This is a genomic window from Empedobacter sp. GD03865, assembly GCF_029840775.1.
Classification (GTDB): Bacteria; Bacteroidota; Bacteroidia; order Flavobacteriales; family Weeksellaceae; genus Empedobacter; species Empedobacter falsenii_B.
Window position 1 is genome coordinate 1 of record NZ_JAOCDF010000016.1, and the last position, 57,671, is coordinate 57,671.

The window sequence follows — 57,671 nt, forward strand, 5'->3', positions numbered from 1 at the left end:
CACTGTACGTTTTCAAAACAAATGAGACACTTTAAACTAAAAATTAAGAGAGCGTTTTATTTATAAATTTAGAATTTTTTGTTGAAAATACAATTGCCTTCTTTTTGCAATTGTTTTTTGTTTAATAATTGCTCTTTGTTCCAAGATTTTATCACCTCTTCCAAAATACACATCAGCAGGTGTCAAATTATCTAAAGCCTCGTGATATCGGCGATTATTATAATTTTCGACAAAATTTTCGAGTGCGAAAATGAGTTCTTCAGGATGATAATAATGATCCAATTTTACCACATTTTTCATTGTTCTATGATAACGTTCAATTTTTCCTTGCGTTTGAGATGAAGCGGTTTTCCTCGAACATGTTTCATTTTTTGAGTATTTTTCAAATAATCTTTTAATTCATTCGAAACATAACAAGGCCCATTGTCTGACAATAATTTTGGTTTCTGTTTGGTTTTAATTTGAGCCTTTTCAATTGCCTTTTTGATGGTTCTTTTTACATCTTCAGCCTTCATCGAGCTGCACAACTCCCAATGAATAATATAGCGGCTGTAATCGTCCAAAATCGTGCTCAAATAGTACCAACCCCAACCAATAATCTTGAAATATGTAAAATCTGTTTGCCACATTTCATGTACAAAATTGGTTTTGTCCTTGAATTCATTTGCTGCTGAAATTAAGATATGATTGGGTGCAGAAATCAAATCTCGTTGTTTTAATATCCGATAAACGCTCGATTCTGAAATAAAAATTCCTAATTCATCTGTCATTTTAAAGGCTAATTCCCTTGCCGATAATTCTGGATAATCTAACGCTAATTCTACAATCAAATCTTTCTGAGATTCGGGAATACTGTTCCATTTTCGATGAATAGATGGACGTTTTGATTCTAAACCTTCAAATCCATTTTCAAGATAATTAGAATACCATTTGTAAAATGTACTTCTGGAAATACCAAACTCATCCAAAGTCCGTTTAACACCGATTTCTGAACGTGTAACAACTTCAATAATCTCGTATTTTTCACTTGCTGATAATCGCATATATTTCTTGAATTTATTGATTAATCCAATGAGTCCAAGGTTTTTTTTACGATATCATAGCGAACAACTAAATCGGCTACAATCTCCTTTAAACGCATGTTTTCTTTACGTAAATCAGAAACATCATCGCTCGTTGCTTCACGTGTTATATCACCTGAAAGTCGCTTTTTACCAGCTTCCAAAAACTCTTTATTCCATTTATAAAATTGAGATTGTGAAATAGAATATTTTCGACATAGTTCAGCAATAGAAGTCTCTGCTCGTAAAGCTTCCATTACGATTAATATCTTTTGTTCAGCTGTAAAAATTCTTCGTGTATTATTACGGATATCTTTTACAAATTTTTCTGGAGTTTTCTTTTTAAAATTTGCCATAATTAAAGTTAATGTTTTAATGAAAACACTAACTTAATTTTTAGGTCTTAACTGTCCACTTTTTGCTGAAGATTTACACCATAGACGACATATTGATAATACTTCCGTAGCCAGAAGATTTCATATGTGGAGCTACTAACTGACATAAACGCCACATACTAAAAAAATTCATCTGAAAAAATCGTTCAAACTCATTAACAGAAATTTCATATGGACTTTCTCTTCCATCTCCACCACCACCTACATTATTTACTAAAATATTAATTTGTCCATAAGCTTCTAGCGTCTTTTCAACCAAATTTACTAATGCCTCATCTTTTGTCACATTACATTCTAATGCAATTGCCTTTCCTCCTTTTAATGTAATTTCTTCCACAACTTTATTTGCAGGTTCTATCATACAATCCGACACCACTACATTAGCTCCATATGCCGCAAGCATTTCACAACAAGCTTTTCCTATACCATTACCATCTCCTGTTACAATAGCAGTTTTTCCTGCTAATCAAATAATTTTGATGTATCCATATGATTCCTTTTTTTGAATTAAATACTAATAAATAGTAGAAATTGACAATACTTAAAGTTAGTGTTTTTAGTGTTAAAAGATTCTTATTTTTTTATAAAGATCTAAGTAAGTGAACAACGCAGAAGAATAAACCAAAAATTTATAACTAACTTTAAGGTCTCAATTATGAGACCTTTTTTATTTAAGAAAAAAATCAATGCAAAATATAAAACTAATCGTGACAGATATGGACGGAACTTTGTTGCGTTCTGATCATTCGTTAAGTCCAGAATTCAATAAAATTTACGAAGAATTAAAAGAAAACAACATCACATTTGTACCAGCAAGTGGTCGTCAATATTATAGTATCATTTCTTATTTTGAAAATATAAAAGATCAATTGGCAATTATTGCTGAAAACGGAACATATGTTACCTACAAAGGTGAAGAAATTTTTGTTGACGAATTAGATTGGTCTGTTGTAAAAGAAATCGTAGAAGAAGTGCGTAAAATAGAAGGCGCAAATATCGTTTTGGCTGGCAAAAATGCCGCTTATGTGGAATCGAAAGATGAAACTTTTTTAGAATATTTTAAAAATTATTACGATAAAAATATTTGGGTTGATGATTTAACTAAAATCGAAAATGAACAATTCATTAAAATTGCAGTAAATCACGTTGGTGGAACAGAATTTAATGTATTTCCAAAATTAGTTGATTTTGAAAAATATGGATTAAAAGTTGTGGTTTCTGGCGAAGTTTGGTTAGATGTTATGAATAAAAAATCGAACAAAGGAGTTGCATTACAAGCTTTGATGAATAAATTGGATATTTCTTCTGAAGAAATCATTGTTTTTGGCGATTTTATGAATGATTTGGAGATGTTACACTTGGCAAAATATAGTTTTGCAATGGAAAATGCGCATCAAAATGTAAAAGAAGTAGCGAATTTTAAAGCGCCTTCTAATGATGAAGATGGTGTAATTCAAGTTATTAAGCAATATTTACAACAATTAAAAACCGTAAACACTTAATAATCTGACAAATAACATCAATCATTTAACATTTCAAATCAGATTAAATTATTAATTTCGCACAAAACCTAAACAATCAATGTTCACTATCAACAAACATCTAAAAAGCTTTCTTGCAATTGGAACTTTACTTTTTGTTTTTTCTTGTAAAAACGAAAATAATCCTATTCAAAATCAAACAACAACTTCTTCTGAGCCAAAAGAAATTTTGCAGAATGATGTTGATTCTATTTATACAGTAAAAATTGACTCATCTACTTTGCAATTAGATACTATTGCAAAAGAAGAAAAGCAAAATCCTATTGATTCGACAAAACAATATGTCTACCTAACTTTTGATGATGGTCCATATAAAGGAAGCAAAAATATCAATAAAATATTAACCGAAGAAAATGTAAAAGGAACGGTTTTCTTAGTTGGTTTTAATGCTTTTACAAAAGATTTGAAACAACATGTAGAAGATTATAAAGCTAATCCAAATGTAGAAATTGCTAACCATACTTTTTCGCATGCTCGCAACAAATACAAAGCTTTTTACAATGTACCAGAAAATGTTTACGAAGATATTCGCAAAAATGAGGTGGTATTAGATATACATTCTCGTTGGGTGCGTTTGCCTGCGCGTAACACATGGCGTTTGAACAAACGTAAAAAAGACGATCCAGTAAAAAATGCAATTCCAGCAGCTGATTTATTGGCTAAAAATCAATATTATATTTACGGTTGGGATTATGAATGGGAAAGAAGTGGAAAAAAATCTGCAAATCATCAACTTTCTTCGCCTGAAAAAATATACGAAGGAATTGTACATCGTTTGGATCAAAATAAAACATTCGAAAAAAATCATTTGGTAATTTTAATGCACGATGATATGTTTAATGAAGATTATAATGCAGAAAAATTAAGACAATTAATTGTTTTATTGAAACGTAATCCGAAAATTGTAATCGAAGGAATTTCGGGATATCCAACCAGGATTAGCTAGATAAAATATTAAGATAAAAAAATCCACTTCATCTGAAGTGGATTTTTTTATTAAATAAACTCTATCGTTGTTTCTATCTCGTGACCTTTTTCTAATACTTTGTGCACAGGACAAGAATTTGCAACTTTCAGTAATCTTGTTTGTTGTTTCTCATCGAAATCGCCTTCTATGATAACATGACGTTGAAAAGTGATTGGCTCAGTTGTAATCATATCAAAATTGACATCTACCTCAACTTTTTTGTAAGTAAATTCTTTGTGATTCATATACATTTGCAAAGTAATCGAAGTACAAGAAGCCAATGCAGCTCCCAATAATTCGCTTGGTTTTGCAGCTGTATCCAAACCTCCTTTGTCTAAAGGTTCATCTACATTAAATTCGTGTTTTCCTGCTTTAATATTCGAAATATAATTTTTATCCGTCGAAGTTGACGTTACATTAATATCACTCATTATCAATTTGTTTTTCGTTTTCTTTTACTTTAGTTTTTTGTTGCGCTTGCGGAATCGGAACATAATCGTCATCACCTGGAACTTTAGGAAAACGATGATTAATCCAATCTTCCTTCGCCGTTTCAATCGTTTCTCTTGAAGAACTTACAAAATTCCAAAAGATAAAATGTTCTTCTGGTAATTCTTCCCCTCCAAAAATATAAACGGTAGAACCAGCCGCAATTTCAAACTCACACAAAGTAGCTTCTTTCGCTACTAATAATTGTTTTGTTCCATACGTTTCTCCTCCATCTTTGATAGAACCTTCTAAGACATACAAAGCAGATTCTCCATACAAATCTTTTCCCAATGAAACTTTGAAATCATTTTTAGCTTTAATTTCAATAAAATATAAAGGAGAATAAACAGGTACGCCAGAAGTATGTTCACCAAACTTACCTGCAATCAATTTATAATCTGCATTTTCGTCTGACCAATTTGGTAATTTATCTGCTTCAACGTGAACAAAACTTGGTTCCATATTTTCTAATTCTTTTGGCAAAGCCACCCAAATTTGTAATCCATGCAATGTTTTTTCAGTTGTACGTAAATATTCAGGAGTTCGCTCAGAATGCACAACACCTTTACCTGCAGTCATCCAATTCACAGCTCCAGGCTGAATTTCTAATTCAGTTCCCAAACTATCGCGATGCATAATCGCTCCTTCAAATAAATAAGTCAAAGTTGATAAACCAATATGTGGGTGCGGTCCAACATCAAGATTTTGATAATCTTTCATTTTTGTTGGTCCCATATGGTCGATAAATACAAATGGTCCGACATGTCTTTTTTGACGAAATGGTAATAATCTACCTACCAAAAAATTTCCTATATCAGCAGCTTTTTCTTCTAAAATTAATCCAACGTTAGACATAATAAGTTTAGTTTTTTTATTGATGTAAAATTAGTTTTAACTATTAATTTAAAACTTGATTTAAGTTAATAAATAAAAAAAGGCTAACCAAAAGGTTAGCCAATTATAACTTAATCTTAACGATTTCTAGTAATCGTAATTATTTTGTGTTTCTCCACCAAAATTCCAAGCAATACCGAAACGTAATGTGTTTTCTAAAGCATTGTTTGTATCTGACATTGGAATTAAATAAGACGCATTAAATGCAAATGCATTGTATTTTAGTCCTAAACCTAATGTCAAGTGTTGACGATCTCCTTTCATTGGGCTTTCATGGAAATAACCCGCACGAATAAATAATGCATCATTATAAGAATACTCTGCTCCAATAGAATACATAATTTCTTTTAACTCCTCTTTTCCTCCTCCAGGAGCATCTCCAAATGAACTAAAAATTCCAGACATTACTCCTTTATTAGGAATATATCCTGTACCAGGAATTGGGTTTCCATTTTCATCTTTTTCGTATGTTGGAGTTGGAACTAACAATTTAGAAAACTCTGTTGTAATTCCTACTTTATTATAATCATCAAATTTGAAATCATATCCAACACCTAAACGCAATGTTGTAGGTAAATAAGATGCATTATCTTCTGAATTTGAATAATCTAATTTTGGACCAATATTAGAGATTTGGAAACCTCCACGTAATTTTCCTTCAAAATTGTTGGTATCCATTGTTTCTGATTGATAATAACCTGCTAAATCAACTGCAAATGTATTTGCTGGCTGAACTGTACCATCGCTTACTCCATTGAATAAATCTGAACGAATGAAACGACCAGTTACCGCCATCGAGTAGTTATCCGTTAAACGTAAACCATATGATAAATCGATAGAGAATTCATTTGGTTTTGCTTTTCCCATCGAAACAATATCAGTTCCTTGTAATTGGTTAAGTTCTATTTCTCCCATATTGAAATAATAGATACTTGCTCCTAATGTACTACGTTCATCTTGACCTAAAAACGTATAATAAGTAGCATTCAATAAAAAGACATCATTCACCAAAGATCCCATATAAGGCGTATACGAAAAAGCTACACCAGAATAATCAGGAGCAAAAGAATACTTTGCCGCATTCCAAAATTGAGAATAATTATCCGCAGAAGTTGCAACTCCCTGATCTCCCAAACCACCAGCACGTGCATCTGGAGAAATTCTTAAAAATGGAGCTCCTGTCATTATCGGATTATTAACTTCATCTTTATTTTGAGCAAAAGTAAATCCTGATGCTAAAATCAATAAACTTGCTGTAATTTTTTTCATTCGTTATATTATTGATTATATTTTTTCTTTTTGTTTATTATTTTAATATGACAAGTTTTTCAACTGCGGTGGCTGATCCTTTACAAACCGTATCATCAACACCTTTCACATTGACCTTGTAAATATAAACACCTTTTCCTATTTTATCGCCAAAATCATCCAAACCATCCCATTCTATCGCATATTTACCTGTTCGATATCCTTCTCTAAAAGGTTCTGCTGAAACAGTTTTACGAATCGTTTTGACTAATTTTCCTGAAATTGTAAATATCTGAACCATTACATCTAACTCAGAATCACAATTATGTTCAAAATGGAAAAACGTATTCTTAGTAAATGGATTTGGCCAGTTTAGCAATTTATCAATATGCAATTGTCCTGTTCCATTTTCCATTACTACAAAGTCTAACGTTGCAGTATTCGAATTATTGTTGATATCCCAAAATTTTAAATTCACAGTATGTTGACCAAGTTCAAGATTTTTCAATTGATACATTACTTGTCCTTTCTGGTAATCCTCGAAATTCTTATTGACACAAGGATTTGCATCACCTCCATCATAATATTCATTCAACACATAAGCATCTTGTACTTTTCCATCAAGTGTTGCTACAATATCGTGTCCAATACTTGATCCTGTTGCATTAATACCCGAATTATCAGTTAAACAACCCACCAAATAAGGCGAACGATCTGTAATTCCTCCATTCGCAAAATGAAGATTATTCATATATAACTTGCCCTGCGGACGTTCATCATCATTTAATCCTTCTTCATTAATTCCTTCAATCGTAATTGTTTTTAAAGTCGATGCATCTTTACCATCTTTCTCATCCCAAGCATAAAATTTTATTTTACGATTTCCTAGCTCGTAATTGATATCTTTCGGAACATAAAATTGAATCGTAAACTCACCTTTTTCAACTTTTCCTGTTCCTTTATAAATTGTTTTATTTTCTGTTTCGAAAGTTTTTCCAGCCCAATCAGACTCCGATAAAATGGTTTTCGTTTCAGGTTTTTCATACAAACTAATCGCAATTTTCCCATTGAAACTATTATCAATAGAAGTATTAGATAATTGATTTACTTTACCTGTAATCGTTATAAAATCTAATGCTTGCATTTTACCACCAGCAAGGGCATCTACATCTTTTTTATTTTTGATGCTTAATATTTCAATATCTTGTTGTGGACGATGAATTACTAACATCGGATCTCCAAGAATACTTACACTTTTGTTATTTTGATGTTTTGGAGAATAATTTAATTTTGCTTCATTAAGCGCTTTACCAATTGTTTGATTTTCTATTCCAACTTTCTTAAAAAATTGTTCGATCAAAAAATTATTCATCGAATCTCCATAGCCTGTTCCAATCGGACGGTTAGTCGTAATCATAGATAACGCTCCACCATTTGCATTTTTCAACATTGCTTCACCAGCAGAATTATATTGCGGTAAATCCCAAATTGTAAAATCACAAGTAACAGTTGTGACGATAGGTAAACGTGAATAAGCTGCATTAAAATTGGATAAATTTGTTAATTCTTCAGCTGTTATAATTCGTTCTTGCGCCCAACTACGAGGACCACCATGACCATAATACATCAAGAAGTTTGAACCTAACTCGATTCCATTCAGAATTGCTTGATTTACGGTTGGATATCGAACACCAGCAGAAGTACTTTCGGGTTGATGAGCTCCCGAATATATCTTATTAATCGTATAAATTTGATTCTCAGGCTTAGAAAATTCTGTATCAATTTTGGCATTTAAACCTGGAGTATTTACATTATTGTCATTATCCGTAACTGCAACAATTTTTGTTCGCCAATCGCCATACGAAGTTCCTTTTCCTTGAACTTTACCATAATACGAAATTATTTTATCAACCAAAATCTTTGCCTCAGCAGAGTTAGAAGCAGAAATTCGTCCTACAGCTATTTCAAACCAATTGGCATCGTAACTATAAATTCCATCTACGCTATTCGATAACATTTTTACATTATCATTTAACATTGCAAAATAATCGTCGGTTGCAATCGCACCATCAATATTAAGAGAAGGTTCGTCTGTAAAAGTGGGAAGATAATTTGTAAAATCTTTTACTCTGTTTTTCGGATCATAGGTTGTTGCTCCAAACAAAACGCCATATTCTAAATTTGGACTTGACCCATCTTTTAAGAATTTAAAGAAATCACGAATCGCAATAGGATCTTGACTCCCAGAAGAAAAATCGTTGTAAACTTGTTCCGTTGTAACAACTGCAACATTTATTTTATCATGATTTTTTCTGAAATCTGCTAATCGTTGAGCATCTGCTAAATATTTTGGATGTGTGACAATTATATAATTAATATCGGTTAAACTACGAATATCTTGATTTGCTACTTTTCCAACATATTTTGCATCATTAAAAGCATTTTCATCCTTAAAAGCGACAAACTGATTCAGATGATTTGTACTAAATTTATACAAATTACTTTGTGGAACAATTGAAGAAATTGAATGAATATCAGAAACATTCCAAACAGAAACATTTGCAGCATTATTCAATGAAAAAGCATTCACACTTCCATCATTAATATCTTCTAAAAACTGAAAAGTAAATTGCTCATTATTATAGGTTAAACCATCTTTGAAACGTAATTGTAAATAATCTAAATATGCTAAACCAGAAGGATTGGTTCCGTTAGAAGAAACCGCAATATCGATAGAATTTGAACCTAATGAAACTGTTTTATCTTGAATATTTCTATCAAATAAAGAGTTTCCTAAAGAATGAGTAAAAGTTTGTCCATTTAAATTAACGCTATATGATGTATTGTTTGCATTTTTTCCAACCACCGCATAACGCAAATATGCTTCTCCACCATTTACAGCATTCGCTTTGAACGTTTTCTTGAAACCATCTTTCAAGCCAATATTTTCTCCAACCCAAATTTGCCCAAGACCATTTAAGTTAATCGAATCTTTTTCATGAAATTGTAAATTATCAAAAGTCGAAAAAGTTTTTATAGGACTTGCTGTAAGCGCCTGTTCTCCTACTCTTTTGCCATCTTCTCCATTAAAACTGATAAAATAATAAGCAAAATCATCATATAAATTATAGCGAACTTTTGCATCTTTCAACGTTGTCGTATTATTTCTGTACCACTGATGCGGACCTTTTGCATAAAACAACGCGTAATCATTGTTATCAAAACTTCCATCCTCGCCTCCTACAAATTTTATTGGAATTTCATTCAGCGCTCCTTTTCGTCCTTCCGTCAAATTTTCCATCAAACGCCCTTCACCATTTCCATAGATTTTTAGCGATTTTGGATTAAAATTGGTCGGAATTCCATTTTTAGTAAAGAAACTTTTATCTAATTTGAAAACGCCATCTTTAGAAACTTTTATTTTGTACCAATCTCCCGTTTTCAAAACACTTGTAGTCGAATTATCAATTAATTTTCGAGAAGATGTTTTTCGAGATTGTATTAATTTCGGAACAATTGAGAAAGATTCTATTTTTAAAATATTATTATTTTGTTTGACAAATGGCACAACTTTAACAATTAGTTTTTGCTGACCATTTTTATCGATAATATTATATGAAGAAAAATTAATTTTATCTGTAATCGAAAAGGTGTTCAAATCAGCCAATTCGTTCTGTACTTCTCTAAATTGTACATTTGACAATTCAACTTCTTGATTTGTAGAATTTAACTCAACGACAAATTCTGGAAGAAAATATCCTCCAACAAAATAATTATCTTTATTCGAAAAAAACGGCACATTTACCTTATTTCCATTCGTTAAAGAAATTGTTTGATTATTCTCCCAATTTATTTTGTAATTTTGACTAAACAATTGAGGAAATTGAAGCAAAGTTGCAACTAAAATAAAATATTTCTTCATGTCTGAATAACGCTATTTTGACAAATATATTTTCAATCGTAAAATAAAAAAATAATTCTTACGTTTGATACAAGAAATAAAGCATTTTTTCGTTGTAAGATTAATGTCAAATGCTTTTATTTGCATTAAATTTAATTTTCGAAAACCAGAAATATTCTATGAAAATGAATAAAGGACGTATTTTTTCTCTTGCCCTTGCAGCTGTTACTATGAGTGTATTCATGGGTTGTGCAAGCAGTTCAGGAAAGAAAAAAGGAGGTGGAACAAAAAATTTCACAAGTCGTACAGGATGGAAACCAAACGATAGTAAAGGTTGGTTTTTTTCAGGTAAAAAGAAAGAAAACATCAAAGCATGGCCTGGAATGGTTTTCATCGAAGGTGGATCTTTTACGATGGGAATTACGAAAGATGACGTATTACACGATTGGAATAATTCTCCTGTTCGTATGCAAGTAAAATCTTTCTTCATTGGTGAAACTGAGGTTACAAACTACGAATACAAAGAATACTTAACTTGGTTGAAAGTTGTTTTCCCTCCAGAAGACACGCAATACAAGGATATTTACAATGGAGCATTACCAGATGAAACGGTTTTTAACAATCAATTATCTCGTGATGATTTCTCTACAGAAAATTATTTATTTTCGCCAGAATTCAGCTATTATCCAGTAGTTGGTATTTCTTGGTTACAAGCTGTTAATTATTGTGATTGGTTAACAGACCGCGCAAACGAAAAAGCCTTAATGAATAAAGGAATCTTATCAAAAGATTACTACAACAATGAGGATTATAATTACGGAAATAAGACATTTAATGCAGAGCAATATAAGTTAGGCGATACAAATGTTAACGAAGCGATTGATTCGACTAAAATTATGAAAGCGAATCAAATCAAAACTCAAAATGCTCGTATCTTAAAAGCAAATCGTGCTACAGGTTCTTTAGAAGTTCAACCTTTCCGTTTACCTACAGAAGCCGAGTGGGAATATGCAGCATTAGCTTTACCTGGAAATCGTGAATACAATGAATACAAAGGAAAGGATGTTGCTCAAAATAACTTGAGAGTTACAAAAGGTGCTCAAAGAGGTCAGTATTTAGATAACTTCAAACAAGGACGTGGAGATTACTCTGGTATTGGAGGATTTGGAAACGATGGTTCTGCAATTACAAGTGATGTTCGTAAATATCCATCAAATGATTTTGGTCTTTATGGAATGTTAGGAAACGTTGCTGAATGGGTTTCTGATGTTTATCGTCCAATTATTGACGAAGAAGCAAACGATTTCAACTACTACCGTGGAAATATTTTAAAAACAAAAATTGACAACGGAGCAGGTGGTTTTGAAAAATATGACGAAACAAATGTTGAATATGATACTTTAGACAACGGACGTTTAGTTTATAGAGGATTACCAGGTGCTTACAAAAAACAAACAGAATACGATTTAACAAATTATCGTGATGGTGACCCTAATTCTTCTTTATCACCACGTACAGAGGAAGGTAAATCTGCTGATCAAGCGACAGAAGATATGTACAACGCTCCTCAACGTAAATTTAGAGTAGATGAAAAAGGTCGTGTAATTTTAGAAAAAGATTCTTCTAAACGTACTTCTGACATCTCTGATGAAACACGTGTTGTAAAAGGTGGTTCTTGGAAAGACCCTATTTACTGGATAGATCCAGGACAAAGACGTTACTTACACCAAGCAAGTGCAACAAACTGGATTGGTTTCCGTGTAGCACAAGAATACTCTGGTAGTTTCGAATCAAAACGTAAACGTAGAGGATAATAATCCTTTTCAAAATATTTTAAATCTCGGTGATTAATTTCATCGAGATTTTTTATTTTTACATTATGAAAACAGCAGAAATATTCGATCAATTTCTTAAATCGAAAATAGTTACGACTGATACACGCAACATCTCACAAAATTGTATCTTTTTTGCTTTAAAAGGAGCTAATTTTAATGGAAATACTTTCGCTCAAGAAGCGATCAATCAAGGAGCTGCAATGGCAATTGTTGACGAAAAAGAATTTGAAAATACATCTCAAAATATTTTTTTGGTTAATGATGCCTTAGAAGCTTTACAAGATTTAGCGAGAACTTATCGTAATTACCTTAAAATACCATTTATTGGATTGACTGGTTCTAATGGGAAAACAACGACAAAAGAATTGATTTCAGCTGTTTTAAAAGAGAAATTCAAAACGCATTATACTTTCGGAAATCTGAATAATCACATCGGAGTTCCTTTAACTATACTTTCTATTCCAGAAGATACAGAAATGGCTGTGATCGAAATGGGTGCGAATCATCAAAAAGAAATCGAATTGTTGGCTTCTATTTCTCAACCAGATTATGGATATATCACTAATTTTGGTAAAGCTCATTTAGAAGGTTTCGGAGGAATTGAAGGTGTGATTAAAGGGAAATCTGAATTGTATGATTTTTTGAGAGCAAATAACAGAACTGCTTTTGTCAATTTTAATGATCCAATTCAAGTTGAAAAAACTGAGGATATTAATCGAATTACATTTTCTGATCAACATAATGCTAATGTTCAAATCGAATTGATAGAAAGTGAAACTGAATATTTGGCGGTTAAATATCAAGATTTAAAAATTCAATCACATTTAACAGGAAACTACAATTTTAGCAATATTTCGTGTGCAATTGCAATTGGACAACATTTCGGGATTGACGCAAAATCTATTCAAAACGGAATCGAAAATTATTTTCCATCAAATAATCGTTCACAAATTATCAATAAAGAAAATTACAAAATTGTGATGGATGCTTACAACGCAAACCCAAGTAGTATGGAAGCTTCGTTAAATAATTTTGCAAAATTTGAAGGTTCTAAAACAATTATTATTGGTGATATGTTCGAGCTTGGAGAAGAATCCAAAGCTGAGCATCAACGTATTTTAGATTTAGCTGAAAGTTTAGATTTTGATCAAATTTTTATTTTAGGACATAATTTTGGCGAAACAATTACGAATAATCCAAAAGTTCAAAAATTTGAAAACCGCGTTGCCTTTGAAGAATATTTGAAAGAAAATCCAATCAAAACTCAAAATATTTTGATAAAAGGTTCTCATGGCATGAGACTTGATTTATTAGAAAATATTTAAAATCAACACACTGATTATCTGATGAATAAATCAAGTTTATTTTTTATTTTAATTTCTTTTTTCACATATCATTCTCTTCAAGCACAATCTGTAATTGAATGGAAAAAAGATGTAAAACTTAATTACGAAAACTTTAAAAAGAAACCTATTCAAACAAAGGTTCCTCAAGGATTTTTAGATTCAAAATTAGGTTGGCAAATTGCAGAATCTACTGGAGAACTTCCTGAACTTTGGGTTACCAATAAATTTGACGAAAGTAATTCGTGGCTATCTATGCAACATGCAGAAATTTTAAAAGAAATGCAGTTGCAATTTGACTTGTCTGAATTATATGCGCGAAAAATCAGAAAAGATTTTAAAGATTTACAAGCCAAAAAAGTCATGGATAGAGATTCTTATCGAGCAAAATTTTTGTCAGGCTCTAAGAATTTTCAGAAAAAATTGAAATCGATAGGTGGAGTCTCTTTAAACCAACCAGATTTATATAAATTATTGAATAATCAAATTCAAGATTCATTGGTGATTTATCAGAATTACAGTAAGTAATTTAACAATTAGTAAACTTTAAATTTCATAAATTTATACAAAGTACAAGCTGTGGAAATCACAGCTTTTTTTAGCTAAATTGTTTATGAAAAAAATTTTATGTTCTTTATCTATATTTACAGTAAGTGTTTTAGCGTCAGCGCAAGCACCAAGTAACTATTACGACACTGCAACTGGTAGCAGCTTTACCTTAAAAACACAGCTATATGAAATAATAAAAAACCATACAGATTTAACATATGGCGGATTATGGACACTTTATAATAGAACAGATTCTGATAATGGTTTTTTAGATAAATATGATGAAAAAGATAATTCTATTTATGATATTTATTCAGAGATACCGAAAAAAATTGATCCTTATAATTTTATAAAATCTTCAGATCAATGTGGCAGTTCTGGTTATAAAAATGAAGGAGACTGCTACAACAGAGAGCATATTATTCCTCAAAGTGTTTTTAATAAAAACTCTCCTATGGTTGCAGATGCATTCCATATCTGGCCAACTGATGGTTATGTTAATAATAAAAGAGATAATTTTCCTTATGGAGTTGTTGAAAGTGCAACATACACTTCTTTAAATGGCTCTAAATTAGGAAGTAATAAAAACTCTGGATACTCTGCGGGATTTTCTGGAACAGTTTTCGAACCAATTGATGAGTTTAAAGGTGATATAGCTCGTGCTTATTTTTATTTTGCTACTCGTTATCAAGAAAATGGTATTCAGAGTTGGTCTTATGCTATGTTTAATAAAACAAAAGATAAAGTTTTTACAGACACTTTCTTGAAAATATTAATGACTTGGCATTTAAATGATCCTGTTTCTGATCGTGAAAAAGATATTAATAATTTAGTCTACAGATACCAAAAAAACAGAAACCCATTTATTGATCATCCTGAATATGCAGAAAAAATTTGGGGTTCGAATTTAGGAACTGGAGATTTCGAATATCAAAAGCGTGATGATGTTTCAGTTTACAATGTAACAAATCGTTCGATTAAAGTTAAACTTGAAAATAATTCGAAATCAATTCAGAAAGTTTCTGTTTTTAATTTCAACGGACAATTAATTAATGAAGTTTCTAATTCATCAAATCAAAAAGAAGTTGAAGTTAATTTCAAAACTCCAGGTGTTTATATCATCAAAGTTGTTGGAAAACAAATGGAAATCAACAAAAGAGTTGTAATAAAATAATCATTAATCAAACCATCATAAAAAAATCCTTCGCTCATACAAGTGAAGGATTTTTATTCTAGTAAATGGAAAAAATTATTAGTCATTATTGATATTTTTCTTAAAAAATGTGCTTCCATATAGAAACATGATTAATAAAAAAGGGATACCAAGCGTGACTGATAATAAAATAAATGTTTTTAACATACTAATAAGAAATATTTTAGTTTCTAATACTTTTATCAATTTACAATTAATAATTTTATATTATTCACAATAAAACATCTTTTTTTATTTATTAACACTATTTTTATCAACTTGATAATTAAAAGCTTTTCATTAATATAAATTCATAAAAAAAGTCGCTTAAAATTAAGCGACTCATATATAGAAAATTCTATTTCAAATTATTGGTTCCCCTTTGCGTAATCAGCTAAGAATTGTGCTAATCCAGAATCTGTTAATGGGTGTTTTAACAATCCTAAGATTGATGATAAAGGTCCTGTCATAACATCAGCACCAATTTTTGCACAGTTTACAATATGCATTGTATTACGAACTGAAGCGGCTAAAATTTGAGTTTCGTACAAATAGTTATCATAAACCAAACGAATTTCTTCGATTAAGTTTAAACCATCTGTCGAAATATCGTCTAAACGTCCGATAAATGGAGAAACGTAAGTTGCACCAGCTTTTGCAGCTAATAATGCTTGCCCTACAGAGAAAACTAAAGTTACGTTAGTTCTAATTCCTTTTGTAGAAAAGTATTTACACGCTTTTACACCATCTTTCGTCATAGGAATTTTAACTACGATTTGAGGATTTAATGCTGCTAAAGCTTCACCTTCTTTTACCATTCCTTCGAAATCAGTAGAAATTACCTCAGCAGAAACATCTCCGTCAACTAATTCGCAAATTGCTTTGTAGTGATTCAAAATATTTTCTTGACCTGTAATTCCTTCTTTTGCCATTAAAGATGGATTTGTTGTTACACCATCTAAAACTCCTAAATCTTGGGCTTCTTTAATGTCAGCTAAGTTAGCTGTATCGATAAAAAATTTCATTGTTTGTTTGTATTTCGTTCAGGCAAAATTAAGGATTAAATTATAGAAAACCATTTAATCTTGAAGATTCGATCAAAAATATTTTAAACCGCTGTATATCCTCCATCAACAAGGTAATAACCGCCTGTCATAAAGGATGCTTTGTCCGAACTTAAGAATAAAACCAACTCCGCAACTTCTTCTGGCTGTCCCAAACGACCCATTGGATGTTTTGTAACAAGCAACTCTAAATGATCTGCACTCAAATTATTCGACAACAAAGGCGTCATAATATAACCTGGTCCAACTGCATTACAACGAATATTTTTTGGTCCGTATTCCGCTCCAATGTTTTTCGTCAAACCTACAACTCCATGCTTTGCAGAAGTATAAGCCGAACTCATTGGCGCAGCGACAGTACCATGAATAGAAGCCATATTAACAATAGAACCTCCTCCATTCTTTTCCATTGCTTGTAATTGATATTTACATCCGTAAAAAACACCATTAAAATTGATATCTATTACTTTTTTCCAACCATCTAACGGATAATTTTCAGTCAGCTCGGCAGGACCACCAATTCCAGCATTGTTACAAGCTATATCAAGTTTTCCATAAACTTCAAGCGTTTTATTTACTAATGCTTCATTATCTTCTGGCGAAGAAGTATCAGCTTTGAAAAATATCGCTTCTCCTCCATTCTTTTTGATAATTTCTACTACTTCATTTCCACCTTCTTCATTAATATCCGAAACCACAACTTTCGCACCCTCTTTGGCATATAATTCAGCAACAGCTTTCCCAATTCCAGAGCTAGCTCCAGTTACAATCGCAACTTTATCTTTTAAACTTGACATAATTTTATGATTTTAATTTAAATAAAGTTAATCATTTATAATCAGATCTATAAATCATTTCTTACAAATAATATTATTTGAAATGATTCAATTTTATTAACTATTTTGAAATGAAAAATTCAGCATAACAAATATATTTAGGATAAAACAATTCTATTTTTTTATATTTGATACAAATAACTTTTTAAATGAAAAATTTAATAGCTGCTATACTTTTATGTAGTTTTTCTACTATAAATGCACAAGAAACAAGTGATTATAAGTACATCAATATTCCTGAAAAATTTTCTAGTTTTGATAAAGATGAATATCAATTAAGTAATCGATTAAGATATATATTAACGCAGAAAAAATATGAAGTTTTACCTTCTGATAAATCTTCTTGGCCACAAGAAGTTGTGCAAAATCCTTGTTTAGCTTTGAATGCGGATATTTTAAAAGTTAAAAGTTTTTTAAATAATAAATTAGAGGTAAGTTTTACGGATTGTTCTAATAAAAATATTGAAAAATTTGAAGGAACTTCTAAGATTAAAGAATATGACAAAGGTTACCAAGAAGCTATAAAACTAGCTTTAAATCCTTTAAAATCCCAAAATGCGAAAGCTTCTGTTCAGATGGTAAAATTAGATAAATCCCAAACAGAAACAACAACTGCATATATACCAGAACTAAAAGGAACTCAGGTAACAGCTACTAATTTGTTGACAGATGGAACAACTACGTATCAAAAAATAGAACTGCAAAATGGTGGTTTTATGTTGATGTCCGAAAATGGAAATCAAGTTGTTGCAAAATTTGAACCGACCCTAAAAAATGGAATTTACAGAGTAATTGTTACTAAAGGAAATTCGAATTATTTTTCGGTAGGATACATCAGTGGAAATACAATTTCGTATGAAGTTTCTGAAAATAATAGTTGGAAAGATGTTAAATTATCAGCTAAATAATCTTGCTATGAAAATTATATTATCAAGTTTATTTCTTATTGCTTTATCGTCATTACAAGCACAAAATGTAGCTGATTATAAATATGTTATCGTTCCTCAACTCTTTAAAGATTTCGTAAAAGAAGATTATCAATTGAATACAGGATTGAAAACTGCTTTGAGAAAAAAAGATTATGAAGTTGTAAATGAAAATTCTATTCCTTTAGATGTGCAAATCAATCCTTGTTTAGCTACAAAAGCAAATATTGAAAATACTTCTGTTGCTTTTAAAAATAAATTAAAAGTAACGTTTACAGACTGTAATAATAATGTGATTTCAACTTATGAAGGTTCGTCAAAAGAAAAAGATTTTACAAAAGGTTATCAAGAAGCCTTAACATTTGCTATGAATCAGGTTGGAAAACAAAATGCAAAAGATTTACCTGTAACTAAAACAGAAAATACAACAACTATTAAAGAAACAACGAATAAAGTCGTTACGCAAGTGTCAAATAAAACTGTAGAAAACAAAAACGTTTACAAATCAAACGGAAAAAATTACACAACAGCAAGTACAAATAACAACGAATTTGTATTAATCGACCAAGAAAATTCACAAGTTATTGCACAATTTTATCCAGCTGCTCAACAAAATATTTTCCATGTGACAGTGATTTCTCAAAACGGAAATTACCAAACAATTGGCTATTTGAACGGAAATAATATCATCATCGAATATAAAACAGGTGATAAATCTTGGTCAACTACAACTTATTCAAAGTAAGTTTTTATAGTACATTTGCACCTTAAATTATAGAAAATGCAAGCACCTATTGCGAAAAAAATAGAACAAAAATTAGAAAAACACGGAGATATCCGCATCGATAATTATTATTGGTTGAATGATCGTGAAAACTCTGAAGTTATCGATTATTTGAACCAAGAAAACGAATATACAAAAGCTATTCTACAACCAACAGAAGCTTTACAAACCAAGCTTTTTGAGGAAATGAAAGCGCGAATCAAAGAAGATGATTCGTCTGTTCCGTACAAATTGAATGGTTATTGGTATTTGACGGAATATCAAAAAGGGAAAGAATATCCGATTCACAAACGTCGTAAAGATAGTTTAGAGAATCCAGATGAAATTCTTTTTGATGTTAATACAATGGCAGAGGGTCATTCGTATTATCAATTGGGCGGAATATCGATGGCGCCAAATAATCAATTGGTTTCCTTTGGGGTTGACAATGTTTCGCGAAGAATCTATACGATTCAAATCAAAGATTTAACAACTGGAGAAATTCTTTCAGATAAAATAGAAAACACAACTGGAGGTTCTGTTTGGGCGGCTGATAATCAGACTTTATTTTATACAATAAAAGATGAAACATTGCGAGCTTATCAAATTTGGAAACACAAATTAGGGACAAAACAAGAAGATGATGTCTTAGTTTTTGAAGAAGTAGATGATACGTTCAATGCGTTTGTTTACAAATCAAAATCAAGAGATTACATCATTATTGGATCTTCAAGTACTGTTTCAGATGAGTTTAGATATATTCCTTCTAATCAACCAGATGCTGAGTTTAAAATCTTTCAAAAAAGAGAACGTGATTTAGAATATTCAATCGAACATTTTGGTGATTCATTTTATATTCAAACCAATAAAGATGATGCGTTTAACTTCAAATTAATGAAAACTTCTGTCGAAAAAACAGAACAAGAAAATTGGATTGATGTGATTCCTCATCGTGAAGAAACATTGATTGAAGGTTTCGAAATTTTCAAAAATTATTTGGTTATCGAAGAGCGCACAAATGGTTTATTGCAGATGAATATCAAAGCGTGGGATAATTCAACGGATTATTATTTACCATTTAACGAAGAAACTTATACAGCAAATGTTGGCACAAATCCAGATTTTGATACTGACATTTTACGTTACGGATATACATCATTGACAACTCCTTCTTCTGTGATTGATTTTAACATGAATGATAAAACATTCGAAATCAAAAAAGAGCAAGTTGTTATAGGTGATTTTGATAAAGAAAACTATATTTCTGAACGTATTTGGGCAGAAGCTCGTGATGGAGAAATGGTTCCCATCTCATTGGTTCGTCGAAAAGATACGCCTCTTTCTGCCGAAACTCCTCTTCTACTTTACGCTTATGGTTCGTATGGTTACACGATCGAGCCTTATTTTAGTTCGGTTCGATTAAGTCTTTTGGATAGAGGTTTTATCTATGCGATTGCGCATATTCGTGGTGGTCAATATCTTGGTCGCGAATGGTATGAAGATGGAAAAATGTTAGAAAAGAAAAATACATTTTTTGATTATATTGATGCTGCAAAATATTTGATTCAACAAAATTATACTTCATCAAAACACTTGTACGCGATGGGTGGTTCTGCTGGTGGATTGTTGATGGGAACTGTGATTAATTACGAGCCAACATTATTCAATGGGGTAATTGCGCAAGTTCCTTTTGTGGATGTTGTGACAACAATGTTAGACGATTCTATTCCATTGACAACAGGGGAATATGATGAATGGGGAAATCCGAACGAAAAAGAATATTACGATTACATGAAATCGTATTCGCCATACGATAACGTGGAAGCAAAAGCTTATCCAAACCTTTATGTTTCGACAGGTTTGCACGATTCTCAAGTACAATATTGGGAACCTGCAAAATGGGTAGCGAAATTAAGAGATTTAAAAACAGATAATAACATTCTACTTTTAGATACAAATATGGATACAGGACACGGTGGTGCTTCTGGTCGATTCGAGTCATTGAAAGAAGATGCAAAAGAAGATGCTTTCTTATTTATGTTAGAAGGGATTACAGAATAAATTTCAAATCAAAAAGTCAACAAATTTGTTGGCTTTTTGTATTTTTAACCAAACCTACTCTATGACCTTTATTTTCTTAATCTTTGGATTAGCAATTGCTGGATTTCAAACACTTATTCTCAAAGAAATTTGGCAAGTAAGCATTCGTCCAAAATGGATTGTATTTCTTATTACACCGACATTAATCGTAGGAGCTAATTACTTTTTTGACGATCAAATCACAGCTTTTGTATTTTTTGGAGCAATAGCTTCAATATTCTTTATTGCAGTTACTGGTATAATTTTTCATAATTCTACCAATTTTGATGAAGAATCAAATAGTTTCAGAGATAAAAAAAGTTATAGCGAAATTGTCCAAGATTATAATCAGCCTTTTTACCTAAATCCTGCTTGGGGAATTGTTTATCAACTCTATGTCGTTACGATGATTGGAATTTATATTTTTGTTCCAAATGAAGTTTATGAATCTGATTTAAATTATAAATTGATTGAACAAGATTTAGTTTTACAATTGTTATCACTTTTTATTTTTACTGGATTTTCCATTATTGTTTTGTTGTACAATTATTTAGACGGAAACAAAAATTATATTCCTTCCATTTTGACTGGAAAAAGATTAGTTGCAACACCAAAAGAAAGCAGAATTAATAAGGCAATTACGATAAGCGTTACGATTATATCATTCATTATTTTCTGTAAATTTTGTTACGATAAAGGAATTTATTTCAGCTTGAAATATATCTTTCAATCATTTGATTCTTCATCATTTCTATCAATAAATACAGGAATTATTGCATTTATTACTTTCAATTCTATTATTCTGATAATTAATCCATCACAAGTTGCAAAACGAAATATGATTCGCATTGCAACACTTATTCAATCTGCTTTTTTCAGTATTTTTTTATCAGCCGCAATTGTAGCCCCTTTTATGATTTTGCAAGATCGATTAGCTTACTTCAATATGAGTTCAGAAATTCTTTTATTTTTAGGATTTAATATTGTTTTATTAGTGAATGAAATTTCACTTTTTGTAAAATACAAAAAGGGTATAATCGATTAATTCTTCTAATAAATCACAGATTTTACCTAAATTTACAACAAAGCTTTGTACTTTCTGGAATCTATTTTAAAATGAAATTTAAACTTACACCAATATTAATTGTGTTGAGTATTTTAGAACTCTTCCTTTTATTTATGTCTATAAACTATCTTTTTATTGATAATAATGGAGGAAATGCCTTGGGTGGAACAATCGCTTTTTTTGGATTAATTATTTTCTTTTTTATTTTATTAATTGAACAACTTATTATAATAAGTATAAAAATTCCGATAAAATTTATTTGGATCATTGAATCTATAGTCTTAATGATTTCAATTATTTATGTTTATTATAATGGGATATCTATCGGATAATATAAAAAATGATAAATTCATTGATTAAGTAATTAAACCAAAATCACCCCATTATTTTTCTTATAAAAGCATAAAATTATTTACAATTTTTAAAAAAAATAACTAATGAAGTTTTAAGTTTAAACATAAAATCGCAGATTTTACCTAAATTTACAACAAAGCTTTGTAATTTGACACCAAAAGAAATTCTTTTTAAGTATTGGAATTATCCTTCTTTCAAAACGCCGCAAGAGGAAATCATCTCAAGCATTTTGGAAGGTAAAGATACGTTGGCAATTTTGCCGACTGGTGGCGGAAAATCTATCTGTTATCAAGTTCCAGCGATTATTTTTGATGGATTAACATTGGTCATTTCGCCGCTTATTGCGTTAATGAAAGATCAAGTTCAGAATTTACAATCAAAAGGAATTTCTACGGCATATATCACCAATGAAATTGATCAAAATACAATTGGGAAAATTTTGGACGATTGTCAAAACAACAAAATCAAATTATTATATGTTTCACCAGAGCGTTTGCAAAGTAGAATTTTTGTTGAACGATTGAAACAAATCAATATTAGTTTGCTTGCAGTTGACGAAGCGCATTGTGTTTCCGAATGGGGACATGATTTTCGACCTGCATATCATCGAATTTCGAGGTTAAAAACTATTCTTCCTAAAGTTCCAATCCTAGCGTTGACTGCAACAGCGACAGAAAAAATTCAGCAAGAAATTGTAGAAAAATTAGAGTTAGATAATCCCGAAGTATTTAAATCTTCTTTAAAAAGGGAAAATCTTTCGTACAATGTTTTTCTTTCAGCTGATAAGAAAAATGATTTGATTTATTATTTAAAAAAATATCCTGGTTCGAGTATTATTTTTGTTCGAAATCGAAAATTAACCTACGAAATTGCAAGTTTTTTAAGTCAAAATGGATTTGATGCCGATTTTTTTCACGCCAAATTAACCAAAGACGAAAAAGAGCAAAAACAGCAAGATTGGATGTTAAGTAATTCGCGAATTATGGTTTCGACAAATGCGTTTGGAATGGGAATAGACAAACCAAATGTTCGTACCGTTTTTCATATCGATTTGCCACAAGGAATAGAAGCGTATTACCAAGAAGTTGGGCGCGCTGGACGTGATGAACAGGAATCGTATGGAATTTATTTGTACAATCCTGATGATCGAATTCAAGCAGAAAATATTTTCAAAGCGAATTTACCTTCGCAACAAGATTTTATCAAAATTGGGAATTGTTTGTTTAGTCAATTGCAATTAGCGGAAGGCGAATTAACGGAAATGAATTATCAATTGGATCTTCCAAAATTTGCCGAAAAATTTGGTTTAAATCTTAAAATGGTTCTTCAATTTTTAGAGTTTTTAAATACGAAAGAAATCATTCAGCAAAAAAATTATTCACAAAATAGTAGCATTCAAATTTTGGCGTCACCACATTCGATTAATTTGAATGAAAACCGAATTTTTGATTATTTACAACGTCATTACCCTGGAATTTACACTTATAATAGAGAAATTTCGGAAAGTAAAATGGCGTTTGAATTGCATATGAGTATTGGCGACATTAGGAATAGCTTACACGAATATGCAAAAAATGGTTCTATTGATTATTCGGATCGATTTTTAGCGCGATTTAGATTTCTTGTTCCGCGCGATTCTAATGCGTTTAAAAATAAATTGTGGAAAGATTTCGAAGCAATTCAAGTGAATAATTGGAAACGTTTGCAAGCTATGGCTTATTATGCCGAACAAAATACAATTTGTAGAGAACGTTTATTATTTGGATATTTTAATCAAAAATCTGATCAAAATTGTGGTAAATGCGATGTTTGTCAATCCAAAAAACAAAATGAAAACTTTAATTCAACCGATTTAATTGAATATTTGAAAGAAGGTACAAAAACGCAAGCCGAAATCCTTTCAAAATTCATAAATTCGCCAAAAGATAAAATCGTCGAAGAATTGCAATATTTGATAGACGAAATGCGAGTTCAACCAATTGGATTCGATTCTTATAAACTAATAGAATAAAAATGCGAGTAGTCTTTATGGGTACGCCCGAATTTGCGGCGACATCTTTGAATGAAATCAATACAAATAGTCATCACGAAATAGTTGGAGTTGTTACTGTTCCAGATAAACCGTCTGGTAGAGGACAAAAAATGAATATTTCTGATGTCAAAAAATATGCAGTTGAACATAATTTGCCTTTGGCTCAACCAGAAAAATTACGAGACGAAGCTTTTATCGAAACATTAAAAAGCTGGAATGCTGATGTTTTTGTTGTTGTAGCTTTTCGTATGTTGCCACAAGTTGTTTGGTCAATTCCGTCGAAAGGAACATTCAATTTACACGGTTCACTTCTTCCTCAGTATCGCGGAGCTGCACCAATTAATTGGGCTGTGATGAATGGTGATCAGGAAACTGGAGTAACAACTTTCTTAATTGATGAAAAAATTGATACCGGAAATATCTTAATTTCTGATAAAGTAGAAATTGGAGAAAATGATAATGTTGGTAAAATTCATGACGAATTGATGCATATCGGTGCGAAATTAGTCGTGAAAACGTTGGATGGTTTAGAAAATGATTCATTAAAACCTCATCCGCAAGATGAAACAACAGAATTAAAACATGCTCCAAAAATCTTTAAGGAAGATTGTAAAATAGATTGGAACGATTCAATTACTGCTATTCACAACAAAATTAGAGGACTTTCTCCTTATCCATGTGCGTGGACAACTTTTGGAAATGGCGAAAATTACAAATCGTTAAAAATATATGCTGGTCTAAAAACGGATATTGTTGTAGATGGAGAAGATTATCAATTAATTTTACAAAAAAATAACCTTTATATCAATCTACCTCAAGGAGTTTACGAAATTTTAGAACTTCAACCGGAAGGAAAGCGTCGTATGACAGCCAAAGATTTCATCAATGGACATCAAAACGAGGATACCTTATTCGTAAAATAAGTACTTATTTACTGATTTTTGACACAGATTTCATAAAATTTTGCATTTTTCTTGAAATTTTTTGCGTTGAAACTTGCACAAATAAAGGGAAAGAGTATATTTGTGTATAAATTAATTTAAAAAGTTACAACTATGAACAAATCAGAACTTATCGATGCGATTGCAGCTGACGCTGGAATTTCTAAAGAAGCTGCTAAAAAAGCCTTAAACTCATTTACAGAAAATGTAACTAAAGCTTTAGCAAAAGGAGACAAAGTTGCTTTAGTAGGATTCGGTACTTTCTCAACTTCTGAGAGAGCTGCAAGAACAGGTATCAACCCACAAACTAAAAAAGAAATTAAAATTGCTGCTAAAACAGTAGCTAAATTTAAAGCTGGATCTGAATTATCAGGAGCAGTTGATACAAAAAAGAAAAAATAATATTTCTGATACAATAAAAAAATCCATTCGTTTGAGTGGATTTTTTTTGCATTGAAATTTAATTCCTCTAAAAAAATCCTTCAAGAATTACTTGAAGGATTTTTACATTTTGTCTATTATTGATTTTAATTATCTTCTGTTAAATCTGTTTTGTATGTTTCTGGAATTGTAAAATAATTCACTAAAATCGCAATAAAGATTAATATCAATGGATAAGCTAATCCAATATAAGGCGACATAGCAGCCGAAACGATAATCGTACTTTTGATTAATTCCGTTACAAAAGTTGTTGCTCCACCAATAAATCCATTTCCCATATTTTGTGCAAATCCCATACTAGTGTATCGAATCTTTGTTGGGAAAATTTCTAACATAAAAGCTCCAAGCGGACCATATGTTGCTGCTCCTGCAATTGAAGTAATTAAACTTACAACTACAATTCCTAAAACTGCTAAATTCGAAATATCATGAACTTCTTTCAATCCTTCAGGATTTCCTAATTTCATGTACAAAAAAAATGATAATGGAATTAAGATAAAACTACAAATCATTCCACCTAACATAACAGGTTTACGACCAATTTTATCACTTAATGCACCAAACCATTGATAGAAAAATGAACTAAATAATGTAGAACATAAAACAACAATTAAAACTGTTTCGTAAGGTAAGTTAACTGCGCGTTGTAAGAAGAAAAGCGTAACGAATAACGTTGTTTGCATAATTGTACTTTGCGCCGCATTTCCTCCAAAAATAGCCTTTAACATTAACTTTACGTTTCCTGGAGTTGTAAAAGCATCTTTAATTGGAGTTTTAGATGTTTTTCCTTCTTTTTTTAATTGTTCAAAAATTGGACTTTCATGTAAGCGTTGACGAATAAAGTAACTCAAAATCACTAATATTCCACTAAATAAGAATGGAATCCTCCATCCGAAACTTGCAAAAGCCTCTTCTGATAAAAATGATTGTGTTAAGAAAACAACTGTTAAACATAATAATAATCCAATTGGAACAGTTGCTTGAATAAACCCTGTGTAAAATCCTCGCTTCTCTGCTGGCGCATGTTCTGCTACATAAATTACAGCACCTGCATATTCTCCACTAATTGCAAGTCCTTGCATAATGCGGCAAAACAATAATAAAACAGGAGCAAACCAACCTACACTATCAAAAGTTGGAATACAACCAATCAAGAATGTAGCTGCTCCCATCATAATTAAAGAAACTAAGAATGAATATTTTCTACCAATACGATCTCCAATACTTCCAAAAATTAATGATCCAATCGGACGGAACATAAATGATGAAACCACTACTGCAAGTGTTTCTAAGAAATGCGACGAACCATCGTTAGGAAATAATTGTGTTGATAATACACTAGCTAAGATGATTGCCAAGAACATATCGTACCATTCGATTAAGGTTCCGACAGATGATGCTAAAATAATTTGGAAAATATTATCCTTCTTCGCTACTGTTTGCGAAGTATCTAAAGTATTTGTACTCATGTTTTTTGTGTAATATTAGAAGTTAAATAATGTTGTCAGTTGAAATCTATTGTTATTTGCTAAATATTTATTTTCGGTTCCCGTACCTTTTATCGTCGCATCTGCCCATTGCGCTGTGCTTCGATCATATTCTAATCTAAATTTTAAGGCTTTGCTTAAGGTAAGATCTAAACGAGGAACTACTTTGTACAAATAATTTACAGTGCGTGTACCTGGAGTTGCCGAAATTGCGCCCCAATTTGTCGTTACACCATAAGATATTGATGCAATTGCTCCTTCTACTGGATTTTTCACACCATTATTTCTAACATAACCTGCAAATAGTCCGAACGAAAATTTACCTGTTGAGTTTTGTTGCAAATCAATCCACATACTATGCGTATTCATTGGTTTATATGTTTCAACAGCCGTCGGACTTGTTTGATATCCTACAATTCCACCAAGTTGTACAAAAGACGACGCATCTTGCATCAAATATCCAGCGAAAGTTACTTGTAAAGGTTTTGTATTTAACTTAGAATAAGCCATAAACGAAACATTTTCAACTCGTTCATTAGACTTAACAGGAGGATTTCCTGAAGATAATTTTGGCTTCAAATTTTCATATTGCGCACCAATTCCGGCAGTAAAAACTTGTGATTTATATTGAAATTGAAGATGAGCCGCTGGCATTCCACTATTTCGAAAGGGCTCTGTATTTGGAGTAAAATCTCGTTGAGAATGTAAAGCAGCAATAACTTTAAATTTGTCTGTGAATTTATGCGTTAAACGAACTTGAGGATTACGATTTAAAGCATAAACAGGCGCACCAGTTCCATAATTTGCAACATTTGGCAAAGCTTCTAACACAACGAAAGGATGCCAATATTGTCCAATCCCTAATTGCGTTTTCTCCCAATCCAACATCACATATGCGTGACGCAAACGAAACTCGTTGATTCCTCCTTCTGTTGCTCCAAAAAATTCTCCCTCTAAAATACCAGAAGTTTTAGCTCCAAGTAATTCTGGACCTTTCAAATTAACACCAGCTCTCGAAACAATCGATAACATGTGAAATTTAGAAGCTGCATTGATATCAGCACCGTTTACATCCGATAAACGATCTTTTGGATAAAGCGGAACCAAAGCCTCTCCTGCTCCAATCATTTGACGCGTATCCATAAAAATATCATTCCTGATAAATCCATAAAACTGCACATCAACTTTGTCTTTGTTTTCTCTTGGTTGTATTAATTCTACTTTTTCTACAACCACACTATCTGTCGTTTTCTGTTGAGCAGAGACATAGCTATAGCTGCAAAATATAGCTAGACAAGCCAATTTTGTTAAATTTTTACTCATTTTTTTTGTGATAATTTGAACGACTAAAATAATCAAAAGAAAAAAACTAACAAATGTTCGTTAATCATTTTTTAATAATTTTTCAAAGCTTTATTAAATTCATCATATGTTTAAATATTTTTTGAGAAATAGATATTTTGAAATAAGTTTTGGAAAGAAATTTTGAGAATTTGGTATTTTAATTAGTGTAACAAATACACTTTACTTGAATTCTTCGAGGAGTATTTTTCAAAAAAAATCGAGAGAAGAATAATTGTTTCAACAAATGAGGAGAAAGTTAGACTTCTCTCGTAGTTTTAGTTTTAAAAATGTATGCAAATTTATTGATTACAGAATTTTCTTCAGCATAATCAATAATAAGCTTATGTTAAATCATAAAAAAAAGAAGTTTTCTTAATTCTATTTACCATCCTCTACACTATTTTTAAAATTTATGTATAATTATTCAGTCAATATTATTAAATAAATTATATTTTTATCAAATTCGGATTACATAGTTCAAATAAAATTCAATCTTTACTAATTTTTTAAGATTTTTTTTAGAAAAAACTTAAATGTTGGGGCTATTTTTGCTTTGCAAATTACAGCTATGCAAACAAACATTGAAATACACTCATTAAATCATGTTGATTTGGAAGAATTATCAGCCTTATATAATCTTTCTTATCAAAATTATTACGTTTCTATCAATCTTTCAACTGAACAATTTCAGGGAAAATTAAAAATGGAAGATATCAATCTTGATTATTCTGTAGGTGCTAGTATTGATGGAAAATTAGTTGGCTTTTTACTTTATGGAATTAGAAATTATAATGATGTAAAAACAGCTTATATTGGTGGAACGGGCGTTTGTCCTGAACATCGTGGAAAAAAAATCACACAACAAATGTTAGATTTTAGTTTTCCAAAATTGAAAGAACAACAAGTGAAAAACATATTTTTAGAAGTAAATATTAAAAATGATTTTGCTATTAACGCTTATGAAGCTTGTGGTTTCGAAAAAACAAGAACTTTAAACAGTTATAAAGGAATTCCTATTTTGGTCGTAAATCCATTACATGAAATTATAGAATTTAGTGATTTAGATTTGATTACAAGTGAAAACTTTTGGGATATAAAACCTACTTGGAAAAATGATATTCAAAGTGTAAAAAATATCATCGAAGATTGTCAAATAAATGGAATTTATGAAGATGGAATTTTAGTTGCTTATAAAATTATCAACAAAAATAATACACGTATTTATCAATTTGGTGTTCATCACGATTATAGAAATCGTTATTTAGCTTCCATCCTTTTCAGCGATTTGAAAAATAAAGAGATTAAAATGATTAATGTTGACGAAAGAGAAATCTCTACAAATGATTTTATTCAATCGATGGGATTAGAATTGTACGACAAACAATATGAAATGAAAAAAGAATTATAATGAAAAGCCTCTAAAAATAGAGGCTTTTTTTGTATATTATATTCAAATATTTCTACTCAATTCTCAACTTATTCAAATTACTACGATAACTTTCTAATAATAAACTTTCGGTTACATAACCTTCAAATTTACCTTTTTTAGTGAGTAAAATATAATCTATTTTTTTTGCTTCCATCATTTTCATCACGTTAGCAGCATTCGTAAAAATAGATGTCGAAGTTGCTTCTGTTATACATTCTAAGTAACTTTTATCAATATTATCATTAAAAATAAATGATCGAATATTATCTAAAACTATAATTCCATGAATCGATTTATCTTCATTGAGGACTGGAATAAAATCTTGTGTTGTAGTAGAAAAAATTTCTTTTATATCTTCAATTGAATTGTAAACCGTCAATGTTTTGATATTCTTGATATAAATCGAAAACAAATCAATTTTATTAAACAAATTTCGGTCTTTATCAGATGTAAAAACAATTCCTTTTTCTGCTATTGCGTATATATCCATCGAATATTTGTCGTATCGTTTTGAAATTGCAAAACTTATCGAAGAAACAATCATTAAGGGAATAATTAATCCATAACCTCCCGTAATTTCGGCAATTAGGAAAATTGCTGTTAATGGCGCATGAAATAACCCACTTAAAACAGCTGCCATTCCAACAACAGTAAAATTACCGACTGGAACTTCTTTGAAACCGATTAAATTAAAGAATTTTGCAACGAAAAAACCAAGATATGACCCAACAAATAACGAAGGCGCGAAGTTTCCTCCGTTTCCTCCACTTCCTAAAGTTAAACCTGTTGCAATAGATTTGATTAAAATTGTGACAAAAACAAATCCTAAAACTATCCATTGATTCGTTCTAAAACTCTCTAACAATGAATTATTTAAAATAAAACCAGCTTCATCATTTGCTAAATATTTTATACTCTCATAACCTTCACCAAATAATGTTGGGAAAAAGAAAATCAATATTGCTAAACTTCCCGCTCCAACAATCGCTCGCCAATATACATTATCCGAATAATTCCCTATCAAATGTTCAACTTTACGAAATAATCGAGCATGGTAAACTGAAACAAACCCCGCTAAAACACCCAAAATCACATAGAAAATAACATTATGATAATCAAATCCTAACGCATAACGAAAGGATAATAACATATTGCTTTTTAATGTTAAATTGGCAATTAAAGCTCCTGTTGCAGAAGATAACAATAAAGGAATAAAAGCAGTAACACTCATATCCGCTAATACAATCTCTATCGCGAACAAAACACCTGCAATTGGTGCATTGAATGCAGTCGCAATACCAGCTGCAACACCACAAGCCAACAAAAGTGTTCTTTCTTTGTATTTGAATCTGTAATATTGGGCATAATTAGAACCAAAAGCTGCACCAGTAATTGTAATTGGAGATTCTAAACCAGCCGAACCACCCATACCAACTGTTAAGGAACTCGTTAAAATCTGAGCATACATCTGTTTTTTAGGCATTATTCCAGACTTTTTAGCTACAGCAATCATAATTTGAGAAGTTCCCTTTTCTATCGTACCATCCAAAAATTTCTGCACAACAAAAACCGTCAACAAAATACCTATAATTGGCAATATACTATTGATATAAGGTAGTTTGACTAAATTATTAATATAAATAGTAAATTGAAAAACATTGTGCGCAAAAGTTTTTAGCACAATCACTGCAAAAGCAGATGAAATAGCTACTAAAATACACGATAAATACAAAAATTGTCGCTCTGATAAAACCAATTTTAACAGGTTCAACAAGTTTTGAAAAAAATTAAATGATTTTTTAATGTATTGAAAAAACTTTTGTTTTGTAGAAAGTCGCATACTTCAAAAATAGTGTACCTTTTGTTTATTGCCTAATTTAACTGCCACGAATTACACAAAAAGTAAACCAATAATACATAAAAGAATAAAATTTTTGAGAAAAAATCATTTCTATCATTTTAACTATTTCAAATTGATTATTTTTACTATTAAGCACACTAATATGAAACTATTTACTTTTCTTCTTTTATTTATTTTTTCGCTGAATTCTTGCGAATCAACTAAAACTTCTGCTGATAAACCAAGTTTTGATTTTTTGGTTGGAGAATGGATTAGGACGAATGAAAAACCTGATCGAAAAACGTATGAAAACTGGAAAAAAGTTGATAAAAACACTTTTTTAGGTTGCGGGTTTACAATCAAAAATAATGATACAATTTCGCAGGAACATCTTACTATCACAAAGATTGATGATAAATGGATATTGAAAGTTAACTTGGACAAAACTAAAAATGAGACAACTGATTTTGAGTTAATCAATTCTGATAGAAATTCATTTACATTAGAAAATCTAGAGAATGATTTTCCTAAACTTATCAAATATTGGAAAGTTGGAAATCAGTTAAAAGCTGAGATTAGTAATGATGAATCAAGTAAAATTGCGTTCGATTTCGAAAAAGTAAAGAAATAATTAAGCAACATTTGTGATCATCGCGTAAGCAAACGTTAGAACGGATAAAATTGTTCCGATCATAAAAATTGTGTACGTGATGCTTAACAAACGATATTTTCTTTCCAAAACTTTTCCTAAATAATACAAATCCCTTGTCAAAGAAGTATATACATAATCTCTGTCTTTCATCAACTCTTGCATCGCTTCTTCGTAGGCATCAAGCGACATTTGATAAAAATTACCAAAGAAAAGCAAATTCACTTTTTTGTTTTTGACATCTTCTTCGTTAAAACTTTCGTACGTTACATTTGGTTTAGTTGCTAAAATTGCAAAAATAATTGAAACAACGCTTGATAAAAGCATTACAATTGAAGGTAAAAGTAAATATTCATTCTTTGGACTTCCTAATTTTGGAACCAAAGTAGAAAGTGCAATCGAAATCACGATCGCGTTTACAGACAATAAGATATTGGCTTTACTATCCGCAATATCGCTTAAACGAGTATGATTATTTAACGTCACACGAAAAAGTGTATCAACTCCACGTTCTGGTTGCTGAATTTTATCGTTTTTCTTTTTCTTAATTTCATACTTATTAGGAATATCACCAATCAACTCTATCTCTTTGATTTTGTTTTGTGTATAAATTAAGTTTTCTTCTTTTCCTTTTTGCCAATGTTTTTTTGCAGCATCCGTATAAAAATGATGTACGTTTAGAAAGAAATTTCTATTCTCTACATGCCATTCATAATCAGAAAATTCTTTGCGACATATTTTAGCTATTTCATCACGTAATAACTCAGAAATTTTAGGATATTCAGTTTGTCCTAAATGATAGTTATCTGCATCTTTTACAATTGCTTCACCTATATTTTTTGGAACATTATTTAGCGCTGTGATTAAAATATAATCTTGAACTTCTTTGATGTAATTTTCGTCAAAATTATGCTCAATCAAATACTCTTTTGCAATGTTTGCACTTTCACTTTCATGTCCTTGCACAATTTTTGTGTAACCCGTATCATGAAACCAACCCGCTATTAATAATTTTTCTCGTAAATCTGTAGATATTTGCTCATCAGTAGACAACGTTTTTATTGCTTCTACAACTTTTACGGTATGCATAAAATTATGATACGTAAAATCTAAAGAAAGATTATCTTTGAACAGATTGAAAACATAGTTTTCTATATTTAATAACAATTGGTTCATCACAAGTTTTTAACGCTTAAATGTATGAAATTATTACCAACACTAAACAACAAAAAATTGAATTATCCTTTTTTGGCTTTAGTAGGTTCTTGCCTTTATATGACATCTTGCGCTATGCAACATCCTCAATATGGGAGAAACATTAAGACAGAAAAAGTACAAAATGTAGAAGGAAATAAAATACAATCTATCTATTTAATTGGCGATGCAGGAGATCTTGATCAACCAAAAAATAAACAAAATTTAGAAATTTTAAAGAATCAATTAGCGAAAGCTGACTCTTCTTCTTACCTTTTCTTTTTAGGTGATAATGTTTACGAAAATGGAATTGTAACAGATTCTACAAAAGCTGAATATACAACAAGTAGAGAAAAACTTCAATTTCAGATTGATTTAGCGAAAGAATTTAAAGGAAAAACTCTTTTTATTCCAGGAAATCATGATTGGCGGAATGGTGTAAAAGGATTAAAAGAACAAGAAAAATTAGTCAAAAAACAATTGGGTAATAAAAAATCTTTTTTACCAAAAGATGCGTGTCCAATTGATAAAATAAATGTAAATGATAGCATCGGAATTATTGCGATAGATTCTGAATGGTATTTGCAAGATTGGGACAAACATCCTGGTCTGAATGAAAAATGTGATATCAAATCGCGCGAAGCTTTCTTCGAAGAACTAGAATCGCAATTGAACAAATATCAAAACAGAACAACTGTTATCACGATGCATCATCCGTTATATTCGAACGGAACACATGGTGGACAATTTGATTTCAAAAAACAGTTTTATCCATTAGGAGATAATTTCAAAGTTCCATTACCTGTAATTGGATCTTTTATCAATTTACTAAGAAGTACAACAGGTCTTAGCCCTCAAGACGTTAATAATTTCAAATACAGAGAGATGGCTTCTCGTATTGCAACGCTTATCGAAAATAGAAATAATGTAATTGTTGTTTCTGGACACGATCACAACTTGCAATACATTCAGCAAAACAATGTCAAACAAATTATCAGCGGTTCTGGTTCTAAAAAAGAATCTGCAAAAGCGGTTGGTAAAAACGATTTTTCTTACGGAGATAATGGTTTTGTTGTACTAGATTTATATGATAATGGCGCTTCTAAAGCTAATTTCTATGGTTTTAAAGACGGTGGAATCGAATTATTATTAGCAAAACAAATTACAGAAAAGAAAAAGGAATATTTGGCTCAAGTTTATGATGACAAAAAAATGCCGAAAACGAAAGAAACAAGTGTATATCCATTAGAAGATACACGTAAATCTGATCCGTATAAATTCTTTTTTGGTCGCCATTATCGTCGAACATATGGTCAAACAATTACTGCTAATACCGTTAATTTAAGTCAGCTAAATGGAGGTTTAACCCCTGTTAGAATGGGCGGTGGACATCAAACGCAAAGTTTACGATTGGTGAATGCGAAAGGTGAAGAATACAATATGCGATCGGTGAAGAAAAGTGCCACGCAATTCATTCAGCAAGTTGCATTTAAAAATAAATATGTTGCAGATGAGTTTGAAGATTCGTTCACAGAGAAATTTTTGATGGATTTCTATACAACCAATCATCCATATTATCCATTAACAGTTGCTAATTTGATGAAACCGATCAATATTATGCATTCTACGCCAAAATTATATTATGTTCCAAAACAAGAAGCCTTGAAAGCATATAATGAAAATTTTGGTGATGAATTATACATGATAGAAGAACGACCAATGTCCGGATATCAAGACGGTGTTTTCGGAAAACCAAAAGATATTGTTAGCACAGATGATATGTTGGCTGCGATTCACAAAAACAAAGATGTTGTCGTGGATAAGCAAGCCTATATTCGTGCACGACTTTTTGATATGTTAGTTGGAGATTGGGATCGACATTCTGACCAATGGCGTTGGGGCGTTTACAAAGAAAATAAACAAACTATTTATAAACCAATTCCACGTGATAGAGATCAAGCATTTCCACGTTATGACGGACTTTTCTTTCATTTGATTATGAAAATTCCTCCGCTTAGACATATGCAAGATTACAAAGATGATATCAAAAATGTAAAATGGTTCAACAGAGAGCCTTACCCGTTGGATTTAGCCATTTTAGAATCATCCGATCTTGATTTATGGAAAAAAGAAGCAAAATATATTCAAGATAATTTGAGTGATGATTTTATCAAACAATCATTTGAATTAATTCCTGAAGAAACAAAACAAGAATATGATCAAGAAGTCATTAATAATCTTATTGCTCGAAAATCTAAATTAGAAAAATTCGCTGAAGAATATAATAAAGTTCTTCGCAAATTAGTCATTCTGAAAGGAACAGACGAAGATGAAGATTTTGTGATAACTCGTTTACCAAAAGGAAAAACAAATGTAAAAATCTATTCAGGACAAAATCGAACTTTAATTCTTGATGAAGATTTTGATAAAAAAGAAACGAAAGAAATTCGTTTATATGGATTAAACGGAAAAGATAAATTTAAAGTTGAAGGAAAACCGAGCAATGCTATTTTAGTTCGAATTATTGGAGGAATTGACGATGATGTGTACGAAGTAAAACGTTCGGCAAAAGTAAAAGTATATGATTACGCAAACGGAAGTGATGCATCGGAATCTACTTTTTTGACGTCGAAAAATTTTGTCAACGATTACGAAGTTAATACATACGATTACAAGCAACCGATGTATAATTTCTTTACTATGTTACCTAATATTGGCTACAATCCTGATGACGGAATAAAAATTGGTTTATCGCCAACATACACTGTCAACGGTTTTGATCGTAAACCATATTCGCAACGCCACAATTTGCAATTAAGTTATTATTTTGCAACAGGCGGTTGGGATGCAAAATACAAAGGAACGTTTACAAAAGCGTTGGGTAAATGGAATTTAGATCTTAATGCAGCTTACACGAGTCCAACTTATAGTACAAATTTCTTTGGTTTAGGAAACGAAACCGTGAATAATCAAGAAGAAATTGGAATGGATTATAACCGTGTTCGATTAGAAAGTTATAGTATTGGACCATCTATTTTCAAGATTATGAATAACAATGGGCGTTTAGATTTTTCTGCGATTTATAGTTACAAAAAGATTGAAGAGAATAAAGATCGTATCGTCGAAGATTTACCATCAATTAATAGAGACGTTTTCAAAGGACAACATTTCGGAGAAATTGGAGCCAAATATTTGTTCAAAAATTACGATAACGAATCATTACCAAAATTAGGTATGACATTTTTAGCTAATGCTAAATGGATTTCTAACTTGACAGATTTTGAACGTAATCATTTTTACACAGAACTTAATTTAGGTTTTACGCATAAAATTTCTGCAAATGGAAGATTAACAGTTGCTTCTATGCTAAAAGGTAAAGCAGTTTGGGGTAATTTTATGGAATTCTACCAAATGGCTAATTTAGGTGGAGATCAAGATTTACGTGGTTATCGATTAGGTCGTTTTGCTGGAGACAAAGTTTTCTTACAAACATCTGATTTACGATTTGATGCTTTACGTTTCAAAGCCGTTGTTCCATTGCGATTAGGCGTTTTTGTTGGAGCTGATTATGGACGAGTTTGGTTAAACGGAGAAGACTCAAATAAATGGCATTCATCTATGGGTGGCGGACTTTGGATAAACGGAGCACAATCTATTACCGCAACAGTTTCATACTTTAAAGGTGAAGATCCGGGACGAATCGTTTTTGGATTGAATTTCGGATTTTAACATATAAAAAAATAACCTTCAAAAATTTGAAGGTTATTTTTTTTGTACATATTTCTTGATTGCTTGCATCATATTTATCCACGCATTTTCTGAATGCGAGCGCTCAAAATCATCCGCAAAATCTTTTCCTTCAATTGATAGATAAGTAAAATTACCCGAAACTTTCAAGTTAAAAATCACTTCAATCTCATGGTTTGTATTTTGTTTTTTATAATTATATCGCAAACGTTCATTCTCCATAATAGATGTAATCAAAGCTTCATCTACCAACGTTTCATTATTTTTTAGCGTTACAAACTTTATCTTCTCTCCTACTTTCCATTCATTACAAGTCATTTTTATATTTTCAAAACATTCATTAAATGCTTGTTCATCTGTCAAAACTTTCCAAATATTTTCGGCAGTACTATCTATCGAAATATTAAGCAATACATCATCTTTTTCCATTCTTTATTCTTCTATTTTAGTATATTTTTCGAGTTTATTTTTATAATTAATCGAAACTCTAATTGCCAACAAACCGCTTATACCTTGCAAATCATCTATTTCTAAATACTCAATATCCTTTTTCAAAAACTTTTTATCAATTAATAAATTGATATAATTTGTATATTCTTCTTTTAGAATATCTTCGGTATATATAATACAAATTTTATGTGGCAAATTGATTCGTTCATTTGTTCCTTTCACAAAAGCTTTACTCAATCTTTTCTTGATTATTTCATATTTTGCATTGTTATATCCATTAACATCAAAACGTTTCTCATCTAATTTGAACAAAATATCTAAAGTGGTATTCGTTGCAAAAATCAACGAAGCAACCTCAACTTTTAATGGTGTTTTTTTCTGAATTTCTTTGTAAGATTGTTCCAAGGCTATCATCGCTTGTAGTTGCCAATATCTAATTTCTCGAATATTTTGATAGGAGAATTTTTTGAACGGCGCAATACTTCGCCCAACATACAAATTGTAATCAATTCCATCTGTCTTGAAACGTTCGTAATAATGCGGAAATACATCTTGAGCATCTTTCTGAAAAGTGTCTAATTTGTTCGACAAAAGTGAATTTGTCATTACAATTGTTTGGTCAAATTTTTTGCGTTCTACGTAAAATAATCCCGTTGTAGAATCTAACTTTTTTAGATATTCTTCGATAATTGATTTCTCATTGTCCTTTACATATTTGGGAATTTCAGGATGAATATGCAACGTAATGTAATCAAATAATTCGCTTTCGAAATAGATTTTAACTACATTATCTATTCGTTGCAAAAAATCAGTCAAATCGTCAATATAAACCAAAAATTTATTCTTTTTTGTACGATTATATAACTCGTTACAAATCAAAATCAAGTAATTAATCTGATTAGTATAATCCATTTTTAAACATTGATTTCGAATAACTGAAGAATTTCTCACATCCAATTCACCATAAATTGGATATACATTTTGAAAAGAAATCTGCGATTTTTGTTTTGTGTTTCCCGGATGCAATATATGTTCACGAGCTTTTTCTCTAAATTTCCAATCTACACTTGGATGCAACGACGTATATTCGGTTTGTATATAAGCATTGATTTGATTCTCAAATTCTACCGTATAGCGATAAATAGATTCTTCTAAAAGAGGCGTGATTTCGCGTAAAAGGTTTGCATTAATTCGATTGAAAACACCAGATTCTTTCGAACCTATTTCTAAAATACCTAAATGAGATTTTCCGTTTTTCAATGGGTAAAGAATCAAACTTTTCAAACCAGATTCATTTGCCATTCTCAACATTTTATCTTGCGGAAACTTCTCCAAAGCAGCGTCAATATTAGAAACAACATAATAATCTGATTTCGATATTTTGTTCTCTAAATCAGCACAAAAAATTTCATTCAGTTTTATTTTTTTATGATTATCAATCAATAAACTATCATTCAATTGTAATAAATGACTAATTTCCAATTGATTTTTATCCGAATTATAAGCCGAAAAACCGACTTCTAAATTATTGATTCTAAAAATAGATTTTAATGCAGAAATAATATCATTTCGAACAATATTAAAAGGTTCTCCATAAGATAATAATTTAGATTTTAAGTTAGAAAGTGCAATTTCAGTCGTATTATCAAAAAATGAAACAAGATTAAACCCTTTTGCAATCCAAGATCCAATTGGAATTTTTCTCATCCACAAAGCTGTATCTTCATAATTATTCAACAACTCTTCAATTTCATCTTCAGTCAATTTAAATTTATCTTCAGATGGATAAATACGAAAATAATCATGGTTTATATCAGTACCAAGATAAGTTCTGTAGCCATTTTGATTGTCTATCACCAACTGATTTGATAAATTAAAATCTAAATTTTTATGATAATATTTTGATAAGATGAAGCAACAACAAAACTTATATAATGTATCATAATCTAAATCTTCAAAATTGAATTTTAGTCGTGATTCATTATTATCAATCAACTCTCTAAGTCGATCCGTTGCAAAAATAAATTTATCTGAAAAGGGAAAAGTTATCGCTTTTAAATTATATTTTACAAATGGATTTGGAATAATTTTCTCAATAATTGGCTCAACATCTTTGATAATTTTCTGAAAATCTTCAAATGTTTCAACACCATCAATCAACTCTGGTCGAGTAGCTTTCAGATATTCTAAAAAAGCTTTAAACTCTCCAAAGTTGTATTCAGATCGTTCTAATTCTTCAATCAGCGATTGGAACGAGTAAATAATTTTGATGGGTAATTTATCGATAAAATTTTCTTTCATATATGATTTAAAAATAACAAAAGACTACTAATAAAGCAGTCTTCAAGTTATTATTTTTTTTAGTCATTATCTTGTAAATACCAAAGTTTCTTCGGTAGAAAGGTTCTCATCAAAACGATAACCATCCACGTCAAATGCTTTCACTTGATCCAAAGTTTCAACTTTATTTTCTGCACAATAACGCGCCATTGCACCACGAGCATGTTTAAAATACATCATGATTTTTTTCAATTCACCGTTTTTGTAATCTTGAAACTCTACATCAATCATCGGAACTTTTAACGATTTTTTATCCAAAACTTTAGCATATTCATTACTTGCTAAATTTAAGATAAATTCTCCTTTTTTTAGTTTCGAATTTAGAAAAGGTGTCAAAATTTCTTTCCAAAAACCATACAAATTTTTCGAACCATGAACATCTAATTTCGAACCCATTTCCAAGCGATACAACATTACTTTATCCGAAGGACGCAACATTCCATAAAGCCCAGATAACAAAAATGCATGTTTATTGAAATAATCAAGTGCTTCGTCGTTTAACGTTTCAGCATTCAAACCTCTATACACTTCACCTTTGAAAGCTAAAGCTGCCGGAATAGCTTGTTTCGCAGTAGGTTTAACATTCCAAACCTGATTACGCTCCACATTCATTTCTGCAATATCTTTCGAAATTTTCATTAATTTTTCAAGATCAGTTGTACTCATCTCTTTCATAACATCCATAATTTTTTGCGAATGTTCTAAAAATTGAGGTGTTGTTGCTCTCCATTTAGCATTCGTTTCCAAATTCATCATCTTCGCTGGAGAAAGTAATATTTTCATGTATCAAAAAATCTTAATTAATAAAAAAAGTATTCTGTTAGAATAAAATCTAATTCAACTCTTCTTTAACAAAGATAAGAATTGTTTGCTTTAGAAAAAGTGTAATTATATTGATTAAAAATATTCACAGATTATAAATAACTATTAATTAATTAATATCAAAAAGGATTTAATTAAATTTTCGGTTTTCTTCGTCAATCATTTTTTCGAAATCTGACTGACTTATCTGTTTTCCTTTGGTTGGTTTATTTATTGTTCTCTATACTATAAACTTAATCTTTATCTACTCCTTGATTTTCATTCGAACTTTGTTTATCATAATCAGCTTTCAGTTTTTCAAATTCGGCTTTAGAAATTTCCTTCGCCTTGAATAATTTCTTAAATTCTAAATGATCTTTTGTTGTGACCGAAGTTGCTTTTAGATAATATGTTGGATCAATTTTTCCATTCTGATAACCTTCAACTTTCAAAACTAAACCTGGAAGATTAATGAATTCTTTTGGACCAAAACGTTTGGGTAAACTTGGTGCGTACCAAATAATTGATTTATTATTGTCATCATATTTTACAACTGCTTGTTTAACATCAAAACCCAAATAAGTAGATTTTTCTTGCGTTAATTCGTATTTGTAATGAGTAGAAATGGTATCTGTAACAAGGTACTTCTTGTGTTCTATCAACCATTCTTGTTTCATTTTATTTTGGTTAAAATCTAATGAAACATTATATCCAATTACACCTAAAATAATTACCGATTCTAATCCTTGCTCATTATTCACTCTTTCTATCTGCGTAAAAACACTTTCACCTTTATTTATTTGTAACAAATAATTCTTAGGAACAGCAAACGCCTTTACAACTTCAGATGAAAGGCTTTCTTCCTTCCCATCTTTTCCTATAATTCTAGGAATAGAAACTTCCTCGTATTCAATCTCTAGAGCTTCTTGCGCTTGAACTAAACTACAAAAAAAACTAATGAAAATTACTAAATATTTCATTCAAAATTATTTTTTGTCTACTCCTATCGAAAAAGATTCTCTCATTTTTTGACGAGATTCATCTTGCAATTTTTTAAATTCTTCTTGTGTTATTTCTTCACCTTTTAAAGGTTTAGTTTTAGACATTTTCTTAGGGTTTAAGGTAATTTTATCCGCTTCATAAGTCATAATCGAACCAAATTTACCGCCCGTTTCGCTCACCGTTTTCAGAATCAAACCTGGCAATCCATTCACTTGATTTGGTCCTGCATCAACCTTAATATCTGGCGCAAACCAAGCTGCTATTTGCTTACCTTTATCATTACCAATAGCTTTTTTTACTTTGTGACCCAAAATCGTATCTTCAATATCTGTAATTTTCCATTCATAATCTTTATATGGCGTAACCACATTAAAACTTTGTTTATCTAAAACGACTTCTTGACGAAACTCTTTTTTACTTGTTTCATTAATCAGATCTTTATATTCTCCTCCAATATTAATTGAAAAAGCCCCCATAGAGCTACCATTTTGGTCATTATTAATGGTTTCCATTTTTTTGTAAACGGACTGATGATCACTATATTCTAATTGATAATAAATATTTGGAGACCCTCCAATTTTTATTGTACCTCCTCCTTTTTGTGCTTGCTCTCTTTCAAACTCCTTTATTTTTTCTTCATCATGCTTTATATCGTATTTATAATCGACAATAAGCTTTTCTTGCCCAAAACCAAAATTCGAAAAAAGTAAAAATCCAGCTAGTAATAATTGTTTCATTATGTTGTAGTTTATAATTAATACTCTAAAATAATTTTTATTTTTTAATTCTACAATAATAGAATACATAATTAACACAACATTGTGAAAAGAAAAAAATCCAACATAAGTTGGATTTTTTCTATATATATTAAAATAAGTTTCTAAATTATCTCAAAGTGTTTCAGCGCATTCCATATTCCATTATCATCCGCAGAAGTAGTAACATAATCTGCAAATTCTCTTACATTATCTTTTGCATCGCCCATTGCTACACCAATTTTACAACCTTTCAACATACTAATATCGTTACCACCATCACCAAAAGCCATTGTTTTAGATAAATCTAAATTATCGCGCTCAGCCATTCGTTCTATTCCGCGCATTTTACTTATATCTTTCGGATTTATATCGGCGAAATATTCTATCCAACGTGTTCCAACACTATTTGTCAACACATTTTTCATCAAATAATCTTCCTGTTCTTCGTTCACAAAAAAGTTCATTTGCATGATATTATCTTTCGGTAAAGTTCGAGGATCAACCACTTCTGGAACTTCCATTCCAAAATAAGCAAACGATTTTTCTACATTTTCATTCACACGATTAATACTAAACGCTTCTTTCGTCATATACGAAAATGAAAAAGGATTTTCATCATCATATTGCAACAAAGCCTCTATATCATTTGGATTAATGTAATCTACAAAAAATGATTGACGATTTTCGTCCGAGCACATTCCTCCATTATTATTGATATAACCATTAAAACCGTAATCAAAAATATGTTCAGGCATATCCACCATATTTCGTCCAGTTGCGATGTATATTTTTTTGTTTTTTTGTTTCAATAATTTCAACGCTTCGATTGTCGAATCACTGATTTCATGGTTTTCAAAACCTTGTAATGTTCCGTCAAAATCGAAGAAAAAAGAATCTATCATACTTTAGTTTTATCTTTTACAAAATTAAAAAAGCAACCTTTGTTTGGTTGCTTTTGCAGTTTATTTTAATGCTAATTTAATAATTTCTATTGCTTTATTGGTATCTTCTTCGGAAATATTGAGATGAGGACGCATTCGCACCGAGTTTTCACCACAAGGAAGAATAATCATATGATTTTCGAAACATGTTTTGATGAATTCTGAACGATCCAAATCTGATGAAAAATCAAACGCGATGAACAATCCTAATCCACGAACCGAATGAATTTTCTTCGTTTCTTTTGCGATTTCATTCAATTTTGATAAAATATATTTTCCTTTCTCTTCCGCATTTTCTACTAATTTTTCTTGTTCAATCACTTCTAAAATTAATTTGAAACGCAACATATCGATATAATTTCCACCAAAAGTCGAATTAATACGGCTTGATTCCTTGAAAACATTATTCGGAATTTGATCTAACTTTTCTTTATTCGCTAAAATTCCACAAACTTGTGTTTTCTTTCCAAACGAAATTACATCTGGAATCACATCATAATGCTGAAAAGCCCACATTTTACCAGTCATTCCCATTCCTGTTTGTACCTCATCAAAGATCAATAAAATCTCTTCTCTATCACAAATTTCTCTCAATTTCTGAAAAAATTCTTTTCGAAAATAATTATCTCCTCCTTCACCTTGAATCGGCTCAATAATAATACAAGCAACTTTATTTTTACGCGTTTGTAAAGCATTTTCTATTTGTTCAATCGCACGTTTTTCAGCCTCAACAACCTTGCATAAATTATCTTCTGTAACAGGATAAATTCGTTTTGGATTTTCAATTCTTGGCCAATCAAACTTTGGAAAATATTCATATTTTCGAGGATCTTTCGTATTCGTCAACGATAATGTATAACCAGAGCGCCCATGAAAAGCTTGCTTAAAATGAATAACATCACTTGCTTCTTTCTCAATTCCTTTCGAAAAATTTAATCTTGTTTTCCAATCAAAAGCCGTTTTTAGTGCATTTTCTACTGCCAATGTTCCTCCAGAAATAAAGAATAAATATTGCAATTCTTTCGGCATCGCAACACGCTCAAATGTATCAATTAAATCGGCATAATCTTTTGTATAAATGTCTGACATCGCAGGTTTATTGACAGCATTTCGACCTAAAAAATCAATTTTCGCCATCAAATGTGGATGATTATAACCAATCGCCGTCGAAGCAAACATTGAAAATAAATCCAAATATTCAATGCCATTTTCGTCTACAACATAGGATCCATGCGACTTATCCATATCCATTACAATCGGATATCCATCTGCCAATATATGTTTTGCTAATCTTTCGTGTACTGTACTCATCTCTGTAAATTTTTAAAAATCAAACTTAATTCCTTGCGCCAATGGCACTTCTGTCGAATAATTAATTGTATTCGTTTGTCGTCGCATATACGCTTTCCAAGCATCCGAACCAGACTCACGCCCACCTCCAGTTTCCTTTTCTCCACCGAAAGCGCCGCCAATTTCAGCTCCAGAAGTTCCGATATTTACATTTGCAATTCCACAATCAGAGCCTTGCTGACTCAAGAATAATTCAGCTTCACGAAGATTATTTGTCATAATAGAAGACGATAAACCTTGTGCCACATTATTCTGAATTTCAATTGCATTTAACACATCTCCAAAATATTTGATTAAATATAAAATTGGAGCAAAAGTTTCATGTTGAACAATATCAAAATGATTCTCAACCTCAGCAATAACAGGCTTTACATAGCAACCGCTTTCAAAACCATTTCCTTCTAAAATTCCTCCTTCAACGATAATCTTTCCTCCTTCTTCATTAATTTTTTCTAATGCTTTTGAATACATTTCAACCGCATGTTTATCAATCAACGGTCCAACATGATTTGCTATATCCAACGGATTACCTATTTTTATCTGTTTGTAAGCATTTACTAACGATTCTTTTACTTTATCATAAATCGATTCATGAACAATCAAACGCCTTGTTGTTGTACAACGCTGTCCAGCCGTACCAACTGCACCAAAAACAGCCGAAGTCAACATAATTTTTAGATCAGCATCTGGTGTAACAATAATCGCATTATTTCCACCTAATTCTAAAATTGTTTTACCCAAACGAGCTGCAACAACTTTATTCACTTCAATTCCCATTCGCGTAGAACCTGTTGCAGAAACCAAAGCCACACGGGAATCTTGTGCAATCAATTCTCCAATTGTTTTATCGCCCATCACCAAAGAAGAAACTCCTTCTGAAATATTATTTGCTTTTAAAACTTCTGCTAAAATATGCTGACATGCAACTGCACATAAAGGCGTTTTTTCACTTGGTTTCCAAACAACAACATCACCGCAAACCATCGCTAAACACGTATTCCAAGACCAAACAGCAACTGGAAAGTTGAAGGCAGAAATAACGCCGACAACTCCAAGCGGATGATATTGATCGTACATGCGATGCAAAGGTCTTTCCGAATGAATTGTCGAACCATATAATTGACGCGATAATCCAACTGCAAAATCACAGATGTCAATCATTTCTTGCACTTCACCCAAACCTTCTTGATAGGATTTTCCCATTTCGTACGAAACCAATTTTCCCAAGGAAGCTTTTTTCTCACGAAGTTTATCTCCAAATTGACGCACAATTTCTCCACGTTTCGGAGCAGGAACCATTCGCCATTCTTTGAAAGCAACTTGTGCCTCTTTTATCACTTCTTCATAATCATCTTTTGTTGATGATTTTACTTTTCCAATCAATTTTCCATCTACTGGCGAGTAAGAAGAAAGCTCTTCACCTTTTCCAAACCAAGTATTTCCTGTTGATGTTCCAAGATTTTCGGAAGAAATACCTAATTCTTTTAATTCGTTTTCTATCATTTTTTTGTGTTATTTTGTGTTTTTAACTTTTACCTAAATTAGTCAAAAGTTTCATAAATTAAAATTTTTAATAAATATTATTCAGAATAATTTTTAATTTAATGAATAATCGTTAGATTTAATAAAATAAAACCGCATAAAATGAATTCAACTACAGATTATTTTAAGATTGATGATTTATTAACCGAAGAACATAAATTAATTCGTCAATCTGTTCGAGATTTTGTGGATAACGAAATAAAACCTGTGATAGATGATGCCGCGCAACATCATAAAGATATTCCAGATTTAATGAAAAAATTAGGTGCAATTGGTGCTTTAGGACCTTATATTCCTGAAGAATATGGAGGTGCAGGCTTGGATCAAATGTCGTACGGATTAATCATGCAAGAATTAGAACGCGGCGATTCGGCTGTTCGTTCTGCTGCATCAGTACAATCTTCGTTAGTGATGTATCCAATTTTTTCTTTTGGATCAGAAGAACAAAAACGCAAATATTTACCAAAATTAGCTTCAGGAGAATTCGTTGGAAGTTTTGGATTAACTGAACCAAATCATGGTTCAAATCCAGGCGGAATGGAAACTCGTTTAACAAAAAATGGTGATCATTATATCTTAAATGGAGCAAAAATGTGGATTACAAATTCACCAATTTGTGATATTGCAGTTGTTTGGGCAAGAGATGAAGAAGGAAAAATTCGTGGTGTAATTGTAGAACGCGGTATGCAAGGTTTTACAACACCAGAAACTTTGAATAAATGGTCATTAAGAGCTTCAAAAACAGGTGAATTAGTTTTCGAAAATGTGAAGATTGAAGAATCTCAAATTTTACCAGAAGTGAGTAGTTTACGCGGACCATTATCTTGTTTAAATTCTGCTAGATACGGAATTTCTTGGGGTGTAATTGGTGCTGCAATTGATTGTTACGAATCAGCTTTAAAATATTCATTAGAACGAACACAATTTGGAAAACCGATTGCTTCTTATCAATTACAGCAGAAAAAATTAGCTGAATTTATTACAGAAATAACGAAAGCTCAGTTGTTATGTTGGCGATTAGGAACACTGAAAAACGAAAATAAAGCAACGCCTGAACAAATATCAATGGCAAAACGAAATAATGTAAAAATGGCTATCGATATTGCGAGAGAGTCACGACAAATCATTGGTGCAATGGGAATTGTAGGCGATTTCCCTATGATGCGACATGCTGCAAATCTTGAGTCTGTAATCACTTACGAAGGAACACATGATGTCCATTTACTAATAACTGGCGCAGATGTGACAGGAATTAATGCTTTTGTGTAAGATATTTTTCCATACAATCAGATAATTTTATAGGTTTACAATTCGTTTGTAAACCTTTTTTATTTTATCACACATGAAATTGAAATCAATTCTACTTATTATTTTTTGTATTCAGGCTATTATTCTTGATGCGCAGGAAACCTACAAAATTACGTATGAACGCTTTTCGAATGGAAAAAAAGTCGAAGAAAATAACCCCATACAAGTTATTGCTAATACAAAAGAAACAGTTATTGGAAAGCAACAAAGTTTTAGTTATTCATCAAATTATCCTGATGAAATGTTTTATTATACCAAAACAAATCCATCAATTATTTCCTTGATTACACAATTTGATCCGACTAATTCTATCATTACAAATGATTCGGTTGCGTTTAATAAATCTGTTTTCACAATTTCTAAAGAAACGAAACGAATTTTAGGTTTACGTTGTAAAAAGGCGACGACAAATATCAATTCGAATACAATAGACGTTTGGTTTGTTGACAATATGGATTTGAATGCCTCACCAACAATGGTTGGAATGAATTTGGGGTTTGTTTTAGAACTTACTCGAAATAATAATTCAACCATTCGAGCTTCAAAAATAGAACGTGAAAAAGATTTGATTCCAAGTCAATTTATTCAAAAAGAATTGCATCAAAATCGAGTTGATTTATTGACATATAAAGATATTATTTGGAAAAGTAAATTTGTCGATATTCCGCTTTTATCACATCAACAAGTTAATTTTAGTAAAGATTTTTCGTCAAATGATTCAATTTATCGCTTTGCAAATGGAACTGTTGTAATTCGAAAAATTAAAATTCCTCAAATTAAAGTAGGAAGCCAAGTTTTCTTAAATGTTTCGCAACAATCAAATGGTGATGCTTACGATAGAACAGGTTCTGTATTTTTGATTCCACGTGATTCTAAAATTACATTTATGGATGGTTTACAAAAAGGAATCAATCAATTACCAATTTATACATCAGCAAATAATAAAAAATATCAAGGTTATTTTTTAACTGAAAATTATTCACCAACGATAGAATTAATGCGATTTTTCACACCTTTTGGAATCAAAAAATTCAATCATATTCAATTAAAAAATCAAACTTGGGAAACCGAAGCAAAATATCGTCAAGAAATCACAGAATTCCAAGGTTTATTATCTAATCAAGAGGTTTTAATCGGTTTCTTTATTGGAAATTATGATCAAGGCGGACATATTATTTCTGCCAATATTTCTGTTCATCCATCAGGTTCTACAACAATGCCAATTAAAAAGGCTTTACCAATTTTCAACACTGCAAATGTGATGGAAATGGCTGGACAAGAATACCCTACTTTATTCGAAAATCCGAATGGTTTTACGGTAGAATTCACGCTGAAAGAAGATTACAACAATGCTAAATTAAGATTTACAACAACTGGACATGGCGGTTGGGAAAATGGAGATGAGTTTGTTCCAAAAGAAAATAGTATTTTTCTTGATGGACAAAAAGTATTTAATATAGTTCCTTGGAGACAAGATTGTGGTTCGTATCGCGCTTATAATCCTGCTTCTGGTAATTTTGATAATGGTTTATCATCATCAGATTATAGCCGTTCTAATTGGTGTCCTGGAACAATCACAAATCCATACTTCATAGATTTAGGCAATTTAAAAGCCGGAAAACATAGTATACAAGTAAAAATACCGCAAGGAAAACCTGAAGGAAATAGTTTCAGTTATTGGAATGTTTCTGGTGTTCTTTTAGGAGAATAGTTTTTTTTAGAGCAAAAAGATTTATTAAACGTCTTTTTGCTCTATTTTTTTATGATTTATCAAAACCGTTAACCAATCTACAATATCTTGATAAACTTGCTCTTTAATAGATTCATTCAATATTTCATGTCTCAAGTTTGGATATAATTTTATTGAAACTTTTTCAAAACCATTTTGCTCTAAATCTTTATACGATTGCAAAACTCCTTTACCAAAATCACCAATTGGATCATCTGCTCCACTCACAAAATAAATAGGTAAAGATTGCGGTATAGCTTTTGTCCAATTCTTTTTTGTTGCTTGTATATTTAAATTAATCAAAGTATAAAAACCATTAACAGTAAAAGGTATTCCACAAAGAGGATCTTTCAGAAAATTTAAACGATTTAACTCATCTAAACTAAGCCAATTAGTTTCATAAAAATTTTCTTCATTTTTAAAATATTTATTATTTGATTTTAAAAAAATAATATTAAGTAATTTACTTCTTTTATGAGGAATCAATTTATTTAGAAGACTTAAAAAACTACTCAATAATTTAATTCCAGGAATTCTACCTCCTGTTCCCATAATTATAGCACCATCAAAATGATTTCCATATTCTTGAAGTAGGCAACGTGTTATAAACGATCCCATTGAATGCCCCAAAATAAAATGTGGTAATAAAGGATATTGATCTTCTAACCATTTTACCATAATTTTAGTATTTTCAATCAGTTTTTCTGTTGGACTATCTAAACTAAAAAAACTATAATCTTCTTCTATTTTCGCTGTTTTTCCATGTCCTAAATGATCATATAACAAAACTAGAATTCCTTTGTCCGTCAAATACTTTGCAAAATTCTCATATCGCCCACTATGTTCTTGCATACCATGGACAATTATCAGTGTTGCTTTAATCTCATCTTCTGGAAGAATTACTCTATAATAAATATTTTCTAGTATTGACATTTTTATTAAGATTTAATTATTAATTTACAGTTTTACTCATTCAAAATCAATATTTTTTATAAATAAACCATTGACTTTTTCAACAAATTTCAAGCTAATAAATAAGATCTAAAATTTCTAATTTTTACAACTAAAAAAACGAGGTAAAATAAAAATTAACCTCGTTTTTTTTATGATGTACGATAATTTTACTTTTTAGTTTTAATTGTATTCTTATAGATCTGTCCATCTTTAATAATCACTAAAAAATTTTTATCAGGATTAGCAATTAATGATAAATCTTTCAACGGATTTCCATCAACCAAAATCAAATCGGCTAAAGCTTGTTCTTCAACAACGCCTAATTTCCCTGGATATGGACTTCTTAAACCAGATAATTGCAACAATTCTCCATTATCTTGCGTAACCATCTTTAAAATTTCGGCATTTGTAAACCATTTTTGAAGACGTAATATGTAACTATTTTGATCATCATTCAACTCAGGTTCAAACAAGAAATCCGTTCCCCATGCAAGCTTCACACCAAGTTTTTTTGCTAAAGGCCAAACTTTATCTTGACCATCCAAAACTGGTTTACGTTTTTCTTTTCGCTGCTCGTCCATGTTTTCATTATTATCCATCAAATTCTGAAGACTCAACCAAACGCCTTTTTTAGCAAGAATTTTCAATGTTTCTTCATCCAACATTTGACCATGCTCAATTGACTTCACTCCTGCTTCCACAGCACGTTGAACAGCTCTCGGCGTATAAGCATGTACCATTACATACGTTCCCCAATCTTCAGCAGCATCAACTGCAGCTTTCATTTCGTCAAAAGTATATTGCGTAACATCAATCGGATCATAAGCAGAAGACGTTCCACCACCTGCCATCAATTTGATTTGACTCGCACCAAAACGTAAATTTTCTCTTGTTGCTGTCAAAACTTCATCTCTTCCATCAGCAATAAAAGTAGCTCCTAATTCCTCAGCACGAGATGCTTTTCCAAAGAATCTACGAGAACGTTCGTCTGGAGTTCTAAAATCTCCGTGACCAGCCGTTTGACTAATCGTTGCTCCTGAAGGCCAAATTCTAGGTCCTACAACTTTACCTTTATCAATGGCTAATTTTAATGGAAAAATTGGTCCACCAGCATCACGAACACTCGTAAAACCACGCATCAACATTTTGTGGGAAGCTTCACCAACCTTATTCATTAACATTTCTTCGGACATATCTGGCGACATCATTTGCGCCATCGTCAATGAACCAAATACCATGTGTACATGAACATCTATTAAACCTGGCATCAACGTTTTTCCTCCTCCCTTAATTTTTACAACATCTTGATTAGGTGAAGAAATTTTTGCAGAACTAATTTTTTCAATTTTTTGCCCAGAAACCAAAACATTCATCGGCGATGTTAATGCTTGAGTTTGATGATCTAAAATTCTAACATTTTCAATTAAAATCTGTTTTGTTTGAGCAAAAGTAAAAGTGGTAGCGAGAAAAAAAAGTGCTATTATCGACTTTATTTTCATAATTTATTGTTTAATTGCCCTAAAGATACGTTGAATGCGTGTAATTTGAGGATAAAGTTTAAATTAAAAATATATTCATTTAAATCATTCAAACAAAAACCCAAATTTACTTTTTATTAAAAGAAAATACTATATTTGTTGACAACCAAAAGGTTTTAACTTAATTTTCCTTGGTGATAAAGATTTTTAACTGTTTTGAATTAAATAGACAAAATCTTGTTTTACGGCTTATCTTCTTCCGACTATAATCGTTTTTTAAGGAATAAAATTTAATAAAAAATTAGCAATCAATACACCTTTTCTACCCAAATAATCGGATAGAATTTTGTAAATTTGTAACCAATACATTAGAAAATTTAATGGAATATAATACACTTCGTTCGCAATTGATTATTCCAGAATATGGTCGTCATATTCAAGAAATGGTAAATCATTGTAAAACAATAACAGACGAAACAGAACGCAACGGATTTGCCGAAATTATAATTGAAGTAATGGGAGAATTAAATCCTCACTTGCGCGATGTACCAGATTTTCAACATAAACTTTGGGATCAACTTTTTATCATGGCAGAATTTGATTTGGATGTAAAATCTCCTTATCCAATTCCGACAAAAAAAGATACGGTAAATAGTAAACCAAATAAAGTAGAATATCCAAAAAGCATCTATAAATACAGATATTACGGAAACAATATTCGTAAAATGATTGATGTTGCTGTAACGTGGGAAGAAGGCGAAAAACGCGAAGGTTTGTACTTTGCGATTGCCAATCACATGAAAAAATGTTATTTACTTTGGAATAAAGATACTGTTGATGATCAAGTTATTTTTAATCATTTGTACGAATTATCTAATGGTAAAATTGATTTGAGAAAAGTTGATGATCATTTGGTTTCTCCTGATCGTTTGAATTCGAATAATAATCATTCAAACAACAATCAAAACAATAGAAGTTACCAAAACAATAATCGTAATCATCAAAATAACAACAATCGAAATAATAACCAAAATTCGAATAATCGTCAAAACAACAATAACCGAAATAATCAAAATAACAACAATCGAAACCAAAACATTCGAAACAATAAAGGTTAAATCAAAACTATTTAATACAAGTAAATGGCTACATTTCAAATAAAGGGAGGGAAACCTTTGAAAGGAGAAATTACTCCGCAAGGTGCTAAAAATGAAGTACTACAAATTTTATGTGCGGTTTTATTAACCAATGAACAAGTTCGTGTTAAAAATATTCCAGACATCCGAGATGTCAATCGTTTGATTGAAATTTTGGGTGATTTAGGCGTAAAAACACAAAAAAATAGAAAGGGAGATTTTACTTTCCAAGCCGACGAATTACGATTAGATTATTTAAAAGGAAAACAATTTCGTAAAGATGGTGCTGCATTACGTGGATCAATCATGTTAATGGGACCACTTTTAGCTCGTTTCGGAGAAGCTTTTATGCCGAAACCTGGAGGAGATAAAATTGGGCGTCGTCGTTTAGATACGCACTTCGAAGGTTTCTTTGCGTTAGGAGCAAAATATCGCTTCAATCCAGACGAAGATTTCTACGGTGTAGAAGTAGACGAAAACGGATTGCAAGGTTCTTATATGTTATTGGAAGAAGCTTCTGTAACAGGAACTGCAAATATTATTATGGCTGCAGTTTTAGCAAAAGGAACAACAACTATTTACAACGCTGCATGTGAGCCTTACATTCAACAATTGTGTAAAATGTTGAACCGAATGGGTGCTAAAATTTCTGGAATATCTTCGAATCTTTTAACGATTGAAGGAGTTGAGAAGTTAGGCGGAACTGAACATACATGTTTACCAGATATGATCGAAATTGGATCATGGATTGGTTTAGCTGCCATGACAAAATCTGAATTAACAATCAAAAATGTTTCGTGGGAAAATTTAGGTGTTATTCCAGATGTGTTCAAAAAATTAGGAATCAAATTAGAGCGTCGTGATGACGACATCTATATTCCAGCACAAGAACATTACGAAATCGAGCGTTTTATTGACGGTTCTATCTTAACAATTTCTGATGCGCCTTGGCCAGGATTTACACCAGATTTATTATCAATTATCTTGGTAATTGCCACTCAAGCAAAAGGAAGCGTTTTGATCCACCAAAAAATGTTCGAGTCTCGTTTATTCTTCGTGGATAAATTAATTGATATGGGAGCGCAAATTATTTTATGTGATCCACATCGCGCAACTGTTATTGGTCTTAATCACGAAACACCTTTAAAAGGAGCTGAATTAACTTCTCCAGATATTCGTGCTGGTATGTCTTTATTGATAGCTGCACTTTCTGCAAAAGGAAAAACTGTTATTCATAATATCGATCAAATTGACCGTGGTTATGAAGATATCGATGTACGTTTACGTGCTATTGGAGCTGATATAATTAGAGCTTAAAAAATAAAAAATGCAATCTATTATTGAGTTTATCACCAATTTTGTTCAACGCCCAGACAAGGTATTAATGGACATTATCAATAATTACGGTTATTGGATATATGTTATTTTATTCCTGATAATTTTCGCTGAAACTGGTTTAATTATCATGTCATTTTTAATGCCTTTTTTACCTGGAGATGCACTAATCTTTTCGATTGGAATGATTGCAGCAAGCGATGACCAAAACCATTTGCATATCGAATATATTATTCCGTTACTGATGGTTGCAGCAATTCTTGGTGATAACGTAAATTATTATGTTGGACGAAAATTTGGCGGTTGGATTTTAGGACGAAAAGACTCATGGTTTCTTAAAAAGAAACATATCGAAAAAGCAACAGAATTTTTTAACGAAAATGGTAAAAAAGCAATTATTATTGCTCGTTTTATGCCTGTTGTTCGTACTATAATTCCATTTATTTGTGGTGTTACAAACCTTAATTATCGCACATTTATTACCTATAGTTTTATAGGTGCGGTGCTTTGGGTTGGCGTTATTTCGCTTTTGGGACACACATTAGGTCAGTTTGACATTGTAAAAAATAATTTAGAGAAATTCATTTTCGGAATTATATTATTGGCGAATATGCCGTTGATTATCCGAATCGTGAAAGCTCAATTCAATAAAAATAAAACAGAAGAATGAGACAATTTGGATTAATCGGAAGAAATATTTCTTATTCATTTTCTAAATCTTATTTTGCTGAAAAATTTAAAAACGAGAACATTGTAGACGCTGTCTACAATGTTTTTGATTTACAGCAAATCGATGAAGTAGAAAAAGTATTCGAAACCGAAGGTTTAGTGGGCTTTAATGTCACAATTCCTTACAAACAAGAAATCATTCCACTTTTGGACGAATTATCGCCAGAAGCCAAAGCAATTGGTGCGGTAAATACCGTTTTAATAAAAGATGGAAAACGAATCGGACATAATACAGATTGTTACGGTTTTCATCATTCGATAGAACCTCTTTTAGAACCTCATCACAAAAAAGCGTTGGTTTTAGGAAATGGAGGCGCTGCAAAAGCGGTTTTTTATATTCTTAATTTATTGAAAATTGACTATAAAATTGTTTCGAGAACAAAAACCGAAAATCATTATTCTTATGATGAATTAAATAAAGAAATCATTCATAATCATCAAATTATTGTAAATTGCTCACCAGTTGGTACTTTTCCAACTATTGAAAATGCCCCGCTTCTACCCTATCAATATATTAACGAAAATCATTTATTGTACGACTTAATTTACAATCCACCGTTAACTAAATTTTTAGAAAATGGTCAACAAAACGGAGCCAAAATTAAAAATGGCCACGAAATGTTAGTTCTACAAGCCGAAAAAGCTTGGAAAATTTGGAATAATCGTACAAAATAGACTTGATATTGTCCTCAAATTTTATTAGATTTGAGAAACAAAACTTATTTTCTTATGAATACTGAAATGGATAACCTGCAAAATGCAGACGGAGAACAATTACCTAAACCTGCAACTACAAACCACTCTAATACGGAATCTTATAAAACGGAAGAGTCAACGAACCAAGAAAAAATAAGCGATATTTCGTTCAAAAATTACGAAACATTTAGTTTTGATGTTTTGATTAACGAAGCAAAAAATCTATTGAGCAAATACGATGTTCAGGAGATTCGCGAACATTTTAATCAAATTCGTGATGCATTCAAAGCTAAATTAGAAGAAGATGAAGCCGTGAAAAAAGAAGCTTTCTTAAGTGAAGGTGGTGATGAATTAGATTTTAAATACGAAACATCTTTTAGAGCAAAATTTAACGCTGTTTACAACGATTTTAAAAATCAATTAGCAGTTTTTCATAAAGAAAATGAAAAAAAGGAATCTGATAATTTAAAGGAACGTTTAGAAATTATTGACGAATTAAAAGCCTTGTATCAAGAACCAAGTGATTCTTCGGCGGCAATGTTCAAGAAATTTCGTGAGTTAAAAACTCGTTGGCACAATGCAGGAAGAATTCCGAGCAAAAATGCTGAAAATGTATTCAAAAATTATTTTTTCCATTTAGATAATTTCTACACGTATTTGGATATGAATAAGGAATTGCAAACATTAGATTATGCACATAATCTTGAAGTTCGTCAATCGATTATCAAACGTGCAGAAGAATTAATTGGAGAGCAAAACGTGCAAAAAGCCTTGAATGAATTGCAATATTTGCATCGTTTATGGAAAGAAGAAGCCGTTCCTGTACAAGAAGATTTGCGTGAACCAACGTGGCAAAAATTTAAAGAATTAACAAATAAAATTCATGACCGTAAAGGTGAATTGAATGAAAAAATAAAACAAGAGCAAAAAGATAATTTAGAGAAGAAGAATCAAATTATTACTCGTATCAAAGAAATTTCTGAGCAAGCAACAACAAAATCGCATGGCGATTGGCAAAAAGCTATTTCTGAAATAAACTCTTTGCGTGAGAACTTTATCACAATTGGACGTGTTCCAAAAGATAAAAATTCTGCAACTTGGGAAGCTTTCAAAGAAGTGACAAGACAATTTAATCACATCAAAAATGATTTCTATAAAAATCTAAAATCAGAGCAACAATTGAATCTTGAAAAGAAATTAGCTTTGTTGGAAATCGCAAAACAACATACAGATAGCACAGATTGGAATGCTTCTGTACAAGTGATTAAAAAAATCCAAAATGATTGGAAAAAAATTGGACATGTTCCGAGAAAAAATTCAGACAAAATCTGGAAAGAATTCAAAGATACATGTAATCAATTCTTTGATCGTTACAAAAAACGTCACGAACAAGCGAATCAAAAATTGGAACTAAATTTCGAAAAGAAACAAGCTTTCTTAAACGATTTCAAAAATCAAACGATTTCTGAAGACAAAGATGAGGCGTTGAAACAATTAGAAGAAATTCAACATAAT

The 57,671-nt window shown here is 31.1% G+C and carries 45 protein-coding genes and 1 pseudogene (1 of these 46 running past the window's edge); 24 read left to right on the top strand and 22 right to left on the bottom strand.

The window, feature by feature from the left end; all coding sequences use genetic code 11:
• Nucleotides 1–60 precede the first annotated feature (60 nt).
• Nucleotides 61–1,417 (bottom strand): annotated as a pseudogene (locus tag N5D46_RS07560) (IS3 family transposase).
• 73 nt (nt 1,418–1,490) lie between these two features.
• On the bottom strand, nt 1,491–1,859 hold the full coding sequence (locus N5D46_RS07565) for an SDR family NAD(P)-dependent oxidoreductase (protein WP_260391996.1): 369 nt from the start codon (nt 1,857–1,859) through the stop codon (nt 1,491–1,493).
• A 283-nt stretch (nt 1,860–2,142) separates the two neighbouring features.
• On the opposite strand from N5D46_RS07565, the gene N5D46_RS07570 reads away from it, so the two are divergent.
• Nucleotides 2,143–2,958, top strand: a complete 816-nt coding sequence (locus tag N5D46_RS07570) for an HAD family hydrolase (RefSeq protein WP_280049635.1) — start codon at nt 2,143–2,145, stop codon at nt 2,956–2,958.
• Between the two features lie 79 nt (nt 2,959–3,037).
• Nucleotides 3,038–3,943, top strand: coding sequence for a polysaccharide deacetylase family protein (locus N5D46_RS07575; protein WP_280049636.1), 906 nt, complete (start codon nt 3,038–3,040; stop codon nt 3,941–3,943).
• A 50-nt stretch (nt 3,944–3,993) separates the two neighbouring features.
• Here N5D46_RS07575 and N5D46_RS07580 read toward each other — a convergent pair whose 3' ends face one another.
• From N5D46_RS07580 to porU, 4 genes are all read right to left on the bottom strand, one after another.
• A complete protein-coding gene (locus tag N5D46_RS07580; RefSeq protein ID WP_115000762.1) occupies nt 3,994–4,395 on the bottom strand; it encodes an OsmC family protein in 402 nt (133 codons plus the stop codon).
• Complete coding sequence (locus N5D46_RS07585; protein ID WP_115000764.1) at nt 4,388–5,308, bottom strand: pirin family protein; 921 nt, start codon at nt 5,306–5,308, stop codon at nt 4,388–4,390. Before N5D46_RS07585 ends, N5D46_RS07580 begins: the two co-directional genes overlap by 8 nt.
• Before the next feature lie 126 nt (nt 5,309–5,434).
• The gene (gene porV, locus N5D46_RS07590; RefSeq protein ID WP_280049638.1) at nt 5,435–6,616 is read right to left on the bottom strand and encodes a type IX secretion system outer membrane channel protein PorV; all 1,182 of its coding nucleotides are present in this window, start codon (nt 6,614–6,616) and stop codon (nt 5,435–5,437) included.
• Between the two features lie 37 nt (nt 6,617–6,653).
• On the bottom strand, nt 6,654–10,517 hold the full coding sequence (gene porU, locus N5D46_RS07595) for a type IX secretion system sortase PorU (protein ID WP_280049639.1): 3,864 nt from the start codon (nt 10,515–10,517) through the stop codon (nt 6,654–6,656).
• A gap of 164 nt (nt 10,518–10,681) precedes the next feature.
• Between porU and gldJ the strand changes: the two genes are divergently transcribed.
• The 4 genes from gldJ to N5D46_RS07615 all read left to right on the top strand — a co-directional run bounded on the left by gldJ (nt 10,682) and on the right by N5D46_RS07615 (nt 15,397).
• The gene (gene gldJ / locus N5D46_RS07600) at nt 10,682–12,310 is read left to right on the top strand and encodes a gliding motility lipoprotein GldJ (RefSeq protein WP_280049673.1); all 1,629 of its coding nucleotides are present in this window, start codon (nt 10,682–10,684) and stop codon (nt 12,308–12,310) included.
• Nucleotides 12,311–12,375: 65 nt separating this feature from the next.
• On the top strand, nt 12,376–13,656 hold the full coding sequence (gene murF, locus N5D46_RS07605) for a UDP-N-acetylmuramoyl-tripeptide--D-alanyl-D-alanine ligase (protein ID WP_280049640.1): 1,281 nt from the start codon (nt 12,376–12,378) through the stop codon (nt 13,654–13,656).
• A 21-nt stretch (nt 13,657–13,677) separates the two neighbouring features.
• Complete coding sequence (locus tag N5D46_RS07610) at nt 13,678–14,202, top strand: hypothetical protein (RefSeq protein WP_038331434.1); 525 nt, start codon at nt 13,678–13,680, stop codon at nt 14,200–14,202.
• Between the two features lie 85 nt (nt 14,203–14,287).
• Nucleotides 14,288–15,397 carry an endonuclease gene (locus N5D46_RS07615; protein ID WP_125349845.1) on the top strand — a complete coding sequence of 370 codons (1,110 nt, stop codon included), beginning with the start codon at nt 14,288–14,290 and terminating at the stop codon, nt 15,395–15,397.
• Nucleotides 15,398–15,783: 386 nt separating this feature from the next.
• Here N5D46_RS07615 and fsa read toward each other — a convergent pair whose 3' ends face one another.
• Both fsa and N5D46_RS07625 read right to left on the bottom strand, forming a co-directional pair.
• Entirely contained in the window at nt 15,784–16,440 is a 657-nt protein-coding gene (fsa, locus tag N5D46_RS07620) for a fructose-6-phosphate aldolase (protein WP_125349844.1), read from the bottom strand.
• Between the two features lie 83 nt (nt 16,441–16,523).
• On the bottom strand, nt 16,524–17,276 hold the full coding sequence (locus N5D46_RS07625) for a glucose 1-dehydrogenase (protein ID WP_125349843.1): 753 nt from the start codon (nt 17,274–17,276) through the stop codon (nt 16,524–16,526).
• Nucleotides 17,277–17,464: 188 nt separating this feature from the next.
• Between N5D46_RS07625 and N5D46_RS07630 the strand changes: the two genes are divergently transcribed.
• The 8 genes from N5D46_RS07630 to N5D46_RS07665 all read left to right on the top strand — a co-directional run bounded on the left by N5D46_RS07630 (nt 17,465) and on the right by N5D46_RS07665 (nt 25,878).
• Nucleotides 17,465–18,223, top strand: a complete 759-nt coding sequence (locus N5D46_RS07630; protein WP_280049641.1) for a hypothetical protein — start codon at nt 17,465–17,467, stop codon at nt 18,221–18,223.
• Between the two features lie 7 nt (nt 18,224–18,230).
• A complete protein-coding gene (locus tag N5D46_RS07635) occupies nt 18,231–18,986 on the top strand; it encodes a hypothetical protein (protein ID WP_280049642.1) in 756 nt (251 codons plus the stop codon).
• 36 nt (nt 18,987–19,022) lie between these two features.
• Nucleotides 19,023–21,065, top strand: coding sequence for a S9 family peptidase (locus tag N5D46_RS07640; RefSeq protein WP_280049643.1), 2,043 nt, complete (start codon nt 19,023–19,025; stop codon nt 21,063–21,065).
• 61 nt (nt 21,066–21,126) lie between these two features.
• Nucleotides 21,127–22,128, top strand: a complete 1,002-nt coding sequence (locus tag N5D46_RS07645; protein WP_280049644.1) for a hypothetical protein — start codon at nt 21,127–21,129, stop codon at nt 22,126–22,128.
• Between the two features lie 71 nt (nt 22,129–22,199).
• The gene (locus N5D46_RS07650; RefSeq protein ID WP_219034993.1) at nt 22,200–22,481 is read left to right on the top strand and encodes a hypothetical protein; all 282 of its coding nucleotides are present in this window, start codon (nt 22,200–22,202) and stop codon (nt 22,479–22,481) included.
• Nucleotides 22,482–22,651: 170 nt separating this feature from the next.
• The gene (locus N5D46_RS07655; protein ID WP_125349839.1) at nt 22,652–24,514 is read left to right on the top strand and encodes an ATP-dependent DNA helicase RecQ; all 1,863 of its coding nucleotides are present in this window, start codon (nt 22,652–22,654) and stop codon (nt 24,512–24,514) included.
• Nucleotides 24,515–24,516: 2 nt separating this feature from the next.
• Complete coding sequence (gene fmt, locus N5D46_RS07660) at nt 24,517–25,458, top strand: methionyl-tRNA formyltransferase (protein WP_280049646.1); 942 nt, start codon at nt 24,517–24,519, stop codon at nt 25,456–25,458.
• 132 nt (nt 25,459–25,590) lie between these two features.
• The gene (locus N5D46_RS07665) at nt 25,591–25,878 is read left to right on the top strand and encodes an HU family DNA-binding protein (protein WP_019975917.1); all 288 of its coding nucleotides are present in this window, start codon (nt 25,591–25,593) and stop codon (nt 25,876–25,878) included.
• Nucleotides 25,879–26,003: 125 nt separating this feature from the next.
• Here the strand turns inward: N5D46_RS07665 and N5D46_RS07670 are convergent, their stop codons facing one another.
• Together N5D46_RS07670 and N5D46_RS07675 are read right to left on the bottom strand one after the other, a co-directional pair.
• Nucleotides 26,004–27,386, bottom strand: a complete 1,383-nt coding sequence (locus N5D46_RS07670; RefSeq protein WP_125349838.1) for an MFS transporter — start codon at nt 27,384–27,386, stop codon at nt 26,004–26,006.
• Nucleotides 27,387–27,401: 15 nt separating this feature from the next.
• Nucleotides 27,402–28,727, bottom strand: a complete 1,326-nt coding sequence (locus N5D46_RS07675) for a DcaP family trimeric outer membrane transporter (protein WP_125349837.1) — start codon at nt 28,725–28,727, stop codon at nt 27,402–27,404.
• Between the two features lie 589 nt (nt 28,728–29,316).
• On the opposite strand from N5D46_RS07675, the gene N5D46_RS07680 reads away from it, so the two are divergent.
• On the top strand, nt 29,317–30,156 hold the full coding sequence (locus N5D46_RS07680) for a GNAT family N-acetyltransferase (RefSeq protein WP_280049649.1): 840 nt from the start codon (nt 29,317–29,319) through the stop codon (nt 30,154–30,156).
• 52 nt (nt 30,157–30,208) lie between these two features.
• Here N5D46_RS07680 and N5D46_RS07685 read toward each other — a convergent pair whose 3' ends face one another.
• Nucleotides 30,209–32,017 (bottom strand): chloride channel protein, encoded by a 1,809-nt coding sequence (locus N5D46_RS07685; protein WP_280049651.1) that lies wholly within the window; start codon nt 32,015–32,017, stop codon nt 30,209–30,211.
• A gap of 163 nt (nt 32,018–32,180) precedes the next feature.
• Between N5D46_RS07685 and N5D46_RS07690 the strand changes: the two genes are divergently transcribed.
• Nucleotides 32,181–32,648 (top strand): DUF6265 family protein, encoded by a 468-nt coding sequence (locus N5D46_RS07690; protein ID WP_280049652.1) that lies wholly within the window; start codon nt 32,181–32,183, stop codon nt 32,646–32,648.
• Here N5D46_RS07690 and N5D46_RS07695 read toward each other — a convergent pair whose 3' ends face one another.
• Nucleotides 32,649–33,842, bottom strand: coding sequence for a Pycsar system effector family protein (locus N5D46_RS07695; RefSeq protein ID WP_280049654.1), 1,194 nt, complete (start codon nt 33,840–33,842; stop codon nt 32,649–32,651).
• 24 nt (nt 33,843–33,866) lie between these two features.
• On the opposite strand from N5D46_RS07695, the gene N5D46_RS07700 reads away from it, so the two are divergent.
• Nucleotides 33,867–37,589, top strand: a complete 3,723-nt coding sequence (locus tag N5D46_RS07700) for a metallophosphoesterase (RefSeq protein WP_280049655.1) — start codon at nt 33,867–33,869, stop codon at nt 37,587–37,589.
• 33 nt (nt 37,590–37,622) lie between these two features.
• On the opposite strand, the gene N5D46_RS07705 is transcribed toward N5D46_RS07700, so the two are convergent.
• The 8 genes from N5D46_RS07705 to N5D46_RS07740 all read right to left on the bottom strand — a co-directional run bounded on the left by N5D46_RS07705 (nt 37,623) and on the right by N5D46_RS07740 (nt 46,752).
• Complete coding sequence (locus tag N5D46_RS07705) at nt 37,623–38,036, bottom strand: SRPBCC domain-containing protein (RefSeq protein WP_280049656.1); 414 nt, start codon at nt 38,034–38,036, stop codon at nt 37,623–37,625.
• Nucleotides 38,037–38,039: 3 nt separating this feature from the next.
• Nucleotides 38,040–40,358 (bottom strand): hypothetical protein, encoded by a 2,319-nt coding sequence (locus tag N5D46_RS07710; RefSeq protein ID WP_280049657.1) that lies wholly within the window; start codon nt 40,356–40,358, stop codon nt 38,040–38,042.
• Nucleotides 40,359–40,424: 66 nt separating this feature from the next.
• Entirely contained in the window at nt 40,425–41,180 is a 756-nt protein-coding gene (yaaA, locus tag N5D46_RS07715) for a peroxide stress protein YaaA (protein WP_038336050.1), read from the bottom strand.
• Nucleotides 41,181–41,452: 272 nt separating this feature from the next.
• The gene (locus tag N5D46_RS07720; protein ID WP_280049659.1) at nt 41,453–42,178 is read right to left on the bottom strand and encodes a GLPGLI family protein; all 726 of its coding nucleotides are present in this window, start codon (nt 42,176–42,178) and stop codon (nt 41,453–41,455) included.
• A gap of 6 nt (nt 42,179–42,184) precedes the next feature.
• Nucleotides 42,185–42,937: a GLPGLI family protein gene (locus N5D46_RS07725; RefSeq protein ID WP_280049661.1), complete on the bottom strand. Its 753-nt coding sequence runs from the start codon at nt 42,935–42,937 to the stop codon at nt 42,185–42,187.
• Between the two features lie 143 nt (nt 42,938–43,080).
• Complete coding sequence (locus N5D46_RS07730; RefSeq protein ID WP_280049663.1) at nt 43,081–43,860, bottom strand: HAD family hydrolase; 780 nt, start codon at nt 43,858–43,860, stop codon at nt 43,081–43,083.
• Between the two features lie 60 nt (nt 43,861–43,920).
• Nucleotides 43,921–45,210 carry an L-lysine 6-transaminase gene (lat, locus tag N5D46_RS07735; RefSeq protein WP_280049664.1) on the bottom strand — a complete coding sequence of 430 codons (1,290 nt, stop codon included), beginning with the start codon at nt 45,208–45,210 and terminating at the stop codon, nt 43,921–43,923.
• Nucleotides 45,211–45,222: 12 nt separating this feature from the next.
• Nucleotides 45,223–46,752: an aldehyde dehydrogenase family protein gene (locus N5D46_RS07740; RefSeq protein WP_115000947.1), complete on the bottom strand. Its 1,530-nt coding sequence runs from the start codon at nt 46,750–46,752 to the stop codon at nt 45,223–45,225.
• A gap of 141 nt (nt 46,753–46,893) precedes the next feature.
• On the opposite strand from N5D46_RS07740, the gene N5D46_RS07745 reads away from it, so the two are divergent.
• Together N5D46_RS07745 and N5D46_RS07750 are read left to right on the top strand one after the other, a co-directional pair.
• Complete coding sequence (locus N5D46_RS07745) at nt 46,894–48,060, top strand: acyl-CoA dehydrogenase family protein (protein ID WP_115000948.1); 1,167 nt, start codon at nt 46,894–46,896, stop codon at nt 48,058–48,060.
• Between the two features lie 73 nt (nt 48,061–48,133).
• Nucleotides 48,134–49,810, top strand: a complete 1,677-nt coding sequence (locus N5D46_RS07750; RefSeq protein ID WP_219034907.1) for a PNGase F N-terminal domain-containing protein — start codon at nt 48,134–48,136, stop codon at nt 49,808–49,810.
• 24 nt (nt 49,811–49,834) lie between these two features.
• Here the strand turns inward: N5D46_RS07750 and N5D46_RS07755 are convergent, their stop codons facing one another.
• Nucleotides 49,835–50,761 (bottom strand): alpha/beta hydrolase, encoded by a 927-nt coding sequence (locus tag N5D46_RS07755; RefSeq protein ID WP_219034906.1) that lies wholly within the window; start codon nt 50,759–50,761, stop codon nt 49,835–49,837.
• 188 nt (nt 50,762–50,949) lie between these two features.
• Nucleotides 50,950–52,281: an amidohydrolase family protein gene (locus N5D46_RS07760; RefSeq protein WP_280049665.1), complete on the bottom strand. Its 1,332-nt coding sequence runs from the start codon at nt 52,279–52,281 to the stop codon at nt 50,950–50,952.
• 359 nt (nt 52,282–52,640) lie between these two features.
• Here N5D46_RS07760 and N5D46_RS07765 point away from each other — a divergent pair, with 359 nt between their 5' ends.
• The 5 genes in view from N5D46_RS07765 to N5D46_RS07785 are tightly spaced (at most 54 nt apart) and all read left to right on the top strand, a layout consistent with a single transcriptional unit that may run on beyond the window.
• Nucleotides 52,641–53,378 (top strand): DUF4290 domain-containing protein, encoded by a 738-nt coding sequence (locus N5D46_RS07765; protein ID WP_280049666.1) that lies wholly within the window; start codon nt 52,641–52,643, stop codon nt 53,376–53,378.
• Between the two features lie 24 nt (nt 53,379–53,402).
• Nucleotides 53,403–54,713, top strand: a complete 1,311-nt coding sequence (murA, locus tag N5D46_RS07770; protein WP_280049668.1) for a UDP-N-acetylglucosamine 1-carboxyvinyltransferase — start codon at nt 53,403–53,405, stop codon at nt 54,711–54,713.
• A gap of 10 nt (nt 54,714–54,723) precedes the next feature.
• The gene (locus tag N5D46_RS07775) at nt 54,724–55,401 is read left to right on the top strand and encodes a VTT domain-containing protein (RefSeq protein ID WP_038336669.1); all 678 of its coding nucleotides are present in this window, start codon (nt 54,724–54,726) and stop codon (nt 55,399–55,401) included.
• The gene (gene aroE, locus N5D46_RS07780) at nt 55,398–56,135 is read left to right on the top strand and encodes a shikimate dehydrogenase (protein ID WP_280049670.1); all 738 of its coding nucleotides are present in this window, start codon (nt 55,398–55,400) and stop codon (nt 56,133–56,135) included. Before N5D46_RS07775 ends, aroE begins: the two co-directional genes overlap by 4 nt.
• 54 nt (nt 56,136–56,189) lie before the next feature.
• Nucleotides 56,190–57,671, top strand: partial view of a DUF349 domain-containing protein gene (locus N5D46_RS07785; RefSeq protein ID WP_280049671.1) — the 5' portion only. It continues 381 nt past the right edge of the window; the window shows 1,482 of its 1,863 coding nt (coding positions 1–1,482); it begins with the start codon at nt 56,190–56,192; its stop codon lies off the right edge, out of view.

What these genes read in the sequence shown, in the direction of transcription:
- N5D46_RS07665 (WP_019975917.1), top strand. Translation starts at nt 25,591, where the DNA reads ATGAACAAATCAGAACTTATCGATGCGATTGCAGCTGACGCTGGAATT.
- N5D46_RS07775 (WP_038336669.1), top strand. Translation starts at nt 54,724, where the DNA reads ATGCAATCTATTATTGAGTTTATCACCAATTTTGTTCAACGCCCAGAC.
- N5D46_RS07625 (WP_125349843.1), bottom strand. Translation starts at nt 17,276, where the DNA reads ATGTCAAGTTTAAAAGATAAAGTTGCGATTGTAACTGGAGCTAGCTCT.
- gldJ (WP_280049673.1), top strand. Translation starts at nt 10,682, where the DNA reads ATGAATAAAGGACGTATTTTTTCTCTTGCCCTTGCAGCTGTTACTATG.
- N5D46_RS07580 (WP_115000762.1), bottom strand. Translation starts at nt 4,395, where the DNA reads ATGAGTGATATTAATGTAACGTCAACTTCGACGGATAAAAATTATATT.
- murA (WP_280049668.1), top strand. Translation starts at nt 53,403, where the DNA reads ATGGCTACATTTCAAATAAAGGGAGGGAAACCTTTGAAAGGAGAAATT.
- N5D46_RS07700 (WP_280049655.1), top strand. Translation starts at nt 33,867, where the DNA reads ATGAAATTATTACCAACACTAAACAACAAAAAATTGAATTATCCTTTT.
- murF (WP_280049640.1), top strand. Translation starts at nt 12,376, where the DNA reads ATGAAAACAGCAGAAATATTCGATCAATTTCTTAAATCGAAAATAGTT.
- N5D46_RS07740 (WP_115000947.1), bottom strand. Translation starts at nt 46,752, where the DNA reads ATGATAGAAAACGAATTAAAAGAATTAGGTATTTCTTCCGAAAATCTT.
- N5D46_RS07565 (WP_260391996.1), bottom strand. Translation starts at nt 1,859, where the DNA reads ATGCTTGCGGCATATGGAGCTAATGTAGTGGTGTCGGATTGTATGATA.
- N5D46_RS07710 (WP_280049657.1), bottom strand. Translation starts at nt 40,358, where the DNA reads ATGAAAGAAAATTTTATCGATAAATTACCCATCAAAATTATTTACTCG.
- fmt (WP_280049646.1), top strand. Translation starts at nt 24,517, where the DNA reads ATGCGAGTAGTCTTTATGGGTACGCCCGAATTTGCGGCGACATCTTTG.
- lat (WP_280049664.1), bottom strand. Translation starts at nt 45,210, where the DNA reads ATGAGTACAGTACACGAAAGATTAGCAAAACATATATTGGCAGATGGA.
- N5D46_RS07575 (WP_280049636.1), top strand. Translation starts at nt 3,038, where the DNA reads ATGTTCACTATCAACAAACATCTAAAAAGCTTTCTTGCAATTGGAACT.
- N5D46_RS07760 (WP_280049665.1), bottom strand. Translation starts at nt 52,281, where the DNA reads ATGAAAATAAAGTCGATAATAGCACTTTTTTTTCTCGCTACCACTTTT.
- N5D46_RS07570 (WP_280049635.1), top strand. Translation starts at nt 2,143, where the DNA reads ATGCAAAATATAAAACTAATCGTGACAGATATGGACGGAACTTTGTTG.
- N5D46_RS07720 (WP_280049659.1), bottom strand. Translation starts at nt 42,178, where the DNA reads ATGAAATATTTAGTAATTTTCATTAGTTTTTTTTGTAGTTTAGTTCAA.
- N5D46_RS07695 (WP_280049654.1), bottom strand. Translation starts at nt 33,842, where the DNA reads ATGAACCAATTGTTATTAAATATAGAAAACTATGTTTTCAATCTGTTC.
- N5D46_RS07725 (WP_280049661.1), bottom strand. Translation starts at nt 42,937, where the DNA reads ATGAAACAATTATTACTAGCTGGATTTTTACTTTTTTCGAATTTTGGT.
- N5D46_RS07750 (WP_219034907.1), top strand. Translation starts at nt 48,134, where the DNA reads ATGAAATTGAAATCAATTCTACTTATTATTTTTTGTATTCAGGCTATT.
- N5D46_RS07705 (WP_280049656.1), bottom strand. Translation starts at nt 38,036, where the DNA reads ATGGAAAAAGATGATGTATTGCTTAATATTTCGATAGATAGTACTGCC.
- porV (WP_280049638.1), bottom strand. Translation starts at nt 6,616, where the DNA reads ATGAAAAAAATTACAGCAAGTTTATTGATTTTAGCATCAGGATTTACT.
- N5D46_RS07685 (WP_280049651.1), bottom strand. Translation starts at nt 32,017, where the DNA reads ATGCGACTTTCTACAAAACAAAAGTTTTTTCAATACATTAAAAAATCA.
- N5D46_RS07585 (WP_115000764.1), bottom strand. Translation starts at nt 5,308, where the DNA reads ATGTCTAACGTTGGATTAATTTTAGAAGAAAAAGCTGCTGATATAGGA.
- N5D46_RS07745 (WP_115000948.1), top strand. Translation starts at nt 46,894, where the DNA reads ATGAATTCAACTACAGATTATTTTAAGATTGATGATTTATTAACCGAA.
- N5D46_RS07670 (WP_125349838.1), bottom strand. Translation starts at nt 27,386, where the DNA reads ATGAGTACAAATACTTTAGATACTTCGCAAACAGTAGCGAAGAAGGAT.
- fsa (WP_125349844.1), bottom strand. Translation starts at nt 16,440, where the DNA reads ATGAAATTTTTTATCGATACAGCTAACTTAGCTGACATTAAAGAAGCC.
- porU (WP_280049639.1), bottom strand. Translation starts at nt 10,517, where the DNA reads ATGAAGAAATATTTTATTTTAGTTGCAACTTTGCTTCAATTTCCTCAA.
- N5D46_RS07765 (WP_280049666.1), top strand. Translation starts at nt 52,641, where the DNA reads ATGGAATATAATACACTTCGTTCGCAATTGATTATTCCAGAATATGGT.
- N5D46_RS07755 (WP_219034906.1), bottom strand. Translation starts at nt 50,761, where the DNA reads ATGTCAATACTAGAAAATATTTATTATAGAGTAATTCTTCCAGAAGAT.
- N5D46_RS07630 (WP_280049641.1), top strand. Translation starts at nt 17,465, where the DNA reads ATGAAAAATTTAATAGCTGCTATACTTTTATGTAGTTTTTCTACTATA.
- N5D46_RS07680 (WP_280049649.1), top strand. Translation starts at nt 29,317, where the DNA reads ATGCAAACAAACATTGAAATACACTCATTAAATCATGTTGATTTGGAA.
- N5D46_RS07690 (WP_280049652.1), top strand. Translation starts at nt 32,181, where the DNA reads ATGAAACTATTTACTTTTCTTCTTTTATTTATTTTTTCGCTGAATTCT.
- N5D46_RS07615 (WP_125349845.1), top strand. Translation starts at nt 14,288, where the DNA reads ATGAAAAAAATTTTATGTTCTTTATCTATATTTACAGTAAGTGTTTTA.
- N5D46_RS07640 (WP_280049643.1), top strand. Translation starts at nt 19,023, where the DNA reads ATGCAAGCACCTATTGCGAAAAAAATAGAACAAAAATTAGAAAAACAC.
- N5D46_RS07635 (WP_280049642.1), top strand. Translation starts at nt 18,231, where the DNA reads ATGAAAATTATATTATCAAGTTTATTTCTTATTGCTTTATCGTCATTA.
- aroE (WP_280049670.1), top strand. Translation starts at nt 55,398, where the DNA reads ATGAGACAATTTGGATTAATCGGAAGAAATATTTCTTATTCATTTTCT.
- N5D46_RS07645 (WP_280049644.1), top strand. Translation starts at nt 21,127, where the DNA reads ATGACCTTTATTTTCTTAATCTTTGGATTAGCAATTGCTGGATTTCAA.
- N5D46_RS07650 (WP_219034993.1), top strand. Translation starts at nt 22,200, where the DNA reads ATGAAATTTAAACTTACACCAATATTAATTGTGTTGAGTATTTTAGAA.
- yaaA (WP_038336050.1), bottom strand. Translation starts at nt 41,180, where the DNA reads ATGAAAATATTACTTTCTCCAGCGAAGATGATGAATTTGGAAACGAAT.
- N5D46_RS07730 (WP_280049663.1), bottom strand. Translation starts at nt 43,860, where the DNA reads ATGATAGATTCTTTTTTCTTCGATTTTGACGGAACATTACAAGGTTTT.
- N5D46_RS07610 (WP_038331434.1), top strand. Translation starts at nt 13,678, where the DNA reads ATGAATAAATCAAGTTTATTTTTTATTTTAATTTCTTTTTTCACATAT.
- N5D46_RS07675 (WP_125349837.1), bottom strand. Translation starts at nt 28,727, where the DNA reads ATGAGTAAAAATTTAACAAAATTGGCTTGTCTAGCTATATTTTGCAGC.